Below are 57,671 nucleotides of genomic sequence, written 5' to 3'. Positions count from 1 at the left end.
ACGGCGTTGGATGACCTCAACCTGGTGGGTGACCCAGAATCGGATGAAGGCCTCAAGTGTGAGAGTGCGTGGGACGCCATCGACCAACGCCAGCATGTTTGCGCCGAAGTTATCCTGAAGTTGCGTGTGCTTGAAGAGTTGATTCAGGACCACCTGGGCCACGGCATCGCGCTTGAGCTCGAAGACCAGACGCATACCGGTGCGCGAACTTGAATCGTCACGCACATCGGAAATTCCGGTGAGTTTTCCGTCTCCCACAAGCTCTGCCACGCGGAGCAACAGATTGTCGGGATTCACTTGGTATGGCAGTTGGGTGACGATGAGAACTTGCCGACCGCGCGCATCTTCATCGACCGTGACGACGGCACGCATCGTGATGGAACCGCGGCCAGTGCGATACGCGTCTTCAATGCCCTTGCGGCCAACGATTAGCGCGCCGGTTGGGAAATCAGGGCCCTTGACAATCCCGATGAGCGCAGACATGCGCTCCTCGGTTGTGGCTTCAGGGTTGGCTAGCACCCATTGCGCTGCTGCCGCGATCTCGCGCAAGTTGTGCGGCGGGATATTCGTGGCCATGCCAACAGCGATGCCCGAGCTGCCGTTGACCAGCAGATTGGGGAATCGGCTGGGCAGCACGAGTGGCTCTTGGGTACGGCCGTCGTAGTTCGGTCCGAAGTCGACAGTTTCTTCGTCGATATCGCGGACCATCTCCATGGCCAGGGGTGCCATGCGGCATTCGGTGTAGCGCTGGGCGGCTGGCGGATCGTTGCCTGGTGAACCGAAATTGCCCTGCCCCTGCACGAGCGGGTAGCGAAGCGACCACGGCTGGGCCAGGCGCACAAGTGCGTCGTAGATCGCGCTGTCGCCGTGCGGGTGGTAGCTGCCCATGACGTCGCCGACCACGCGAGCGCTCTTGGAGAAGTTGCGATCGGGGCGGTATCCACCGTCGTACATCGCGTAGAGCACGCGACGGTGCACCGGCTTCAATCCATCGCGCACATCGGGCAGTGCCCGCGAGACGATGACCGACATCGAATACTCGAGGTAGGAGCGTTGCATCTCTGTTTGAAGATCAACAGGTTCGATCCGACCATGCGAGCTAATTACTTCAGTGTCTTCAGACACGAGGAACTCCTGAAACTAGATGTCGAGGAAACGCACGTCGCGTGCGTTCTGCTGAATGAAATTGCGGCGGGACTCGACGTCCTCGCCCATGAGCACGCTGAACATTTCGTCAGCCTGAGCTGCATCATCAAGAGTGATCTGCTGCAGCACTCTGTTTGCCGGGTCCATCGTGGTGTCCCAAAGTTCATCGGCATTCATCTCGCCAAGGCCCTTGTATCGCTGAATCGCTTCGTCCTTGGGTAGACGCTTGCCAGCCGCGATGCCCGCTTCGATGATCCCGTCGCGTTCGCGATCGGAATACGCAAAGGCGGCATCGTCGCGCGACCACTTGATCTTGTAAAGCGGTGGTTGCGACAAGAAGACGTGACCCAGATCGACCAGTGGTCGCATGAAACGAAAGAGAAGAGTCAGCAGCAAGGTGGTGATGTGCTGGCCGTCGACGTCAGCATCAGCCATGAGCACGACCTTGTGGTACCGCAGACGATTGATGTCGAACTCATCTTGGATACCAGTGCCAAAGGCTGAGACAAGGGCCTGAACCTCAGTGTTGCCCAGCACCTTGTCGATGCGTGCCTTTTCGACATTCAGGATCTTTCCGCGAATCGGCAAGATCGCCTGAATGCGGGGATCTCGGCCTTGTCTGGCAGATCCGCCCGCCGAATCACCCTCAACGATGAAGATCTCACACTCTTCGGGTTCGCGACTGGAGCAGTCGATCAACTTGCCCGGCATGCCGGCCCCGCCGAGCAAGCCCTTGCGGTTACGAGCAAGATCACGAGCCTTGCGAGCAGCAATACGCGCAGTTGCTGCATTTACCGCCTTGCGAGCGATCTCCTTGCCTTCGCCTGGATGCTGTTCGAACCAGGCACCGAGTTGATCGTTGACGGCCTTTTGCACGAAGGCTTTCATCTCAGTGTTGCCCAGCTTGGTCTTGGTCTGACCCTCGAACTGTGGCTCGGCAAGTTTGACGCTGATGATCGCAGTGAGACCTTCACGGACATCCTCGCCAGAGAGGTTGATGTCCTTCTCTTTGAGAATGTTCCATTCGCGCGCAAACTTGTTGACAAGGGTGGTCATCGCCGAGCGGAAGCCCTCCTCGTGCGTGCCACCTTCAGTGGTGTTGATCGTGTTGGCGAAGGTGTAGACCGATTCTGCGTAGGTGTTGTTCCATTGCAGGGCGATCTCGGCACTCATGCGCCGCTCGTCAGTATCGGTATCAGTCTCCACGTAGATGATGTGTTGGTGCGCCACGCCCTTGCTGGCATTGATGTGCTGCACGAAGTCGGCGATGCCACCGTCATAGCGGTAGCGAACACTGCGGACGCGCTGTTCCTCGTCGTCACCTTCAACTGTTGCAAGTGCGGCACTGGCCTCGGCCTCTTCGCCAGCGAGCACTGGGCGATCCACGGCCGCACGTTCGTCAGTGAGCTCAATGGTCATGCCCTTGTTCAGAAAGGCCATCTCCTGGAAGCGGCGCGACAAAGTCGTGAAGTCGTAGGAGGTGGTCTCGAAGATCTCAGCGTCGGCCCAGAAGGTCACTGTGGTGCCAGTGAGATCTGTTGCCTCACCGATCGCGAGATCAGCTTGCGGGACTCCATGGAGATATGACTGGCGGTAGACGCGATTGTTGAGGCGGACCTCGACATCCAGGGTTCGGGATAGTGCGTTGACGACCGAGATGCCGACTCCGTGAAGTCCACCGGACACGGTGTAGCCGCCACCGCCGAACTTGCCGCCAGCGTGCAGCACAGTCAGGACAACCTCCACCGCTGGCCGTCCTTCGCTCTCGACGATATCGACTGGGATGCCGCGACCATCGTCGACCACGCGCACTCCGCCATCAGCAAGGAGGGTGACGGAGATAGTGGTGGCGTAACCTGCCATCGCTTCATCGACGGAGTTGTCGACTACCTCGTAGACGAGGTGGTGCAGGCCTCGCTCGCCAGTGGAGCCGATGTACATGCCGGGGCGCTTGCGAACGGCGTCCAGACCTTCGAGAACGGTGATGGCGCTAGCGTCATACGACACGATGAACGGGCCTCCTGGAATGCTGTGGAGCGTGCTGGAGTGTTGGTTGAAGTCTACCCCGAATCTGTGACATGACTGCCAGATATTGGCCCGTGGCACTATCTAGGAAGCATTGACCCCCCTAGGTGAAGGCAGGTGTATCAAGCAACCTCCAAATTGCTCCCTAAGTGGCTGCCTGGGCCCTGGGGGCTAGCCGTAGGTATCGCGGGGCCCGCGTCCTTTGACATGTCGAGGACCGGCCTTCCAGGAGGGACCCTGTGGGCCCTGTATCCGAATATCGGTTACTACGCCTGATCCAACCGCGGCGTCAATGGTGGTGCGCAGGGTTGGCAGCAGATAGCGAACTTGGGTGGCCCAGGTTGTGGACTCAGCCCGCAAGGTGAGCACGCCATCGACGAATGATTCGGGCTGCACATGACTGGCCAGATCGGCCCCGACGATTTCTGGCCAAAGGGCGGTCACCTGCGCGCCGGCTCGGTCCTGGTTCCAACCCCGATTGCTGATCAGTTCGCCCATGGCATCGGCCAAGGCCAGTGGATCACGACTGTCAGAACTGGTCCTAGCTGGCTTGCCACGGGATTTTGAGCGTCGCTTACCCCCGCCAACAGCCCGATTCAACGCCTTGGCGGCCGCGTCTCCGTGATCAGAGGTCATGGCTCACTTTCCCAGCATCCACCCGAAATCGCGATCCGGAAAGCTCAAGTGGAATGTCGGCCTCCACGGCGGCGGTGATGAGCACTTGGTTGGCGTTGACCAAGCGCTCCGCCAGTCGCTGCCTGCGTGCGACATCGAGCTCTGCGAACACGTCATCCAAGATCAGTACAGGGTCTTCCCCGTCGGCCCTCAACACATCGAAGGAGGCCAAGCGCAATGCGAGTGCGATCGACCACGACTCACCGTGCGAGGCATAACCCTTCGCCGGAAGTGGCCCCATCCGAATAGCAAGATCATCCCGATGCGGGCCAACCAGAGTCACCCCCCTGTTGAGTTCGTCATCGCGTCGCACGTCGATCGCCGCGAGCATCGCTGCTATCCAGGCTTCGCGATCGCGTGAAGCCATGGGAAGCAGGTCACCTAAACTTTGTTCAAGGCTCGATACGTACAGCATCTCCAGAGTTGCCGTCGCATCCTGCGCAATGAACTCGTAGTCACGCACCGCTGGCGGAGTCAGAGCGTCGAGCAAGTCCAAGCGGGCAACGATGAGTTCTGCGCCGACATTGGCAAGTTGTTCGTCCCACACGTGCAGGGTTCTCAACATCTCATCGCGGGCAGTGCGGCGAGCAATCGACGCTGACTTAAGAAGTGCATTTCGTTGCTTGAGGATTCGATCCAGATCACTGATGGTTCCGGCAAGGCGTGGCGTTCGTTGCACCAGTAGTTCGTCGAGAAAACTTCGACGATCAGATGGATCACCCTTGACCAAAGCCAGATCCTCTGGAGCGAAAACCACCACACGCAGAATCCCCAGTACGTCGCGTACTCGAGTCACAGCGGCACGGTTTACACGAGCCTTGTTCGCCTTGCCGGGAATGATGGCAATCTCGACGAGTGCTTCTCGGTCATTGGCGGACACCGAGCAGCGAATGATTCCTTGAGTGGTCTCAATGCGAACCAAGGGCGCGTCACTTGCAACTCGATGACTTCCTAGAGTTGCGATGTAGCCAATGGCCTCAACGAGATTCGTCTTGCCTTGGCCGTTGCTCCCGACAAAAGTCGTGACCCCTGGAAGTAAATCAATGCTTACCTCTGGGTAGGAGCGAAAGTCTGTCAACGACAGATGCGATACCCACATACAACTTGCTGCTTACTCAGCCGGTGAGGCGAACAGGCATAAGCAAGTAGCGGTAGTCATCACGCATGTCCGAACTCACCTCAGCCGCACCGGTGAGTACCGCCGGTCGAGTGGGTTGCGTGAAGGACATGCGCACGAACGGCGCATCAAGAGCGGCTAATCCGTCAAGCAGATACGTGGGATTGAAGGCGATCTCAATGTCGTCACCATCCAGAGAAGATTCAACGGCCTCACTGGCTTGTGCATCCTCGCCTGCGCCGGCACGAAGAATGACTTCGGATCCCTCGAATGAAAGTCGCACAGGAGTGTTGCGCTCAGCCACCAACGCAACGCGCTTCACTGCATCTGCGAGCACCGCGGTTTCAACTGTTGCCACAGCTGAGGATTCGGTTGGCAGCAGGGTTCGATACTTCGGAAATTCACCATCGAGCAAACGAGTGGTGGTGCGACGACCATTGCCTTCGAAGCCGATGAGCCCCTCGCCAGTTTCGGCAAGTGCGAGAGTCACGAGATCAGCACTCGCCAATGCCTTGGCTGTATCAGCAAGTGTGCGCGCCGGGATGAGTGCCGTTGCCGAGATACTCGAGTTCTGCGGACTCCACGTGAAATTACGAACGGCCAGCCGATATCGATCAGTGGCCGCAAGCACTAAGGACTGACCCTCAATCTCCATGCGAATGCCGGTCAACGTTGGCAGGGTGTCGTCGCGCCCCGCTGCAATGGCAACTTGTGCGACCGCTTCTGCGAACAGCGCTGCGTTGATCTCGCCTGATGACTTCGGCATTGCTGGCAGTTGGGGGTAATCCTCAACTGGCAAGGTCGGCAAAGTGAATGATGAACGTCCGCACGTGATGACGATGCGGGTTCCTTCACTTGCAAGATTTACTGGAGCTCCGGGAAGTGACCGCGCAATATCGGCGAGCAATCGGCCAGATACCAATGTGGTGCCAGGCTCCTCAACATCGGCGCTCACTAGCACTCGCGCAGACACTTCGTAATCAAAACTGCTCAGGGTCAGACCTTCAGCATCAGCGCTCAGCACGAGTCCGGCTAGTACTGGAAGTGAGGGTCGAGAAGGCAAAGTGCGAGCAGCCCAAGCCACAGCATCTGCGAGCGTGTCGCGTTCGACGCGGATCTTCACGTTACATCCCCTTTTAACCTCAGCACTGGCAGGTGTGGCGAGGATTGTTGCATCACCTTATGGCTCTTGTTTCCATCGATAGTCAGAGAAGTCGTAGTAGTCGTAGGTCCTGTGGAAACTGGGGATGACATCTGTTTCCCGAGGTGAGTAGGCGTGGGGTCATCCACCGGGTATGGGGATGACCTTGGGATGGGGACAGATGAAGTGTGGATAAGTGCGGTCATCTCCCCAAACGTCCACATGCCGTCGCTGACTTCTCCCCAGATTGATCCCGATCGTTCACCACTTGGAAAAAGTTTTCCACAGCTTGTCCACTGGCGGCAATAGAGGTCCCTTTTCGCCATCTTGGAGGCAAGTATCGGCGAAGATTCTTCACTTAAGGGCAGGTTATGCACAGGTTTACCCACAGGCCCTATCCACACCTGTGGGAAAGTTGGGGACAGTTGTGACTGATGTGACTGGAGAGGCATTACATCGGTCGCGGCTGGGACTTGATTCGACTGGTCAGATCGCTGACCTGGTTGAACAGGCTGCGGCGCTCGGCCATCAACTGTCGAATCTTTCGGTCGGCGTGCATCACGGTGGTGTGATCGCGGCCGCCGAAGGCCTGGCCGATCTTGGGCAGGGAGAGATCGGTGAGCTCGCGGCACAGGTACATGGCGATCTGGCGAGCGGTGACCAGGACTCGAGAGCGACTGGCCCCACACAGATCGTCCACGGTCATCCCGAAGTAGGAGGCGGTGGCGGCCATGATCTGGGCGGCGGTGATCTCTGGGCCGGCCTCTGACGGGAACAGATCCTTGAGCACGACTTCAGTAATGGACATGTCGACGGGCTGTCGGTTGAGTGAGGCGAAGGCGGTCACCCGAATGAGGGCGCCTTCAAGTTCACGAATATTGCTTGAGACCTTGGATGCGATGTACTCCAGGACCTCAGGGGGAGCAACCAGACGTTCCTGCACGCTCTTCTTACGCAAGATGGCGATACGGGTCTCAAGGTCGGGTGGCTGGACGTCGGTAATCAGACCCCACTCGAATCGCGAGCGCATCCGGTCTTCGAAATCCTGCAGCAGTTTTGGTGGCAGATCGGAAGTGATCACGATCTGCTTATTTGCGTTGTGCAATGTGTTGAAGGTATGAAAAAACTCTTCCTGCGTCTGGACTTTTCCGCTGAGGAACTGAATATCGTCAACGAGCAGCACATCAACATCGCGGTACCTGCGCTGGAACGCAGCAGCCTTGTCATCGCGGATGCTGTTGATGAATTCGTTCGTAAATTCCTCTGAGCTCACGTAGCGAACACGGGTGCCCTTATAGAGAGTTCGGGTGTAGTGACCAATGGCATGCAAGAGGTGGGTCTTGCCCAGACCTGAGCCGCCATAGATAAAGAGCGGGTTGTAGGCCCGGGCTGGCTGTTCGGCGACCGCAACAGCTGCGGCATGGGCGAAGCGGTTGCTGGAACCGATGACGAAGGTGTCGAAGGTGTACTTGGCATTGAGCCGCCCCTCCTCCAACCTGGTGGTGGGAGAACCGGTGCCCGGGCGATCGTCGTTGCGGGTTTCGACAAAGGACTGGGTGGCTTGTTCGGCAACGGGAGTTGGCAATTCGCTGGCATAGGTGGCATCAGCGACATCGTCGGTGACGTCTTCCAGACCTGGATCAATGGTCGGGTCCACCGTGACAGCCAAGCGAACTTCACGACCCATCGTGGCGGTCAATGCCTCCACGACCATGGGGCGCAGCCGCGTTTCCAGGACATCCTTGGTGAACTCATTGGGTGCAGCCACCAGCGCTGTGTCCTCAACAAGACCAAGGGGACGTGTCAGTGCAACAAAGGCCCGCTGCTGCGGAGTGAGGATACCCTCGGAGAGAGTCGCGAGAACCTCGGGCCAAACATCGGCCAGATCACGGCTCTCTTCCATTGCTCCCCCTAGGGTTGTCGTTACGAGAGTGTGACAGTTGTCCACAAGTATTTCCACAGGTGTGGACCTGTACCGTTCTCAGACCTGTGGACGATAGTGAGGATTCTCAGAATTCGCCAAGTTTTCGGTCAGTCCACAAGCGGGCAGACCACCCATTTGACCCGAGGGCACCTACCTCCGTACCCTTTGCCAGTTCTAGGAGTCGCTTGCGCGCATGGCGCTGGTTCCTAGCTTCCCCGTCTACGAACCAGCAGGAGCCAGAACATGAAGCGCACCTTCCAGCCCAATAACCGTCGTCGCGCTAAGACGCACGGCTTCCGGCTTCGGATGCGCACGCGTGCTGGCCGTGCCGTGTTGGCGGCGCGCCGCACCAAGGGCCGCGAACGCCTCTCGGCGTAATGCTCGCCGCGCCCTTTCGGCTGCGGCAGTCGGCTGAGTTTCAGCAGACTGTTCGTCAGGGTGTTCGCGCTGGCCGCCCAAATTTGGTGGTGCACCTGCTGCTCCACCAGATCGACGAATCCGCACGTATTGGTTTCACCGTTGGAGCCCAGGTAGGTGGTTCAGTGACCAGGCATCGCCTCACTCGCCAACTGCGTGAACTGAGTCGGCCTCTGCTGAGCACTTTGCCCGCTGGCACCACTGTGGTCATTCGCGCCCTTCCCTGCGCGGCGAGCGCAGGTTACCCAGTACTTGCCGCTGAGTTTTCCGATGCCCTTGCGGCGGCTCTGCGTAAGGCGCAGCGATGAAGCAACTGCTGTGGGTGTGGGATCACACCATTGGTGGCGCCTTGAAGTGGACGCTGATTGGCCTTATCCGCGCTTATCAATTGACACTGTCACCACTGCTGATGCCCAGTTGCCGTTTCCACCCCAGTTGTTCTGCATATGCACTGGGTTCAGTGCGCAAGCACGGTGCCATCAAGGGCGTGCTGCTGGGTGGCTGGCGATTACTGCGCTGCAACCCATGGAATGCTGGAGGTATAGACCCCGTGCCTGACCATGGCCATTGGCGACCAGACATACTTCTGGATGGACGACCCAGTGCCAAGGCGTCCGAGACACTGACGGATCAAGGGAGACCATGTTCATCTTCGATTGGCTGAAGGACGGGGTCAGCTGGGTTCTCGTTCAGATTCACCAGTTCCTGAGTCTCTTCCTCAATCCCGACAGTGGCTGGACATGGACCTTCTCCATTGTCGGCCTGGTCATCTTCATTCGTATCCTGCTGATCCCACTATTCGTGAAGCAGATCAAGTCACAGCGAAACCTGCAACTAATCCAGCCGCAGATGAAGGCGATTCAGAAGCAGTACGCCGGCGACCGCGAGAAGCAGTCCGCCGAAATGATGAAACTGTACAAGGAGACTGGCACCAACCCGCTGGCCTCCTGTTTGCCCATTCTCTTGCAGGCGCCAATCTTCTTCGCCTTGTTCAGCGTGCTGAATGGCGTCTCGCAATACTCACCCGCGGGAGTTGCCGATGGCTCATACGTCGGGCCTGGCGTCTTCGCGTGGACTCAATATGCATATCTCGTCCCGTCCATGCACGACTCAACAATCTTTGGCGTGCCGCTGTACGGCGCATTCATGCATGCCGATGCGACGCCGAATCCGACTGCAACGCACATCCTCTGCGTCATCCTCATCATCTTGATGACAGCCACCACCTTCCTGACCCAGCGTCAGCTGATCGTGAAGAACAGCGCGCCCGATAATCCAATGGTCAAGCAGCAGAAGATCCTGCTGTACGTCTTCCCGCTGATGTTCATGATCTCCGGCATCAACTTCCCGATCGGTGTGCTGATCTACTGGTTCACCACGAACCTGTGGTCAATGGGCCAGCAGTTCTATGTCATTCGCAATAATCCACAACCGGGTACCCCAGCCTTTGAAGCCAAGGAAGCGCGCGGGATAGCCAAGGCGAACCGGAAACTCGGAGTGTCCACGCATGAGGTCATTGAAGGCGTGGTGGTGGATGAATCGCTCACTCCCCGCGTCCAGCCAAAGAAGACCTCTCGAAGCCAACGCAAGCGCAAGTAGGAGTATTGAATGTCTGAAGTGCAAAGTGACAAGCGCAGCCTGCTCGACCAGGAAGGCGAGGCCGCTGCTGATTACCTCGAAGGCCTGCTCGACATTGCCGACCTTGATGGCGACATCGACATTGATATCGAGGGCAGCCGCGCGATGATCTCCATCGTTGAGGCGAAATCAGGTGATTTGTCACATTTAGTCGGGGAGAACGGCGAAGTTCTGGACGCCATTCAAGAGCTGACCCGGCTCGCAGCGGCTCGCGAGACGGGCGAGCGTTCACGCCTCATGCTCGACATTGCTGGTTTTCGCGCCCAACGACGAACTGATCTTGTGGCACTGGCCAAGATGGCGATCGCCGAAGCTCAGCGCACCTCGGCACCGGTCAGCATGAACCCGATGACTCCATTTGAGCGCAAGATTGTGCACGATGCCGTGGCTGAGGCCGGACTTTTGAGTGCCTCTGAGGGCGATGAGCCACAGCGTCGCGTGGTCATCCGCGTCAGCTAACGTTTCACGTGGAACAACCGGCACTTCCCTCTTGGCTGGAACCCCATCGCGCAGACCTGCAAGCGTACGCAGATCTGCTGACGACTGTTGGCGTGGACCACGGATTGATTGGTCCGCGCGAGATTCCTCGCTTGTGGTCGCGACATCTTCTCAACTCAGCGGTTGTCGCCGAGCCTGCCGCTGGCTTGGTCAGGCAGCAGGCGATCGTCGCCGACGTCGGTTCGGGCGCGGGCTTGCCGGGTTTGGTCTGGGCTCTGGTGCGACCTGATTTGCGCATCACCTTGATCGAGCCACTGCTCCGCCGAGCGAAATTCCTGCAAGAGGCCGTCGAGGAACTGGGATTGACCGCACGCGTTGTAGTGCTGCGAGGTCGTGGCGAGGAAGTCAAAGCTCAATGGGCTTCCTTTGATGTGGTGACCGCCAGGGCGGTTGCGCCCTTGCCGAAACTGTTGGGCTGGACCGTTCCCCTCCTGAAAACCAATGGCAGATTGCTTGCGCTCAAGGGCCAACAGGCGGCCGAGGAGTTACAGGAGGCTGGTGCGGTGATAGCCAAATACCGGCTGCGTGAAGTCTCAGTTATTCACATCGGCGAGCCATGGGTGGATCCTGCAACGACAGTGGTCAGCGCCTATCGCGGTACGGCACAATGACGATCATGTCCACCTCGGAACACTCAACTGCGGAGGCCTCCGCCCTGGGTTGGCCCGTTTCACGTGGAACATTGAAGGACGACGAGCAGCCGAGCACGGATCTGGGTTGGCCGGCATGACGCGCGTCATCACGATTGCTAATCAAAAGGGTGGGGTTGGCAAGACCACAAGCGCGGTGAACATCGCGGCCTCCTTAGCCTTGGGCGGCGCTCAGGTGCTCCTGGTCGATATGGATCCGCAGGGCAATGCCTCAACTGCGCTGGGCCTTGACCACCGCGAAGGCGTTCCTGGAATCTATGAGGTGCTCAGCGGCGATGCGGCGATGGCCGATGTGGTGCAGCTTTGCCCGGACATCGCAAATCTGTGTGGAGTACCAGCCACGATCGATCTGGCCGGCGCGGAAATTGAATTGGTCTCGCAGGTGGCGCGGGAGTATCGCTTGGCCCGAGCGCTAGAGGCCTACCTCGCCGAAGCCGATGCCGACGGACTCAGCGTTGACTATGTCCTGCTGGATTGCCCGCCGTCATTGGGCTTGCTGACGCTGAATGGCCTGGTTGCCGCCCGTGAGGTATTGCTGCCCATTCAATGCGAGTACTACGCCCTGGAGGGACTATCGCAGTTGTTGCGAACAATTGAGATGGTGCGCACGCACTTGAATCCGCAACTTGAGGTCTCGGCTATCTTGTTGACGATGTACGACGGGCGAACCCGGCTGGCGGCACAGGTTGCCGAGGAAGTCCGCATGCACTTTGGCGAGCGGGTGCTGAGCACAGTGATTCCACGCAATGTCCGCGTCTCGGAAGCACCTTCATATGGTCAGACCGTGCTGACGTACGATCCATCCTCGCCTGGAGCGCTGACCTACCGACAGGCAGCCGCGGAGCTGGCAGAGATTCGTCCACATGCTTATCCACAGACATAACATGACATAGCATGATAAATCTACTCATCTATGCACCGGAGATTTCATGAGCGAGACAACAAGGCGAGGCTTGGGCAAGGGCCTGGGAGCACTGATCCCCACCTCGACTCCGGTCGCTCCAACGGCTAGTGCTCCGCAGGTCGCCAGCGTCCATGGGCTGACCTACGCCGAGCTGCCGATCGATGCCATCAGCCCGAACCCTCGGCAGCCGCGTACGGTTTTTGATGAGGAAGCCCTCACCGAACTGGTGAACTCGATCTCCTCGATCGGCCTGCTGCAACCTGTTGTCGTGCGGCCTTCAGGCACTGGCTATGAACTCGTTGCCGGCGAGCGGCGCTTGCGGGCAAGCGCCTTGGCGGGCCTGAAGGTCATCCCTGCCATCATCCGCGAGACCCAGGACGACGCTCTGCTGCGCGACGCGCTGCTAGAGAACTTGCACCGTGCGAATCTGAATCCGCTGGAAGAGGCCGCTGCCTATCAGCAGTTGCTCGAAGACTTCGGCTGCACCCAAGAAGAGCTCGCCACTCGCATTGGGCGCTCACGCCCGCAGGTCACTAACACTCTGCGGCTTCTGAAGCTGCCGCCCGAGGTGCAATTGCGCTTGGCCGCGGGAGTCATCAGTGCTGGGCATGCGCGGGCGCTGTTGTCCTTGCAGGATCCCGAGGCAATGAAAGCCCTGGCGGCGCGCATCGTCGCTGAAGGTCTCAGTGTGCGCAGTGTCGAAGAACTCATTCTGCTCGGCAATACCAAGGCCCCGACAACGCGCAAGCGTGCTCGCGCTTCTAATTCGGCGACAGGTGAACTTCGAGCCGACATCGCCTCTCGGCTCAGCGACAGCTTGGATACCCGCGTCAATGTGACTGGGCTTGGGTCGAGCAAGTCTCGGGGCCGCATCGTGATTGAAGTTGCGGATGCACAAGATCTCCGTCGCATCGCCGATGCGATCGATCAGGGTTGAGCCAGAAACCCTTAGGCACCAACAACTTTAGCCACGTGCGATTGCTCGGCGCACGAGTTGGAGCGCAGTGTCGCCAAGAGACAGGCCCGCTGCATGCAAGGACTGCGGAAACAGTGAGGTCTCTGTCATTCCTGGAGCAGCATTGGTCTCAAGAAACCATGGCGTTGCGTCGCGATCAACGATCACGTCAGTGCGTGACCAGTCGCGCAGCCCAAGCACCTCGTGTGCGAGCAACGCAATTCGTGCGCAGTCAGCAGCAATGTCAGCACTCAAGCGCGCTGGCACGAAGAACTCAGTGGTACCAGCGGTATACCGCGAGTTGTAGTCGTACATTTCTGCTTCTGGGACGATCTCGACTGCTGGCAAGGCAATGGGACCCGCGTCGGTTTCCAGGACGCTGATAGCCACCTCCGTACCGTCGATCCATTGCTCCATCATCGCGACCTCGCTGTAAGCAAAAGCGCCAACCATCGCCGACGGAAACTCTTCTGCAGATTTCACCAACGAAGCGCCAAGTGCAGAACCACCCTTGGTTGGCTTCACAATCAGCGGGAGGCCGAGCAATTCGCGAATGCCACTCAGCACTTCTGCCGCGCCTAGTTCGCGAAATGTTGCATGGGGCAGGGCGACGCAGGCCGGAGTCGCCACACCTGCACGTGCCATCAGTGTCTTGGCGATTGGCTTGTCGAAGGCCAAGCGAGCAGCCTGACCTGTGGAACCGACATATGGCAAGCCCAGTGAGGTCAGCACATCGCGAAGAGCGCCATCCTCGCCGGCTGCCCCGTGCAATAGCGGAATCACGCAACTGGGTCGGTGCTTGACCAGGAAATCGATAAGTGTGAGATCGACGTCAGCTTCACGCACTTCATCGTCGGTGCTGAGCCGCAAGCCTTCGGCTACGCGCCGCCCGGAGCGCAAGGAGACGTCGCGTTCAGGAGATAGGCCACCGGAGAGCACTAGATACGAAGACATTGATTCGATCCCTTCTCGAAGTGCTCGAAAACCATTGGCGTTATTGGAGATTGGGGGCTGGCACGTTCGAACCAGGAGTATCGGAACCGGAATCAGAGTGCAAGGCGCTGCTAGTTCCAAAAGTGTTGGCGATTTCAAGTTCGCCTTCAATTACGCCGGCTAGACGTCGCACACCCTCGCGAATGCGATCGGGTTCGGGATAGCAGTAGGACAACCGCATGTGCTCATGTCCGCGGCCGTTGACGTAGAAGCCAGTTCCCGGCACATATGCAACAAGTGCTGTGACCGCCCGCGGCAGCATCGCTTTGGCATCGAGTCCCTCGGGCAAGGTCACCCACGAGTAGAAGCCACCGGCTGGAGTTGTCCAACGGGTGCCCGGAGGCATCAACTGCTCGAGAGACTCCAGAAGAGCGTCACGTCGTTCGCGATAGAGCTCGCGGAAGGATTTGATCTGTTCACGCCAAGGCTGCGTGGCCAAGTACTCAGAGATGGTGAGTTGGCTGTAGTTCGACGGGCACAGAACTGCGGACTCCGCAGCTAGTACGAGCTTCTCGCGCACGCCATGTGGCGCTACCGCCCAACCCACACGAAGGCCTGAGGCAATGGTCTTTGAGAACGAGCCGAGGTAGATGACTCCTTCTTCGTCATGTGAGCGAATGGCTGCCGGTGGCTCACCTTCGAATCCGAGCAAGCCGTAGGGGTCGTCCTCCAGCAAGAGAATTCCGGCTCGCTGCGCGATGGCCAGCACCTCGGAGCGTCGTTGCTGACCCTGCGTGACGCCGGCCGGATTGTGAAATGAGGGGATTGTGTAGAGCATCTTTGCTTTGCGGCCCTGCACAGTGAGGCTGGCGATTGCCTCTTCGAGCGCAACCGGATTCAAGCCCTCGTCATCCATTGCCACGTGGATGACCTCGCACTCATACGCGCGAAAGACGCCAAGGGCGCCGACATAGGAGGGCGCTTCAACGAGTACGACGTCTCCTGGATCGCAGAAGACGCGGGTGACGAGATCCAGAGCCATCTGGGAACCGGTGGTCACCACGATGTCATCGGGATGGGCCGATACTTTGACATCGGCCATCACCTCGAGAATCTGCTCGCGCAGACCAACATCGCCTTGGCCCGAGCCATATTGCAGAGCAACCGCACCGCGCTCTCGCAGGAGTTTGCTCACGGTTTCGGCCATGAGATCCATGTTCAGTGCTTGAACGAATGGCATCCCGCCAGCAAGTGAAACGACTTCAGGGCGTGAGGCAACGGCGAAAAGCGCACGGATCTCGGATGCTTGCATCTCTGATGTGCGCTTGGCATAGGAATCAACCCATGGGTCAAGTCGGGAACCACTCACAACATCCAACGATACGGGCGGGGACCCCCTGAGTGCTAAATGGGCATGCAGAAACGGCTGATTGCTGCCGCCACCCCAGCTGCAACAAGGTCCTGATGCTCAATCTGTACGAGGCGGGCAGCGTCCTGTGGGTTGGACAAATACCCGACATCAACGCGAACGGCCGGCATCCGTGTCATGCGTAGAAGATCCCAGGTTCTGGGATGTGATCGGTTGTTGTGCATGCGCGTGCGGGCGCAGAGCTCCACCTGGAGTTGCTCAGCCAGGGTGCGGCCAGCGTAGGAGTAGGCCCCATCGTCTGGCTCGCCGAAATAGAAAGTAGCGATCCCATTGGGCAGGGGACTGCTGACGCGATCGCAATGGATGGAGACCATGAGATCTGCGCTGGTGCGGTTGGCAAAATCAGCGCGGGAAGGGTCATTGGGCAGCGAACTCTCTGCTGATCGAGTCAGGAAGACCTGGGTGCCCAAGGCGGCGAGCCGTCCTTCAACTCTCACGGCTATTGCGCGAGCAATCGCATTTGCCTGCGGATCTTCTTCAGCAAATCCCGGATCAATCACCACCACTTTGTCGGCGATGCCTGTTTGCAGCGCGGTGATTGCCAGCGGATCACGCAGACGCGCAGCATTGCCTCCGCTGACGGTGCGCACGAGTCGCTCAAAGGAGCGGAAGGTTTCTGGCCCGCAAGTGCCGTCCGCAGGTTCACCCACACTGCGCTGAAACTCTCGAAGCGCGGCATCAGTGTCGGGACCGAAGGCACCATCGGCTCGTCCTGCGTCAAAGCCCAATTGATTCAAGCGCTTTTGCAACTCCGAGACGTCGTCACCGGTCATGAGATGGCCGAGGACGTAGCGAAGTACGCGATCACCCAGACGCCACCGGGCTTCGTCTAGGCGACGGAAGGTGTCAGTGCCGACTATGCCGTCCACGGTGAGGCCGCGCTCTTGTTGAAAGGTGCGTACCGCTCGATCGAGTTCGTCGTCAAAGACGTCACCGTGCGTTGAATTGAGGTAACCAAGATGTGCGAGCCGCGCCCGCACTTCGGCGACGGCCGCCCCGGTATCACCGCGGCGGGGCATCGTTACAGGTACGGAGCCAGATCAGCGAGCAGCGCAGCCTTGGGCTTGGCACCAATGATGGACTTCACCACCTGGCCGCCTTGGAAAATGTTCATGGTCGGGATGGACGTGATGCCATACGAGGCCGCAATGGCCGGGTTCTCATCGACATTGAGTTTCACGATGGTCAGTCCCTCGTTCTGCGAGGCAATCTCCTCCAGAATCGGGGCGATCATCTTGCACGGACCGCACCACTCTGCCCAGAAATCGACGAGAACTGGCTTGTCGCTGGTCAGGACGTCGTCAGCGAAACTGGCTTCCGTGACAATCTTCGTTGCGCCCATGGGGTTCTCCTTATTCAGGCAGGTTGAACTGCGGTGGTCGTAGGTTACTCCGAGGCCGCGAGCCAGCGTTCTGCGTCAAGTGCAGCAGAACATCCAGACCCAGCAGCCGTGATTGCCTGGCGATAGCGGTGGTCCACGAGATCACCGCAGGCGAACACGCCTGGCAGATTGGTTTCCGTGGTGCCATCGAGCACCAGTACGTAGCCGTCATCGTCAAGATCGATCTGTCCCTTGACGAGTTCGGAACGCGGATCGTGGCCAATGGCAACGAACACGCCTGTGACGTTCAATTCGCGGGTGGTGCCGTCCTTTGCGTCGCGCACAGCAAGGCCGGAGACCTTTGCGTCACCGACAACGTCATCAACGAGAGTGTTCCAGGCGACCGAAATCTTGTCGTTCTCGAAAGCACGGTCCTGCATGATCTTGCTGGCACGCAACTCATCGCGGCGGTGCACGAGAGTCACCGACTTTGCGAATCGCGTCAGGAAGGTGGCCTCTTCAAGAGCTGAGTCGCCACCGCCGACGACGGCGATATCTTGATCGCGGAAAAAGAAGCCGTCGCACGTGGCGCACCAGGAAACTCCGTGGCCAGACAGACGCTTCTCATTGGGAACGCCAAGTTCCTTGTAGCTGGACCCCATCGCCAAAATAACCGCCCTGGCTCGGTGCACACGGCCCTCGCCATCGGTGACCGTCTTGATCTCGCCAGACAGATCAGCGGTCACGACATCATCGGTGATGATCTCAGCCCCAAAGCGCACGGCCTGAGCGCGCATGTTCTCCATCAATTCCGGGCCCATGATCCCGTCACTGAAGCCGGGAAAGTTCTCGACCTCGGTGGTGTTCATGAGTGCGCCACCGGCGGTGACCGAACCCTCGAAGAGCAGGGGGGCCAATTGAGCGCGAGCGGCGTACACCGCAGCGGTGTAGCCAGCAGGGCCTGATCCGATGATGATCAGGTTTCGGATGTCGCTCATCAAGTTCCTCGCCAGTTGGTGGGGTGTGCCTAGCAGTTGAACGATCCTAGGGCGAGGCTTATTCCATCCCAGCCGTAGCGGGCAGGGCGATGGTCAGGTCAACCATGACATCGGTATGCGAGGCCGAGCAACCAGGACCGACAACCCACACTCGCAGCAAGGCCGGGCTGGATTGCGTTGGCTGGGTAAGCGATAGCGGGATCACGACAATTCCGGCGTTGTCACCGTGATAGCGGGCCAAATCGACCATAAGTGCCGTGCCGTCGTCCTGATGGGTCAGGCCTGAGATGCAACTGCGCAGTCCCTCGGCCGACATGTCGAATCCAGGGGCAGTGCTCGGCCAGGCGGTGGCTTGAGCAGTCGCCGCCATGAGCTGCTTGGCGCCTTGAGTTCCGCGCACGAGCTTGGTGACCTGGCTGGCCAGGGTCGTTGGCAGATAGTCGGTCCCGCTGGCCAGAATCTGCTTGGCAGGAAATGCCCCGCTTGGCACTGGTGCGACTCCACTCACTCCGGAGGCAATCACCGGAGGGTTGGAACTCTGGACGCTTTGTACGACCACTCCGACGGCCAGCAGTGAAACACCTGCTGCGGCCGCTCCGATCACCCAAGTGCGACGCGGGTGACGTCGCGATTGCAGGCTGCTCGCACCTTCGCGGGCAACCTGCTCGTTGTGCAGGACTCGTTCAACAGCTGCCCACGCTGAATCAGGCATAGCCGGACCGTTGGAGGCGGTGTCCGGATTGAGAAAAGAGGCCTCGTCGCCAAGTGGGCTTCCTTCATCCCACATTGCGTCATCTTCTTCGTCGCTCAACTCGGGCCTCCTTCCGGACTTTGGACGGGGGGTGCGCTCTGCGGGTTCCGCAGATCGACCAATCGTTTGGCTAATTTGGCTCGGCCGCGCGAACATCGGCTCTTCACTGTGCCGGTCGGACAATTGAGCATTCGTGCGGCATCTTCAATGGGCCAGCCCTCAATATCGACCAGGATCACCGCATCGCGTTGATCCTGTGGCAATTCTGCCAAGGCCTCGGCGATCAGAATCTGGGTCTCGCGCTGTTCGATGTGATCCTGGGCCGGCTGGAGTCTGGAATCAACAGTGTCATGTTCGGCAAGCGGTGAGGTGGGTCTCGCGCTGCGTCTGCGGATCCGATCCAGACAGGCATTCACCACGATGCGGTGCAACCAGGTTGTCACCTTCGCCTCGCCACGGAATTGCTCAGCTCGGCGAAAGGCCGAGATCAATGCCTCCTGGAGGGCGTCCTCGGCCTCATTGGAATCGCCCATCGTGCGCAATGCGACGGCCCACAGACGGTCGCGATGGCGGTAGACCAACTCAGCAAATGCGTGCGGATCCCCCGTGACATGCTCAGCCAGCAACTCCTCATCGGATTGCTCAGTTGACACGAATCATGAGCCTAGCCCCGTCCGTGGACAACGATCTCCGACACCCGAACCTGATGCATACCGGGGTGTGCAACTGAAGGCGGCAGTCGAGGAAACCACAAGAGCACGTACCTGCCCGCGATTGCTCGCGGGGAGCGCAGGGACAGCTTCTTGTCACCGGCGGCCGCCTTGGCGAGCACCGGCCAACGATTCGGATCGCCAAGTTGGGAGTCCGAGACGCCAATGCGTACGGCCGCGCCAACCTCGCCAAAAGTGAGATCCACCGACTGCACTGAAGGTGATTTGCCAAGATCCAAGATGAGGCCGACCCCGCCCTTGCCGTTGGCATTTGCCATCTCGTATTGACGGGAGGTCCACGCGGTTGCTGGCTTGCCGTCAATTGCCCGGGAAGCCTGGTTCTGATGTTCGTGACCAGCGCTTGCGTCATTGATGCCATCGTGATTGTCGTCACCAAAGGGATCAAAAGAGGTAACAGCGGCTGCGGGGATGATGACCAAAGCAGGGCGCCCGCTTGCACTTGCCTGCGGAGTTGCAGCGCTCGAATGGCTCGCTGAGTTCAGTGGCCTTGAAGAGTCGGCTTCGGGCCCGATGTACAACTGGCGCCAAGCTACGACCAGCAGCGCAATGCCTGCAAGTACCACCGCGACTACGGTCAGACGCACAGCCAATGCGCGAAAACGCGTCGAGCCGGGGCGAGCAGCAACAGGTTCAATGCTGGCTCGGATCTGGGCGAGTGCTCCAAGAAACTCCGCGACCGTCCGGATCTTCGTCGTGCCCCGCGGACGACGCAGTTCGAACATGGATCGCCCGATCAGCACATCGATGTCTTGCGGAATATCGGCTCGAAGATGAGAGGGCGGTTCCAGATGTGATTGGTGCCTCGGCGCTGACGGAGCCTCTGTTTGGTCATGTCCAAACAGATCAGCAGCGAAGGGGCTTCGGCCAGTCAGCATGAGATAGAGCAGCCCGCCGAGCGCATCGATGTCAGAGCGGATCAAATCTTCATGCGGAGCGCCGAGGAGGGCCGCGTCTATTGACATCCCGATGACTCGCACCTCTCCGGCATCGGTGAGCAGCACATTGCTTGCAAGCAGACGGCCGTGCTGAACTCCCAGCTCGTGGGCCAGCGCCAATGCCTGGGCCACTTCGGTCACGATGCCAATCGCCGGCTGAAGCTCGAGCGGATTCCAGTCGCGAGCGGCCATGAAGGACAGCAGTGATTCGCCGTTAATCCACTCATTGATCACGGCAATGCGAGCCGGGGACTCCTCATTTGGCGGAACTTTCATGACGTCCAGGATTTGGCCGAGCCGACGATCTTGAACAATTGCTGCAGTTCGGGCTGCTGTGTTCAACACTTCGGCTCGCGGGTCTGAAGCATGCACTAATCGGATGACAACTTCGCGATCAAGTGCGGTGTCGTAAGCCCGCCAATAGGCGCAGGAGCCATCGGGAACGAGCAGTTGATCAATCAGGCGATAGCGATCAAGTGGAGAACTCATCGACCCCGTGCCAGCCTCTTGCGAGTGACGCGCACGAGCTCGCGCAACTCATGCACGCGAAGCAGCCAAGCAGCGAGCAGATAGATGACAATGCCAACTGGAGCCATGACGAGGATGTCGATGAGGACGTTCTCTCGACTCTGCAGACCTGGGTTGTAGCCCACTGAACCAAGTGCGAACCGGGCAATCAGCATGCCAGCCAGGGAGATCAGAGCGGCGCTGATAATCCGCGTCAGTGCCCAAGCCGTGGCTCCCGAGCGCATGCCCCCAATGCGCTTGGCAAGCATCAGCCAGGCGATGGCCATGCCGATCCAGTACGACAAGCCGTAGGTGAGCGCCAAGGAAGCGACTTGTTGGCCGCCAGCATTGACCAGCTCGAACAGTGGGATAGCCATCACCATCCACGCGATGCTGAAGCCGACTGTGATGAAGAACGGAGTTCTTGTGTCCTCGATCGCGTAGAAGCCGCGAAGCAAGACGTAGAAGATGGTGAAGGGAACCAGCCCGATCATGAAGACCGAGACGATCTGTCCCATGACTGATGCTTGCTCGGGAGTTGCGGCTCCGTAGCCGAAGAGCAGCACTGCAATGTCTGCGCCCAGGACGAAGAGAATCACCGCGATGGGAGTGATGACTGCTACCACAATGCGCATGGTTGAACTGACTTCGCGGCCAACGTCGTGCAATCGCCCGCTGTGGGCCAGTCGGCTCAAGCCAGGGAGCATCGCCGTGATGATCGAAATCGTGATCACACTGTGTGGCAGAAGAAATACCAAGTGTGCTTTTTGATAGGTGGTGAGACCAGCCGCCGTTGTACTAGCTTCGGCAGCGTTGACGTTGGCTTGGGCAGCCAGGCGCGTGACCACAATGTTGGTCGCTTGGTTGACCAGTACCAATGCGATGGTCCACATGGCAAGAGTTCCGGCTTTGCCCAAGCCCGATCCACGCCAATCAAATCGCGGGCGATAGTGATAGCCGTGCCGGATCAGTACCGGAACGAGAATCACAGCCTGCACGATCACACCCAGAGTCGTCCCAATGCCAAGAATGAGAATCTGTTGGGTTGTGAGCTCGCCGTCGGCCGCTGCCGAAGTTCCGGCAACCACGATGAACAGCACGAAGGTGGCTACGGCTATGACGTTGTTGGCGATAGGAGCGAACATCGGCATGCCGAAATGGCCGCGGGCATTGAGCACCTGGCTGAGGAGCGTATAGATGCCGTAGAAGAAAATCTGCGGAAGACAGAGCCGGGCAAAGGCAACAGCGAGATCAAACTCATTTTGCGGGTAGTCACTGGGTGTGTACAAATGTACGAGCAGTGGTGCGAGCAGTACCGCGGCGATCGATAGCACAAGCAGGGTGAGACCGGCGAGGGTGAGCAGGCGATCTGAATAGGCGTTGCCGCCGTCTGCGTCGTCCTTCATGTGCCGCACGAGTTGAGGAATGAAGACCGCGTTGAGCGCGCCACCGATGATCAGGATGTAGACGATCGTGGGCAGGGAGTTGCCCAGTGAGTAGGCATCCGAGACGAGGAAGAAGCCGAGCGCGGCAGCAGCCGTGATGTCGCGCGCGATGCCAGTGACGCGCGAGATCACGGTGCCAGCAGCCATGACGGCGCTGGAGCGCAGGACGGTCGCGGATTCGCTCATGATGTGCGCCTATGTTGCATGATCCGACGCGTAATGCCGACGACCACGAATATGGCGATGGCGATAAATGCGGCAAGGACGACCCATCCTGCGGCCCGAGCATAGGCAGTTGAGACCAGTGTGATGGAAGCCGGCGCTCCGTAAGCAGAAGCATTCGGCGTGAGAATCTGCACCAGAGTAGGCAGCGGATCACCGCCGACGACGCGTACCGGAATCTCGACGCTGATCTTCTGTCCCGGCTCGATCACAATGTCAGTCTTGGGCTGGGACTCCAGCCGCGAGCTTGGCTCCCCGATGAGCGCCAGCCCCACTTTGACCGAGCTGCTGCCGTCGTTTGCCAAGGTGATCGGGACATTGCCGGAGTCACCAGAGAAGGTGATGGTCCCGCTGGAGATTGGCCGGACAAGATTGATCTGCGTGGTGAGTTCGCGACTGATCCCCGCGACCAGCGCAGCGCCGGTTTCTGGGTCTTGCCGCCACGCTGAGGACTGTGCCCGCAGTAGAGCCTCGGAGTACGACTGGTTGACGGAACTCGCAGTTGATTGCACAGCAGTGAGTTGTTTGACACTTTGTTGGATTCGCACAATGCGATCCAGGTACGCGGCGGTGAGTTCACCACTATTTGCCCTCGGGTACGGCAGTCGAGCACTCGAGCTTCTTGGTCCCGACTCCAGACCGCTCATTGAAGCTGGCCGCATCCACGGTGCCGACTGGGTTGAACGCAGGACTGATCGAAGGAAAACCGGGCTGGGATTCCAGCGTAGATCTGAAGGTGCTGCCACGACCGTCAAGTTGGTGTCACTCGTGACGCTATTTGCGATAGCCGCTGTTTCAGCGAGGAATCGCTGGCGAGCCAAAATCGTTTCCGATGCATTGCGCTGAGGCATTGCAAGACTGGCGCTGATGCGCGCATCAGCCAGCACTGCAGTGAGATTGCCAAAGCTGGTTGGGTAGTCAGCGATGCCCTGACGAGGCTGATTGGCGTCCCCGGCCATCGCCTGGGTCGACATGATCACGGTGGTGGTGCCAGCTGATGAAAGGAGATTGGCCGTGCGTTGGTCCAGCCGACCGCTGGGTGTCCAATAGACGCCACCGGTGATCGCGGACTTCAATACATCGGAGGTGATGGGCTGAGCCAAAGTCATGGCTCGTACAACATCGGCACTGAGCCCGCTGCGCCGATCCGCCGACGCATCGACATCCGCATAGGCGATTGCCCGCGAATTTGACGGGGCAATGGATGCGCGCAGTTCGTCCAGCCATCGCAAGGCATCAGTGCTGCGGTTCCCGACGACGATGACCCCGTCCTCGACCACTTGATAGCCGCGGCTGATGTCGTCGGCAGACTGCACGATTGATGGATCGATCATCCAGCTCAGAGTCGAACTGAATTCGCGCCCGACGTCGACCAGATTAGCCAGCCGACCACTTGGGGACAGCGAGAGCGGCGTCTGACTGTTCAGCAGCACGTTGGTGGCCGTTCGAGCCGGAGCATCGGCCAGCGGCCACAACCAGACCACGCCAATGGCATGTGCAGACTTGTTCGAGTTCGGATACCAGGGCAAGAAGGTGCGCAGGCTGCCAACAGCCTGATTCCCTGGGCCGACGGCATCGATTGTCAACGCGTAGGTACCGGCCTTCTTCAGTGGCAGTTCACTGAATGGCACCTCAAAATTGAATGTCGCTTGAGCCCCTGATGCCAGCGGTTGATCGATATGGAACGAGAGCACTGCTGACGTAGGAAGTCCATCGGAGTTGAGCACGGCATCAATGCCTGCGCGTCCCTGAATCGGCTCGCTTGAAAGACGCAATTGCGCAACAGGCTTACTGATGGTTGTACTCGAGGTGTTGACCAGGCGACCAGTGATGCGCAGTTCACTGTTGCCCGTCGGAATGAACGGCAGCATCGAATCCAGCACCACTTGCACGGCCGTTGTTGCAGCTTGCGCTGGCGGGGTCGCTGCAAGAGCTCCCAAGGCGGGAAGGAGCGAGCAAAGAGCGGCGAGCAAGAAGCGTCGGCGCACCTAGAGATCCATCAATTCGGCAAGCAGCGCAGGCACCTTCTCCATGAGCTTGCGCTCATCTGCGTAGGCAAGACGACCGCTCACTTCGTCAAGCGGGACCCAGGCAACCTCAACGACCTCACGGTCAGCATCGCTGAGCTCGCCCCCATTGGCGCGCAGGAGAAAGTGGTGGACGGTTTTATGCACCCGCCGGTCCTCAGCCATGAACCAGAAATCAATGACTCCAAGCGGCGCGATGACAGATCCCTCGATTCCGGTCTCCTCGAGTACCTCGCGAATGGCTGCGTCCTCGGTGCTCTCGCCTTGCTCAACATGACCCTTGGGCAATGACCAAATCAGGCGACCGCGCCGGTCGTGCCTGCCAATGAGGGCGGCGCGTGGCGGGATGGAGCTGTGGTCCAGGACGAGTCCGCCGGCACTTATCTCTTCGACTCGCGGGAATCGCGGTGCTCGAGGGGACATATCCGCAGGATAAACCGCTGAGCTATGTCATTACGCTCATCAGGTGCCCACAGTCGATCCAAAACAGGCTGCCCTGCAACTGGCACCGATTGAAGCCCTCCTCATTGAACTGGGTACGCGATTTGCGGCCGCGGGCTTTGAAATCTCCCTTGTTGGAGGTCCGGTACGCGATGCGCTGCTCGGGCGCCTCGGCCAAGCCCCCGATCTGGACTTCACCACTAACGCTCGCCCCAACGAGATTCTTGAGATTCTGGAAGGTTTGGCCGATAGCACCTGGGATGTAGGTATCCGCTACGGAACCGTCGGCGCGCGCATTGGCGATCGTGAATGCGAGATCACTACTTATCGAAGCGAGCACTACGACCCCAGCTCGCGAAAGCCAGAGGTCAATTTTGGTGACTCACTTGAGGGAGATCTGGGCCGCCGGGATTTCACGATCAATGCCATGGCATTGCGACTGCCAGAACTTGTGCTGGTGGATCTGTACGAAGGCATCAATGACCTTGCAGCGGGCGTCATTCGTACGCCGAATGCTCCGCGAATGTCCTTCACCGATGATCCGCTGCGCATGATGCGAGCGGCCCGCTTCGCTTCGCAACTGGAATTCGAGATTGAGGCGCTGACCCTAGCTGCCATGGTGGCCATGCACGAGCGCATCACGATCGTGTCGATTGAACGTGTGCAGGTGGAATTCCTGAAGATCGTCATGTCCGATCATCCGCGACATGGACTCAAGCTGATGGTGGATAGCGGGCTTGCCGACTACGTGTTTCCTGAGTTACCGCGCATGCGCCTGGAAGTCGACGAACACTTGCAGCATAAGGATGTGTACGAGCATTCACTCACGGTGCTGGATCAGGCGATCATGATGGAAACGATGCACGAACCAGCGAGTGGCCCGGACCCGGTGCTGCGTCTTGCTGCGTTGTTCCATGACATCGGCAAACCCAGAACACGAAAATTTGAGGAAGGCCGAGTCTCCTTTCACCACCACGAGGTGGTTGGCGCGCGCATGACGCGCAAGCGCATGAAGGAGTTTCGCTTCTCGAATGAATTGATCGACGATGTCTCACGCTTGGTGGAATTGCACTTGCGGTTCCACGGCTATGGCACCGGCGAATGGACCGACTCTGCGGTTCGGCGCTACGTGCGTGACGCTGGACCTCTGCTTGTGCGACTGCACAAATTGACTCGTGCCGACTGCACCACGCGTAACCGCCGCCGTGCTGCAGAGCTGCAGCGGTCATATGAGCAACTGGAAGTCAGGATTGCTGAAATCACTGCGCAGGAGGAATTGGATTCGCTGCGCCCGGATCTGGATGGTCAGGCCATCATGCGCATCCTGGACATTCCGGCTGGCCCTCAGGTTGGTGAGGCATATCGCTTCCTGATGGAGTTGCGCTTGGACCGCGGTCCGATGGATCCGCCAGCGGTCACTGAAGCGCTCTTGGCTTGGTGGGCTAACCGCGCATAATTCCGGGAACGCTGGGAGCCCTCGCAGTGGAGTTGCAGCGCTGAACTTCTAGGCCTCAGCGTTGCCGAGTTCGGCCGCGGCAGCAGTTTCGATCTCCACGTACACGTCGCGGTCGGGACGATTGCACGCCTCAATGCCGGCAAACAGGAGCACACCGAGTGCGCCCAGCCAGAAGGTGCGAGCCACGTCGATGCCGCCTGCGCCGAACAGGAGCAGCCCGAGCACAATCGCGACTCCCCACTTCAGGAAGAGGGAGTAGGAGCGAACGAAGGTGTTGAGGCCAGCTGGAACCTGCGCTCCGAGTTCATGGAGCCCAGCGCTGACACGTTCGCGCTTGAGCATTGCCAGGCGAGAACTGCCCGCATACCAACCGGCGATCGCAGTGAAAACACCGAGCATGAGCAATGCCTGCAAGCCGTTGAGCAAGTAAGCGAAGAAGGTCGACCAGAATGCCGAGAGCGCCAGGCCTAGGCCAGTTCGGCCAAGTTGCAGTTGAACAGCCGTTTCGGTCATGTTCATCGAAAGCATCAGCAGGAGTGCTTCGAGCGCCAGCACGATGCCGAGAGTGACCACGATGCGTGGCCGCTTGCGCGCCAGCGCAATCGAGAGCGCGAAGAGGGCGGCCACGAGCAAGGGCAGCCATTCCAGAATCGGCGACGTGAAGCTGTACACCGTTTGCACCTGGGCCAGCAGCGGTGTTTCGAAGAGCACGATCTGGTGGCCGGTCGGCGGGATAGTCACGTTGGCTGCGATCGATAGGCCGGACTCGACGAGCTGGGTCTGTACCGCCGTCAGCAAGGTGGTGATATCGAGCACCACTTTGTCGCCGTTGGTCTGAATGATGCCGGCTTCCTTGCCCTCCAGCAGTGCTAGAGCGGATCGCTGCGCAGCCTCGTTGGTTTTGATCCAGACATTCTGGAATGCAGAGGAGGCCAGAAACTTGTCTACGGCGGTGCCGATCAGGCTGTTGATCCCCGCGGCGATAGGGGAAGAGAGTTGCGCGTTGATATTTGGGTTCTTGACGAGGGAGCCAAGGAATTGGCTAACCAAGGATTCGGTGTCGATGCGGGCGACAAGTGCGGCAGTGACTTCCTCACCGACTGCTTGCTGGATTGCAGGATCGCTGGCCAGTGGCCCTACGGTCGCGATGTACTGCTCAGCGTCGGTAACTGTCTGATGTCCCCAGTGCCCCACCACTGAAAGCGGAGTCAGCAGCACAGCGATGACGAATATCAGAAGCGAGGCAATCGATCGCGCACCCCTACGTCGGCTCATGTGTTTCCCTTCGTTGGCGATTTGGTCATGAACCAAACGCCTGTCACTACAAGCAGGAGCCCAGCAAAGACGATCATGGCAGGTGCTTGACCACTTGCCGGGGCACACAACGCCATGAATGTGATGCCTAAAACGAGGGACGCGTTGACGATCATGTCGAACAACGCGAAGAGCCGGCCGAGGTGATCGTCGGGAATGTGAAGTTGTACCTCAGTGTCCGCGCAAACCTTGACTGATTGTCCGACGAATCCAAAGCTCGCGGCTCCGACGAGCAACAACGGAAGGCTGATCGTCTGTGATCCCGCGAATACGAAGATTGTGCCGGTGATGCCGCCGACGATCAGCACCATTGCTGACCACGTGACGGTGCCCAGACGCCGTGTGCTCCACGGTGTTGAAGCGGCTCCGATCAGTGCACCGGTTGCTGCTGCTCCAGTGATGATCGCGAACTGGGTAAGCGCATGGTCGGCTTGTGCAATGGAGTTGAAGCTGTTGCGCACCAGCAGCAGCGCATCCACCGTGAGCATGCCGAAGGAGACACGATGCAGTGCTACGACAGTGATGGCACGCCGCGGCCGTGCGTGATCGCGCAGCACACGAAGCCCGTCGACGAAGCCCGTAATGACCCCGCGAATGGTGTCACGTGCGAGGTCACCATGTGGCCCAAGGCTTGAAGCCCCCATGCGCATGGCAAGCAGCCCGGCCACTACGAAACCTATGCCAGCCAGCACCAGGATCACTTGACTACCAGTGTCGCCACCGCCCACCAGCGACCTGATTGCCACGCCTGCAAGCGCACCTACTGCAACTGCGATGGTGCCTGATGTCGGACTCAGCGCATTGGCCGTCACCAGATCGCGACCCTGGACGACATTGGGCAAAGAGGCTGACAATCCAGCGAGAACGAATCGACCGATGCCGAGCACGACGAGCACGAACAGCCCGAGCAGTAGGCCGTCATTGCCGGCCGCCACAAGAGTGATGATGGGAATGACTCCAAGAGCCTTGATGAAGTTGGCATTGACCAGCACATTGCGCCGACGCCAACGATCCAGCAGCACTCCCGCGAATGGCCCGATGATCGAGTAGGGCAACAACAAGATCGCGAATGCCGATGCGACCTTCAGGGCATCTGGCTCCCGCTCCGGAGAGAAGAGCACGAAGGTTGCAAGGGATGCCTGAACGAGCCCATCGGCGAATTGCCCGACCAGGCGAACTGAGAAAAGCCGACGAAAGTCCCGAGTGGACAGGAGCTCGCGCAGGGCAGGCAATGCCACCACGCGCGGACGGTATCAGCGCAAAGACCTCAGCGGCCGTCGTAGTCGTCGAGGTCAGCAATCTACTGCGGAGTCAGTTGACCAACCGCATGCGAAAGCCCCGGTGGATCGAAGGTTCAGTTCGATGCACCAGGGCTTTGCGATGAAGTGTGGTTAGCGTTCGATTGTTCCGGCGATGAAGTCTTCGACAGCAATATGTGCCTCGCTGTCGCTGTACTGCACGGGCGGCGACTTCATGAAGTAGCTCGAGGCTGACAGGATCGGACCGCCGATGCCGCGGTCCTTTGCGATCATCGCAGCACGAACGGCGTCAATGATGACGCCTGCACTGTTGGGCGAATCCCAAACTTCGAGCTTGTACTCAAGGCTCAACGGCACATCACCGAATGCGCGGCCTTCCAGGCGAACAAAAGCCCACTTGCGGTCATCGAGCCATGCGACATAGTCAGACGGACCGATGTGCACATTGCGAGCACCGATGTCGTGCGAGATCTGCGACGTGACTGACTGGGTCTTGGAGATCTTCTTGGATTCCAGACGCTCGCGCTCAAGCATGTTCATGAAGTCCATGTTGCCGCCTACGTTGAGTTGGTAGGTGCGGTCCAGGATCACTCCGCGATCTTCAAAGAGCTTGGCAAGGATGCGGTGCGTGATGGTTGCTCCGACCTGGCTCTTGATGTCGTCGCCCACGATAGGCAGACCAGCATCCTCGAACTTCTTTGCCCAAGCTGGCGTTCCGGCGATGAAGACGGGAAGAGCGTTGACGAATCCACAGCCGGCATCGATTGCACACTGTGCGTAGAAACGCGCGGCATCCTCTGAGCCCACTGGGAGGTAGCACACGACGATGTCGGTCTTGGCCGCCTTGAGGGCTGCTACCACGTCGACGGCTGGTTGCTCGGACTCGCTTATGGTCTCGCGGTAGTACTTGCCCAGACCATCGAGGGTATGACCGCGCTGGACGATGACACCGGTGACCGGAACGTCGCAAATCTTGATGGTGTTGTTCTCCGAGGCGCCGATGGCAGCCGAGAGATCCTGGCCGACCTTCTTGGCATCCACGTCAAAGGCAGCGACGAACTCAACATCGCGGACGTGGTAGGGCCCAAACTGCACATGCATCAGCCCGGGGACGAATCCTTGCGGATCAGCATCCTTGTAATACTCGACACCCTGAACGAGTGATGCCGCACAGTTGCCGACGCCAATGATGGCGACGCGTACTGATCCCATATTGTTCTCCTAGTTTTTCAGTGGTACTTACGTAGTGAAGTCGCGCGGCTGTTGAGCTTCTTCGGCGTTCTTTCGCTCAGTAGTGATGAGCTCGTTGAGCCAGCGCACTTCGCGCTCGGCTCGATCAAGTCCGTGGCTTTGCAGCTCAAGGGTGTAGGCATCGACGCGATCGCGAGAGCGAAGCATTGAGTCGCGCAGCGCGGCTACCCGTTCTTCCATGCGCGAACGCCGGCCTTCAAGAATGCGAACTCGCACCCAGGCTTCCGTGCGCCCGAAGAATGCCAGATGGGCTGCGAAGCCCTCATCCTCCCAGGATTCTGGGCCAGGCTCGTTGACCCAGTGCTCGAAGGCCTCCTTGCCATCGCCAGTGAGGGAGTAAACCACGCGTGCGCGTCGCCCACTCAGTGGCGGAGCGTTGCTCTCGGTCGCGGGTGTGACATGCACCTGAACAATCAATCCCCGCTGTTCGATGCGACGCAAGCACGGGTAGAGGGATCCAAAGGACAATGTGCGAAAGGGGCCAAGCACGGTATCCAGGCGCTTGCGCAGTTCGTAGCCGTGGAGAGGGCCATCGCCCAACATGCCGAGCACTGCGAATTCGAGGATGTCCGCTCGCTTCGTCATATTGGAAAGATATATCAATTCGATATATCAAGGCAAACACGGCGGGCTCATATCCGGTATGCAAAGCAACCTAGACTGGTCGAATGTCTGCTCCACGCCACAGCGCCCTTCGTGGCTCAGTCGTGCGTGGAGCCTCGGGCAGGCCCAGCAAGCAGGATGAGCTCGGTCCGATCGAGCAAATCGCCGATCCAACCGCACCGCGGTCCCCCATCGATTTCACTCTGCAGCGCCGAGCTGCATTGCATGCCTTCTTTCGTGGCGGGATGCTTAGCAGCGAATTCTGCGACGCCGACCCGTACCTGCTGAAGGCCGCGAAATTCCATGGCGAAGCAATCGGCAGCCCTTGCCCGGTCTGCAAGGACCCGGAGTTCGTACACGTCACCTATGTCTATGGCGACCAGCTCGGCCCCTATACAGGTCGAGTGCGTCAGAACGCAGATCTGCCCGAAATGGCCCGGACCTATGGCGAGTTCAAGGTCTACGTGGTGGAGGTATGTCAGCGATGCCATTGGAACTTTTTGATGAGGACTTTCGTCTTGGGAGATGGAGTCCCGCGACGTGCACCCCGCACGCCCCGTGACCTCATCGAACTCGAAGGGAAACGGTGACTCAAGATCCGCGGGGTGCCAGCAGACGTCCACCCGCCAGGTCGAGCCGTGGTCGAAGCCCCGCCACTCGAACGCCTGCGAGCCGGCGCAAGAAGGCCAAGCGTCCGCATTGGATCCGACGAATCCTGATTGCTGGCGTGATTCTCTTTGTGCTCGCAATTGCCGGCTTCGCAATCGCACTTGCTATGACGACAATTCCAACACCCAACGAGCTCGCCACCAGTCAGGCCACTGTTGTCTATTACGCCGATGGTAAGAATGAAGTCGGCCGCCTGGGCGACTCTTCGCGGCGCAGTGTGCCGCTCAGCGATGTGCCCGAGATGGTGCAGAAAGCGATCCTCGCTGCGGAAGACCGCGACTTCTATGACCACGGCGGCATCTCGCCAATCGGTTTTGCGCGAGCTGTCATCAACAACCTGACTGGCGGCTCGACCCAAGGTGGCTCGACTATTACCCAGCAGTACGCCAAGAACGCCTTCTTGACCCAGGAGCGCACCTGGAGTCGAAAGATCCACGAGGCACTGCTGGCCTTCAAGCTCGAGACCGTCACTTCCAAGGACCAAATCCTTGAGGACTACCTCAACACCATCTATTTCGGACGACATGCCAATGGCATCGATGCGGCTGCCCGTGCGTATTTCGCCAAGCCGGTCAGTGAGCTTTCTTTGTCCGAAGGCGCAGTATTGGCAGCGATCATCAATTCACCAAGTGGCCTGGCACCTGAGAACCATTTGACTGCACTGCGCTCACGCTGGAGCTATGTGCTCGACGGCATGGAGTCACAGGGCTGGATCACTGGCGATCAGCGCGCGGGTGCGAAATTCCCCGAAATCCTGCAAGCAAAGAACGCCAACCGCCTCGGTGGTCAGACGGGATATCTACTGCAGGGCATCAAGGATCAGTTGATCTCTCTTGGTTTCGATGAAAGCGAGATCGAAGCTGGTGGGCTGCAGATCGTTTCGACTCTCGATAAGAAGGCTGAGGACGCAGCTGTTGCTGCTGTCGACGCTGCTGGACCGTCGTCGAATACTGAGGGTCTGCGTATTGGGCTTGCATCGGTTCGCCCGAATACCGGCGCAATCGTTGCCCTGTATGGCGGCAAGGATTTCATTGCTGATCAGATCAACAACGCAACGCGTCCATTTGCTCAAGCGGGATCGACCTTCAAACCTTTTGCGCTGGCTGCTGCGACCGAGAAGAGCATGCCGTTGACGTCAGTCTGGAATGGCAATTCGCCCAGCACTGTCAACGGCTATACCTTGACGAACTACGGCGACAAATCCTTCGGAGAGATTTCGCTGCTGAAGGCAACATTGCATTCAGTTAACTCCGCCTATGTGCAGATGGAATCGGCGATCGGCGTTGATGCCGTCTCAAATGCGGCCGTGCGCGCTGGAATCCCTGAAAGCACTCCCGGGCTCAATCTCGACAGTCTTAATCTCACCTTTGTGCTCGGCACGGCTTCACCGTCAGGCCTGAGCATGGCCAACGCATATGCGACTTTCGCAGCTCAAGGAGTGCGCTCGACGACTTCAATTGTGCAGAAAGTCATCGGCCCGAATGGCGGACTGCTTTACGACTATGAGCCAACGCTCACCACCGAATTTGATTCACAAGTAGCTGACACGGTGACCTACGTGCTCAATCAAAATGTCGAACGCGGAACGGCATTTGCCGCACGCGCACTCAACCGACCAGCGAGCGCAAAGACAGGTACGACCGACGGAAACAAGAGTGCATGGTTCGTGGGTTACACCCCGCAACTGTCAACTGCCGTCCTGATGGCCAAGGAGAACGCCTCTGGCCTGCCAGTGTCCTTGTCAGGTACGGGAGGTCTGCACACCGTCACTGGTGGCTCCTTCCCCGCCGCGATTTGGACCAAGTACATGCGTGCAGCGCTCAAGGGGCAGCCGATAGCGCAATTGCCGGCCGCGCCTTCGTCGATCACCGACCGGCTGGACTGTGTTGCGCTGACTGAGGCCAACGGTGGGCTGCCGCCCCTTGGATGTCCGAACGCCAACGCTGCCGAATTCTCACCTGAACCGATCGGCGAGGCCCCTAATGGCGATGTCTTCGGCAATCTGAGTTCCACGGTCGCTCCCGTTCCACCAGGTGATGGGGCGCCAAAACAGGTACCTAGCGCGCGGCCCTCGAAAACTCCGAGCAAGGCTCCAACCAAGGCTCCAGTCAAGGGCAATGGCGATGGCCCGCCCTCGGTTGCGGGCTAGCGAGCATGACTGACCTCGCGCCAAGCCAGGAGGATCCACTCCTGGCGCGCGGCAGCGAACTCATGGGCGGGCCAGTTGGCCAGCATCGCAGGATTCGTCGACGGTGGTGGAACCCGCTTCGCGTATTGATTGTGCTCTCGGCCTTCGGCTATTGCGTTGGAATCTGGCTTGGCTCTTCTTGCCGAAGTAGCGGCTGGATTTCTCCTGAGCGCTACGAGCACCTCTGCTACACCGACATTCACCCCTTCTACACGCTGCAGGAATTGGCGCAGGGTGCTATTCCCTATGTCGACATTTCCTCCGCAAGACAAGGAGTCGATGCACCAGTGCTCGTTGGCATGTTCATGGAGCTTTCCTCGATCATCACCCACTGGCTCAGCTCCATCCGTCCGCAGGCTGATCCGGCAACGATGTTCTTCGACGTCAATGTCGTGCTGCTGTTCATCCCCTTGCTGATCGCCGTCCTGGCAACAGCACTTGCAGCGCGTCATCGGCCTTGGGATGCAGCAATGGTTGCGCTCGCGCCAATCATCATCCTGGCTTCGCGCATCAACTGGGATCTCCTCGCCGTCGCACTTGTGGCACTCGCTGTTCTGCAGTTGGTGCGCAAACGAAACCTCGCGGCAGGCGTGCTGTTAGGTGCGGCGATGTCTGCCGCGCACTATCCGGCCGTGATCCTGATTGCGTTGATACTGCTGGCTTTTCGAAGCAAGCAATGGCACTCCACCAAGCGGGTCGTCCTTTCCGCGGTCGCTACGTGGCTCCTGATCAATGTGCCATTCATGCTGATGAACTACGAGGGATGGTCAGTGATCTATCGCAAATTACTTGACTCGCTTCCCGATGTCGGATCAGTGTGGTTCGCAATCAATCAATGGGGTGGTCCACAACTTTCGACGGGACAAGTCAATCTTGCTGCGCTCCTGCTGTTCCTTGCTGCGCTGGTTGGGATCGCAGCTGTAGTGGTGCAGGCACCAGTGCCGCCTCGTACAGAGTCCGTCATCTTTCTTGTCGTGGCTGCATACCTGTTGACAGCAAAGGGCTTTGCGCCGCAGTTCGGACTTTGGTTGATTCCGCTTGCGGTCCTTGCTCGACCTCGCTGGCGGGATTTTCTCATCTGGCAGGCGGCTGAAGTTGTGTACTTCGTCTCGGTCTGGTGGTTTCTTGCGGGTTACCAAATCGATGGCGCCAAGGGCTTGACGGCCCTGTGGTACGCGCTTGCAATCTTCATCCACATCGCAGGCACGATCTATTTTTCGGTCATGGTCATTCGCGACATGCTCATTCCGCAAGAGGATCCAGTGCGGGCTACGAGTCCAGACCTCGCACTGCATCAAACCTCGATGTCGTGAAGCGCACTTCAGCACGCAGTTGGTCACCCACCTGTGGCACAACGCAACCGCGAGGCAACCAGATCATCGAGTGATGTTGATGGGGAGTCTCAGCGAACCACCGTTGCTTGCCCTCCCAAATGAACGGCGAGAGAGCTCGGCCGGCCGCATCGAGAGCGCCGGTGCCTGCTGTCACGAATCGCTGGCGCAAACTCGCTGCTGGAGTCGGTGCGCTGAGGCCGATCCCATGCGATGTACCGCCGGACACCACGATCAAGGTGCCACCCGCAGGACCAGTGCGTTGGCGATAGCCGACATGCGTTCCGTCGGGCAGCGGATGCACGGCGAGCGCGGTGCCATGAACCGTCAAGGCACTTCGGTCACCAAGCCAAAGTCGGGTTCCAATGCGCGCTTTGATCTGGACCATCCGATTGGAGGCTTGCACCTGTGAGTACTCAGTGTCAGTCAGATGAGACAGCCACAGTGTTTGGTCAACTGTGCTGCCGAGCTTTACCGACTCGGTCTGCCAAAGCCCGTGCCAGCGCTGCACTTCGCGAACGCGCGCGGTGACCGCTGTCTCTCCGGGCACCGGTTCTTCGTCAGCTGACTGCTCAAGTGGCAGGTGCAAGGACAGTCCGCAGATCTGCAGCCTGTTGGATTCGATGGCTGTTCGGGTTACCGGATCAGCAAGCACCCGAATGAGTTCGGCCTCGCTGAAGCCAAAGCGACTCATTGAGGTGCGCGCTTCCATCACGACTCGAACATGTCCAGCGCCAGAGCTCAGGGCCGCAAGCCCACTTGTCGACGAGATGGTGCGAATGACGCGCTGCGCTTCCCACTTCTGTGCGATGTCCCACCACGCATCACCGGCGAGAAGATCGCGAGGCTCAAAGGGTTCTAAGACAACGACGTCTGCATTTGTATGGCCCAACACTTCATCAAGTTCGAAGACCGTTCCAACAGCGACAACCTCGCTGGCCAGTGTGTTGCTCTCATGTGCCAGTCGAGCCTGACCAAGCCCGTAGCCATTGCCCTTGATGACCGGCACTATCGACGAACCCGTCAGTGATTTAACCTGAGCGCTCACCGTGTGGACATGTGTGCGCCACTGATCTGTGTTCACCTCAAGGGTGAAGGTCATTGCCTGCTCCGTTCGATGTCAGCCACGTCGAGCCTGATACAGCGCATACGCTTTTGCCCAAGTGGCACGCAGGATGAAATCCCATTCGCCAACGTACTCCTGGGCATATCCACCCGAGCCGACTTTGAATTGCACCAAGCCAAAGAGATGGTCGTCAGGATTGAGAGTGTCGGCGATGCCCCGAAGGTCGTAGATCGCACAACCAGCGGCGTGCGCTTGCTGAATCATCGCCCACTGCAGAGCATTGGATGGTCGAACCTCTCGATCAGCCGTTGTTGATGCTCCGTAGGAGTACCAGGCGTGATCGCCGACGCGCACCATCAAGGTCGCTGCCGCCAGATGCCCATCGAAATGCGCAAGGTGCACACTCAAACGTGAGGCATGCTGCTTGTTCAGTTCATCCCACATGTGTTCGAAGTACGTGAGCCCGCGTGGAGTGAACTGGTCGCGCTTGGCGGTCTCCACGTAGATTTCATGGAAGGCAGCAAGATCGGCGCGATCGCCGAGCGACACCACTACTCCGAGTTTTTCTGCCTTACGCACATTGCGTCGCCAGAGCTGGTTGAAGCCAGCAAAGATGTCATCCAGGCCGCGTTCGCCGAGTTTGATCTGAAAGACATATCGCGGTTGGACGTCGCCAAAGCCCGCGCCGGAATTCTCCTCTTGTCGCCAGCCCCGCGATTGCAGGCGTTCGGACAGATGCAGCGCAAGAATTGAATGCCAATCGGCGACGACCTCGTGCAGATGCGCTGGCGGAGAGCCGTCTGGTTCCCGCCATTGCGCCATGGCGGCCTTGATCGTCTCCGATTCCCAGCGCCGGGTCGCAACGGGCGGACCCATCTTGACTTGAAAGGCACCGCTGGCCTTCAGGTGTGAGAGCAGTGGCGTGAGCCAGGCACTGATGTCGTACTGCGGAAATTGGGAATGCAGCCAGTCGATGTCTGGACCCTCGGGCAGGTAGGCGAGGGATCGCTGCGGCAACTTGGGGATGGGACGAAAGAGAACAAGGCCCGCGCCGACGAGTTCGGAACCCTCAAACCAGCCGATCGACTCCGGACGCCAGCCGACCTTGACCTGTCCCCATTCGGGCAGTTGCAAGAAGGAGACCGATGAGCGAGAGGCGATCCATTCGCGGTGCTGGGTGGCAGAGATTGTGCGCACCACTGGGGTCATGGAAGATCCAAGTCGACTACGACGGGTGCGTGATCGGATGCGCCCTTGCCCTTGCGCTCCTCGCGATCGATATACGCATCGCTCACCGCGTCCGCGAACAACTGGTTGCCGTAGATCAAGTCGATGCGCATGCCCCAGCCGCGCCCGAAGGAGGCCTGCCGGTAGTCCCAGAAGGTGAAGGGTTCCCCTTTCAATGCGCGCGGCATGACTTCGACCAGACCAGCGGAGCGCACGTCGACAAGTGCCTGCCGCTCGGCCGGAGTCACATGCGTGCTGTTTTCAAACTTTGCGATGTCCCAGACGTCTGCGTCAGTGGGGGCAACGTTGTAGTCGCCGATGATGGTGAACGGTCGATCAGGTGACTGAGCAAGTTCTGCTGCAGCAGTGGCTTTGAGTGCCTGAAACCACTGGAGCTTGTATGAGTAGTGGGGGTGGTCTGGCTCGCGTCCGTTTGGCACATAGACGCTCCAAACGCGCACGCCGCCGCAGGTGGCGCCGATGGCTCGCGGTTCGTCCGATTCCTCATATTGCGGCTGCCCGAGCAATCCCCGGGTGACGTCGTCCAAGCCCACCTTGCTGATCAAGGCCACGCCATTCCAGCGCCCAGTGCCAAGGGTGGCGACCTCGTAGCCGAGCGCCTGAAAGGGCATCAAAGGGAAGGCATCGTCGGTGCACTTGAGCTCTTGAAGTGCCAAGACATCCGGCTTGTTGAGCTCTAGCCAGGCCAGCACTCTCTCTAGTCGTGCGCCAATGGAATTCACGTTCCAAGTCACAATTCGCACGAGTGCAGCCTAGATGCACTCCGCATGGCGCGTGCTCGGCTTAGGCTCGAACAGACAAGAGAACGATCTGAGCAAGGAGAGCTGCGATGACCGGTAACGACCCGTTTTGGCGCCTGCCTGAAGTGCCAAGTTTCAGCGTCACGAGCGTGAACCTGCGCGAAGGTGAACCGCTTGCAGAGGCACATATGTCGGGAATCTTTGACGTGCCGGGGGGCCAAGACAGCAGCCCGCAGTTGTCGTGGTCCGGTGCCCCAGTTGAAACCAAGAGTTATGCAGTCACCATGTATGACCCTGACGCGCCGACCATGTCTGGATTTTGGCATTGGGCAGTTGCCGGAATTCCGTCAACAGTCACCTCCTTGGCCCAGGGAGCCGGCGATGAAGGTGGCGCGGGTCTGCCTGCCACGGCAATTCAACTGCGCAATGACGCCGGCTCGCCTCGATTCCTTGGCGCAGCTCCGCCCGGCGGGCATGGCTCGCACCGCTACTTCATCACTGTGCACGCGCTGGACACTCACGACATCGAAGTCGATGCCGACACCTCGCCCGCCTTGCTCGGATTCAAGATGTCATTCCACATCCTGGGCCGCGCCACTCTCATGGGAACTGCGGAGATTTCCTAATTTCCGCGAGGGCCGGTAATCTTCCGGAGTCCTGCTGACCGGCGGTGTGGTTTGACCGTCAACCTGCAGGCACGCGAGAACCCTCCTGCCGCGGAATGTCCGTGGCCGTTTGAGTCCAGAGGAGGTGGGATTCTTATGCGTCGTTATGAGGTCATGGTCATTCTTGATCCAGATCTAGAAGAAAAGACCGTAGCCCCCAGTTTGGAGACGTTCCTCAACGTCGTCCGCGCTGATGGTGGCGAGGTGCACAAGGTTGATGTGTGGGGTCGTCGTCGTATGGCATACGAGATAAACCACAAGCCTGATGGCATCTATGCCGTGCTCGAAGTCACGGCCAACCCTTCTGCAGTTGCCGAGCTTGATCGTCAGCTCTCGCTGAACGAGGCCGTCATGCGTACCAAGGTGTTGCGTCCGGAGGAGGCCAAGTAATGGCCGCCGGTGACGTCGTGGTGACGGTTGTTGGCAATCTGACCAACGATCCTGAATTGCGTTTCACCCCAAGCGGCGCTGCTGTCGCTTCCTTCACCGTTGCCTCCAGCTCACGCGTGCTTGATCGCACAACCAATGAGTGGAAGGACGGCGAGACCGTCTTCATGCGTTGCAGTGTCTGGCGCCAGTACGCGGAGAACGTTGCCGAGTCGCTGACCAAGGGCACGCGCGTGATCGTGCAAGGCCGCTTGAAGCAGCGCTCATACGAAACCCGCGAGGGTGAGAAGCGCCAGGTGATGGAGGTCGAGGTCGACGATGTCGGTCCCGCACTTCGCTACGCAACGGCCAAGGTCAATCGTGTCCAGCGTCAAGGTGGTGGATTCGACGGCGGCCAAGCTGCTGGCGGTGGAGCACCAGCAGATGACCCATGGGCAAGCAGCCCCTCAGGTGGCGCCGGCTTCGACGAGCCACCTTTCTAATCACCAATCTTCACTGACTTCACAGGAGTAAGCAGACATGGCACCACGCGATAGAGATCGTGACAGCAAGCGCGGACCCGCGCGCGGCAAGGACGACAAGCTACCCAAGAGGCGCGACTGCGTCTTTTGCCGTGGCGAGATCAAGGGCATTGATTACAAGGACACGAACTTGCTCCGCAAGTTCATCTCAGATCGCGGCAAGATCCGCGCTCGCCGAGTGACTGGCAACTGCACCCAGCATCAGCGCGATGTTGCGAACGCTGTCAAGAATGCCCGTGAGATGGCACTTCTTCCCTACACCTCAACAGCACGCTAAGGATCGATGATGAAACTGATATTGACGCAGGAAGTCTCCGGTCTGGGCATTGCTGGCGACATCGTCGCGGTGAAGGACGGATACGCGCGCAACTTCCTCATGCCACGTGGTCTGGGCATTGCCTGGACGCGCGGAGGGGAAAAGCAGGTGACGCAGATCAAGCGCGCCCGCAAGGTTCGTGAGATTCGCGATCTGGGTCACGCCAACGAGGTCAAGCAGGAGCTCGAGGCCCTGAAGGTGACTCTTCAGGCCAAGGCTGGCGACACTGGCCGCCTCTTCGGTTCGGTCACCACGGCAGACATTGCAGATGCAGTGCGTGCAGCAGGTGGCCCAGCAATCGAGAAGCGCAAGGTCACCTTGGCCGCTCCGGTGAAGACCGTGGGTTCATACAACGCCACAGTGCTTGTACACGAGGGTGTTGTCGCCAAGTTGAACTTCGAGGTTGTCGCAGGCTAAATCGCTTCCGTGTTAGGCCAGAGGGAGTTGCCGTATCGGCTGCTCCCTCTGCGCTGTCCGACTTCGCATGCGAAAAGTGCGCCATCGAGGCGATCGATCACTAGGCTCGGCCACATCTGGATCGACGAAGGAGTGGTCATGGATTTGAGTACGTCAGTCAGGTACTGCCTCGAGAACTACGCGAACTTCAATGGACGCGCTGCGCGGCCGGAGTTCTGGTGGTTCTACCTCGCATACGCAATCGTCGTTGGTGTCCCATATCTTCTGGGCTCGATCTTCGTTGCCATAGGGACGAGCACTTCGTACTACGGTGAAATGAGTTACGGGCCTGCGGCGATATTCGGCTGGCTCCTGTACATCTTGGCGGGGCTTGTCAGCCTTGCGTTGATCGTTCCCATGTTGGCGGTAGGCAGCCGCAGGCTCCACGACACGGGGAAGTCCGGCTGGTTTCAGGTGCTCCTTTTCGTTCCCTGCGTCAACTTCATCGGAGCGATCATCCTGATCATCTTCTGGGCGACGACCGGTACACCAGGCGCGAACTCCTACGGTGAGGCCGCAACCGCATAGCAATTGAGGTGTCGTTATGAGCTTTGGCCAGTCAGTTAAGTACTGCTTGAATCACTATGCCGATTTCAGCGGGAGAGCCAGCCGCTCAGAGTTCTGGTGGTTCTACCTGTTCTACGCAATCGTCGTAGGCATCCCGTACTTCATCGCCTACATCCTGCTGCTTGCCGGACAGCCTGCCGGCGACATCTATGGCAACGTGAATATGACCTTCCCGGCGGGGGCGATCATCTTCTACGTCATCGCGGGAATTTTCTCGCTGGCGCTGGTCGTCCCGTATCTCTCGGTGAGTTGCCGTCGTTTGCATGACCGTGGCACATCTGGATGGCTGAACCTGCTTCTAATCGTTCCCTGTGTAAGCCTGGTGGTCTTCGTGTTCTGGCTTCTCGAGGGCACGCCGGGACCCAACGCCTACGGCGAAGGTCCTGCACGCGGATAGGTCACTTACTGTTGGTCAGTGGTCGCCCAGGGGTCGGATCGTTGGTCTGACCCCTGGCGCATTGCTGGCCCTTGGTCTGACTGCTTCGCTGCTGACGGCCACTTGGCATGCACGCAATCCGCAGACCTGTGGCAATATTGACGATCGTTCGTGGACTGATACCACTCAACTCCTGGACTCGAAATCTCCGTCGTCCAAGGTCTTTTGGCGCAACTGGAATCAGCAACTGCGAAACCTCAAGAGGATTCAGAACGCAGGTGTCCACAATCTGCTGTGGGCCTTTGCTCGTTGGCCTGAACCAGGCTCAGGCATCCCAGTTGAGGACCAGTCGGTTTTCCTTGTCGCGGTATGTACCCATGGCGATCAGGATGATGTCGACCAGCGGCCAGATCCAGCCGAAGATTCCGCACGTGAATATCGTGATCGCCAACTGGCCCAGCCCAACGCCAACCTTGCCTACGAAAAAGCTGTGCACGCCCAGGCTGCCAAGGAAGATGGCAAACAGCAGCACGGCCAGCCGCGATTTCGGTGAGACGGGCGAGCCATCGGGTGCGAACAGCAGCACCGCCTTCGTGGGAATTGGCCGAAAGGCTGATGCCCAGTTGCTGCCATCCCAGTACTGCTCTTGATAGGAGCCATCAACTGCGCGGTACCAGCCGGGCGGGGCAGTCTGCGGAACTGGCGCGCCAGCTGAATTGGGATCCCCAGGAGTGCTCATGCTCTGACCTTAAGGTCTTTCATCTTGGTCGAGCCGCAAGACGAGCTGTTGGACCAAGCCATCGGCTGCCAGTTCGATCATGTGCAGGACATTGACAAAGCCCGCGTCCCCTCCGAAGTACGGGTCGGGCACCTCAAATGCCGCGCTTGGCTCTCGCTCCCCTGCCAAGGCTGGATCAAAGGCCCTGAACATCCGGATTTCGGCGGATGAGTCGGCCGCCACTTGCATCTCGAGCAGATCCTCGTAGTTGGCCAGGTCCATGGCCAAGATCAGATCGATCTCAGCAAACCAACTCGCGTCAATTTGTCGAGCCCGGTGATCCAGTGGGTAGTCGTGAGCCGCCAAGGTTGCCAGCGCCCGTGGATCAGCTGGGTGTCCCAGGTGCCAATCGCCGGTGCCAGCTGAGTCCACCAGCACCACATTTTCGAGCCCGGCTCGCGCAATACGGTTGCGCAGAACGGCCTCGGCGATGGGCGAGCGGCAGATATTGCCCAGGCAGACAATGGTGATTCGATACGACACGCAGGCAGCGTAACGACTGTCCGGCGGCAGTCTCGGAACTATCTTTTGTCCACAGGCAGATCAGCCCGAAAATGGAGGATCAATGGGGAAACACCGGCGAAAAAAACTGCTTTGTCCCCAAGTCATCCACAGTCGTGCACCGTGACTCGCCGAACTCCTCAACAAGTTGTGCACAGCCCCATCCACAGGGGAGATAGACACTTGACAGCAGGCTCCATAGGTTTCTCCAGCCCGACTGTCACACCCCCGGCGTAGAACGAGCCCTCAGACGTAAAGGAGGTCGGCAAATGAGTGTTACCGAACTGCCGATCCCGCAGCTCGATCGCACCCCGCCGCAGGATATTGCTGCAGAACAGTCCGTCTTGGGGGCGATGCTGCTAAGCAAGGACGCCATCGCCGATGTTGTCGAAAGCGTCCGCGAAACTGACTTCTATCGGCCGGCGCACCAAAGCGTCTTCGGCACCATCCTTGACCTCTATAGCCGTGGCGAGCCCGCCGATGCCGTAACCGTCTCTGCTGAACTCACTAAGGCCGGTGAGCTCACCCGCATTGGTGGCGCTGCCTATCTGCACACCCTGGTGTCAATGGTCCCCACCGCGGCCAATGCCTCCTACTACGGGCGCATCGTGCGCGAACAGGCAATCCTGCGCCGCTTGGTTGAAGCCGGCACGCGCATTGTCCACATGGGCTATACGGGAACCGGCGATGTCGACGACATGGTTGACCGCGCTCAAGCCGAGGTCTACGAGGTCACCGAGCGTCGCACCAGTGAGGATTACCTCCCGCTCAAAGACATCATGGGCGATGCACTCAACGAGATTGAGGCGATCTCCAACCGGGGCGGCGAGATGGTTGGTGTGCCGACTGGCTTCGCTGATCTTGACTCGCTCACCAACGGCTTGCACGCAGGTCAGCTGATCATCTTGGCCGCTCGACCGGCCATTGGAAAGTCAACATTGGGCCTTGATATCTGCCGTGCCGCCTCGATCAAGCAGGGTCTCACCTCAGTCATCTTCTCCCTTGAAATGAGTCGCAACGAGATTGTGATGCGCTTGCTGTCAGCCGAGGCGCAGGTGCCCCTGCACCACATGCGCGCGGGCACCATGAGCGACAGCGACTGGGGAAAGATGGCAACGAAGATGGGCACGGTCAGTGATGCGCCGCTGTTCATTGACGATTCGCCGAACATGACCTTGATGGAGATCCGCGCCAAGTGCCGACGCTTGAAGCAGCGTCATGATCTGCGTCTGGTTGTTGTGGACTACTTGCAGCTCATGACCAGTGGCAAGCGAGTGGAAAGTCGCCAGCAGGAAGTCTCCGAATTCTCCCGATCTCTCAAGCTGCTCGCCAAGGAGCTTGAAGTTCCGGTCATCGCGATCAGCCAGTTGAACCGTGGTCCAGAACAGCGCACCGACAAGAAGCCGATGCTCGCTGACCTTCGTGAATCCGGCTCGCTGGAGCAGGACGCAGACATGGTGATACTGCTCAGTCGCGAGGACGCCTACGAGCGCGAATCACCGCGAGCGGGTGAAGCCGACTTCATTATCGCCAAGCACAGAAATGGTCCAACCGGAACAGTGACAGTTGCCTTCCAGGGGCATTACTCACGATTCGTCGACATGGCGCAGACCTGATCCTGCACAGTTCGCCCTGTGAGTGATCCCGATTTCAGCATCGCAGCGGTGACGCGTGCCTGCGCCGCCTTGCCTCCTCCGTTGCCTCCGCAGTACTACTTCTGGAATCCGCCTGAGATCAAGCCGTCATCAATGGTGGTGCCGATTATCGAAGTCGATCACGAGGCCTCGCTGATCCTCACCAAACGCGCACTGCAAATGCGCAATCACGCGGGGGACTGGGTCTTTCCAGGCGGCCGCATTGATCCCGTAATTGATGCTGATGCTCGCGCTGGGGCTCTTCGCGAACTCCAAGAAGAGCTCGGGCCGGATAGTTCGCATGTCACGCTCATTGGCGCTCTTGATTCACGCGGCCCGATCCTGACCGGTCATGTGATCGAAGTGTTTGTCGGCTTGATCGATGCCCTTGCACTGATCAAGCCCGATCCATATGAAGTGTCCGATATCGCAGTGGTGCCGCTTCGAGAATTCGCATCCGAGGAGAGTCACTTCACTTCTGAACAACTACCCGGTGGCGATAGCGGCGCTTCGTTGATACCGCGTCGGCGCCCAGGCCCAATCGAGATGCACTTCTTCAACTTCGGTGACGATCAACTCGTCTGGGGAACGCAAGGCGAGATCATCTGGGATTTGCTCGCATGCGTCCTTGGCGATCGACCAACCATTGCGCAACTTCGATCCTGACATCTCGCTAGGCTGGCGCACTTCCGGCAGAGGAGAGCACACGTGAGCCGCTGGGCCATTCGTCATCCTGTTTTCGCACTCGTGGTCTGGTTCGGTCTGCTGATCGCGCTTGTGGGTGGCGCAGCTGCCTTGGGCGATAAGTACAACAACAGTTTCGCCCTTCCGGGTGCTCAATCCACGCGAGCTCAACAGTTGCTCGAGACATTGCCAGCGGGCAATACCCAGACTTCGAGCTTTCAGGTGGTCTGGTCGCCAACCGCAGGCCAGGCGACAGATGCTGCTGTGAAGGCTGAGATTGATCCGCTGCTCAAGAAGCTCAGCGAGCAATCCTCGGTTACCTGTGTTGTGGGCCCATACCAAGAGAACTTCGGACGCGATTGCCCCAAGCCGGCACCAGCGAATGTCACTGCTGCTCTCACGACCGCGGCGAACGAGAAGATCGCAAAGTCCTTGGGCGTCACTTCGGCCGAGCTCACGAAACTTATGAAGGCCCTGCCTGCGATCTATCCACTGGCCAAGGCCAATGGAGCAGATCTTGCGAACATCGCCACCGTGTTGGCCTGGCTCTCGCACGCGAACGAAAAAGACTGGGCAGCAATCGCCAAGAAGATCCCCAAGGATGTCGCCAAATTGCACAGCGCTGTTGATGCCGGCACGGCGAAGTTCAAGGAGTACACGGCAGCAGCGCAGGCTGCAGCCGATGCAACGAGCCCAGTTTCCAAGGATGAAACCGTCGCGTATGCAACCGTGAATGTGGACGACCCCGCGCTCAGCGCAATAGATGCCACGCGCATCTCCAACATGATCAAGGACGCCAACTCCTCAACACTGATTATCGGAGCAAATGGTCAGGCCTTGGCTGCTGCAGGTGGTGGAGCAGATTCAAGCGAAGCGGTCGGGCTGCTTGTCGCCATCATCATCTTGCTGATCGCATTTGGATCACTCGTCGCAGCGGGGCTTCCGATCATCGTTGCGATCACCGGCCTTGTTGGCGGGCAACTCCTGATCATCATGGTCAGCAACTTCATGGATGTTGCTTCATTCGCACCCACTCTTGCGGCCATGATCGGCCTGGGCGTTGGCATCGACTACTCGCTGTTCATCATGAATCGATATCGACAAGGCCTGGCTGATCTTGCTCCCAAGGATGCTGCGCTTCGTGCGGTGAATACCGCTGGGCGTGCTGTCTTGTTCGCCGGCTGCACAGTGATTGTTGCCTTGCTTGGCATGTTCGTTCTGGACATCAACTTCTTCAACGGTCTTTCGATGGCAGCCGCAGTAACGGTCTTGATGGTGATGCTCTCGGCATTGGTGATGCTGCCGGCATTGCTTTCGCTGCTCGGCGCCAAGGCACTGGCAATCAAGATGCCTTGGGCTCGCCATCACAAGGAGATCGACCCTGACGACAGCAAGTGGTCGTCCTTCGGTCTGCTGCTGCAGAAGATGCCAGTCATCCCTGTGGTGTTGTCGATAGTCGTGATTGGTGCCTTGGCGTCGCCAGCCTTGACGATGGAACTTGGATTCCCTGACAACGGAACTCAAGCCCCAGGCACTCCACTACGCAATGGCTTTGACCTGCTCACTAAGGGTTATGGCCCAGGTGTTGCCGGACCATTCTTTGTTGCAGTTGAGCTCAAGCATCCGCATGACATGGACGAACTGGCGACCGTGGTCAAGGCATTGGAAGACACCGAGGGAGTTTCCAGCACCCTGCCGAATTCCAAGATGCTGATCCTGCTCGACGGCAGCAAGACGGCCTTTGACCCCAAAGGAACTTTGACATCTGTTCTGGTGCAGCCAACGACGTCACCGCAGGACGAAGCAACAGCTGACACTCTCACTCGGATTCGCGAAGTCACGGCTCCCGCGGTTGCTTCCAGCGCGACTCTTTTTGTCGGTGGAACTCAGGCAATCTCCACCGACTTCACCGTGCAGTTGCAGGAGAAGCTGCCCATCTTCCTGCTGCTCGTTGTCGGACTTGGCTTCCTTGCTCTGATGATGCTCTTCCACTCACTCGTGATTCCGTTGACCGCGGCAGTCACGAGTCTGATGAGCTTTGCCGGCGCATTGGGCATCACCGTTGCCGTCTTCCAGCATGGCACCTTGGCTTCAGTGCTTGGTGTCACCGGAACTGGGCCGATCCTTCCCTTCCTGCCGATCATGGTGTTCGCGATCCTGTTCGGCCTGTCGATGGACTATCAGGTCTTCCTCGTCACTCGCATGCAGGAGGAGTGGCATAAGTCAGGAGACAACCGAATCGCAGTCCGCCGGGGCTTGGCCGGCTCGGGCAAGGTGGTGGTGATTGCTGCAACCATCATGACCAGCGTCTTCTTGTCCTTCGTCCCCACACCGAACGACACCATCAAACTCTTTGGAGTGGCGTTGGCCTCGGCCGTGATCCTCGATGCTTTCGTGGTGCGCCTGATCCTGGTTCCATCGTTGATGACCATGCTCGGCAAGGCCAACTGGTGGCTGCCGAAGTGGTTGAACAAAGTTCTGCCAAAGATCACCCTGGACTGAATTCTGTGCGGTCAATGATTTCAGCTTGAACCGGCTGCTGTCCTGCGACGGCCCGTTCATCATTTCCACGGCACCCCTCGCGAGCCTCAAGTAAGGTCCATGAATATGGCCGAACAAGATTTTCAGACCCTGCTTGGCGTCGCTCCTCTTGGTGAGTTTCTCTTCAGTTCAACGCCGATCGGCGATGGGGGACATCTTTTCGGAGGCCATTCCCTTGGACTTGCGCTGAGCGCTGCAAGCGCCACCGTGAATCCCGAGCTTTGGCCGCAATCCATCCATGCGAACTTCATTGACGCCGGTACCGCGGGCGCCGAGATGCGGCTGCACGTTGAGTCCCTGCGCGACAGCAGAGCCTTTGCAGTCCGTCAGGTCACTGTTACTCAGGGCGAATCGACTCCGCTGCTGATGCAAGCCTCGTTCCATGCGGGCGAGCAAGGACCAGATTGGCACTCCGATGAGCCATTCGAGTTTCCAGCTCCCGAGGACCTTGAGTCGGACACGACCTATCTGTTCAACATGGATCCGATGGACGTGCGACCAATCAACGGGCCAACGCTACGCGGCGAGGGCCACATGGTGCCGCTCGTTCATCCATTCTGGGTGCGTCCACGTGTGCAGTTGCCAGATGATCGGATGGCCCATGCTGCGGTCGTCGCGTTCATTTCGGATTACATGGTGGTCGGGACTGCTCAAGCTCCATTGGTGAGGGTTCCCGCTGGTAGCAGAGTGGTCACGATGGAACACGGGCTCTGGTTTCTGCGCCCCTTTGACGCCAATGACTGGCTGCTCTTCACGGCCGAGCCCTTATCGGTGTATCACGGCCGGGGTTTGAGCCGGGGAAATGTGTTCAATCGACAAGGCCTTTTGGTGGCCACTTTCGTACAAGAAGTACTGACCCGCTTGCCTCGCGCTTAGGTGCGAACGTGTCGACTGAGTCCACCTTCCTCCCCTATGGTCGTACTCATTCGCAGAGCCGGGGGATGTCATGGCTGAACTGATCAATCGAAGTCGACGTACTCTGATCGCTACGTGCGCGGCGATGGCCCTCATCGGAGCCGGCCTGTTTATCCCCGTCTCCTCCGCGTCAGCGGCGGGTGCCCTCAGCCCCAGACTGGGAGCGGCGGTCGCTGGCATCACCACCAAAGTGACCGTTCTTGGAAGCGGATTCACTCCGACTTCACAACTTGGCTTTGTCTCGTGCTCCTTGGCCGGTGCGCCTACCCCGATGACCAGTTTTGTGTCGAGTTCTCGGCTCATCGCGATGGTGCCGAGCTTTGCTGATGGCGCCTCCTGCACCGCGCAGGTAGCTACGGGCGGGGCCCGGACGACTGTCGGCTCCTACGGTTGGACGGCAAAGAATGTCGCGTTTGTAACAACCACGGGAATCGCTCCCTCCATCCTTCCCAAGGAGGGCGGCGGCTTCTTTCTGTTCACAGCCTCGGTGGCCAATCCAACAGCTGGTGTTGGTGACACCACTTTGACTGGTCTCACATCCGTCAGCCTCAATTGCCCGGCGAGCGGTCCCGGTGGCGGCACGGTGACGATTTCAGCCACGGCACAGGTGAAGCCAAACGGTTTGCAGATGAGCGTCACTCCAGGGTCATTCTCCACAGCGGCATCGGGTGCCTGCCCGGTGTCGGTGACTCTGGCTTCTGGAAACGTGATCACCACTGCAACACCGAACGCGCCCGGCGTGTGGGAACAGCCCAATGTTCCGGCCATCACGTTGAGCACGTATCACGGAGCCGAGAACCAGACCGTCGGTTCGCTGCAGAAGATCACCGTCTCGGCCACCAGTTCATTGGCTGGCGCCACGGGCGTCTCCTTCAACTATTGCCCAGCCAGCAATCCTCAAGGCACCTACCCGGCGGCCTTGGTCCAGCCCGCGGCCGATCCCACGCAGTTGTCGGTGACCGTTCCAGCGGGGGTTCCGACTGGCGCGTGCGCGGTGGTCATCGGCATGCCTCCTACGGGCAGCCGGCCCGCCGGCTACACAGTGGCAAGCGTGCCGGCCGCGGTGCCGAGTGTGCCCCCCACGTCGGGCTTCACCTTCGATCCTCCGTATCAGGGACCGATCACGGTCACCATCGCGAATCCGTACACCTCGGGCCTTGCGAACACCGGGGTTGCCGATTCCTCCCTCTACGTGTCGGTGCTGGGGGATCCCACCGGTGGTGGGGACGTGACGACTGTGAAGACGGGGACTTCGGCGAATCTCTTCGCCGGATTCACGGCAGCGAAGCTGGTCTCGGCCCCGTTCACTTCCATGTCTGGCTATGACAGCGTCAAGCACACGGCGACGCTCACGCTGACCCCGCCGGTGAAGAGTGGAAATCTCTACCTGTCGAACCAGAGTCTGACCGGATCTGCGCCCGACCCGACGGCGTCAACTGCTCGGTACGGCTTCGTCGAGTTCACTTATAACGCCAGTGGTCTGGACGTCGATCTCACACTGATCGATCAGATCGGCTTCACGTTGAGCTCAACCCTGCTGGATAAGAACTCCGCGGTGATCCCTGGGACTTACCGTGACACCGGTTGCCTGGTTGACATTGTCAACGCGTTCTCAAACACCGGTGTCAAGCTCGATGCCACTACGGCGAGCACTCCTGGCGTGATGCGCTACAGCACAAGTACCCCGCAAGCCACCCCCGCCCCCGGTGCCTGGACTTGGTCGCAGCTGGCCGGAAATGGCACCTGGGCAGGGATAGTCGGAGCTTCGAAACTCCCCGGCCGGTATCCCAAGGTTGACGTGTACGTGAACTCGGTCAAGGGTCCGTTGACGGTCCGCGATCAACTCGGTGACCCTCTCTATGGTGGCCAGTTCAACTACTCGGCAGAGTTGTCCGGCGGTGTATGGACACTGACAGGGACAGTTGCCGATGGCACCAAGCTGGGTCCCAAGCTGCAGATCGAGCAGGCAGGGGTGTCCGCACAGGGTTCGCACGGTGGCACAGGCTTCGGTGTGTACGGGCAGAACGGCCCCTTCCTCGCCTACGAGCCTGCGAAAGGCAGCACCCCTGGGTCGCCGAGCTATGGGCCTGCACTGAGTTGGGCTGCCGATGGCGGTGTGACCGCTGATTGGAGCAATGCAGTAAAGACCATCTACCGTGACTTCATCGCCGCCTTCGCCTACGGGTACTGGAACACCACGGAATTCCCATCGTCAACAGATACCGGTGCGAGTGGGCAGAACTTCACGCGCAATCCCCTGGATTCCGCCTATGCAAATGCTCAAGGCAACTACGGACCCCCGGCCCAGCCGGCGCAGTACGCCTGGAACGTCTATGACGAGGTCATCCGCTCGCATTCGAATATCGATGGTGGCGGGTCGCCAAAGCCCTCGGGCGCCTATGGCATGGCCTACTCGGACACCTTCGTGCCGTCAGACCTGTCGCCCAATCAGTCCCAGGAGTTTGCCTACAGCTGGAACCTGACCCTGGGTGATCCGGCGACGTGCAAGGATCCGCGATCCTCACTCCTGCCCCAGCGCCAGCAATTGCATCTGCCCGTTGACGCGGAGGTCGTGCCTGTGAAAGCCGGCAGTCTGGCGAGTTCGGGGCGGCAGTTCGTGGAGTACACCGCGAGTGGCTTCAGCGGCCCGGTCACCTTCACCCTGGCCCGCCCCGACGGTTCGCCGGTAAAACTCCCAGCTGGCCTGACCTTCCACCGCTCTACCGGAATGATCTCCGGTTCCGCGAAAGTCAATGCGGCCGCGCAGAACTATGAAGTCACCGCCTCGGATGGGAGATCGTCGGCGAGCGCACTGCTGAATCTGGGAGTCGGCACTGCGACGCTCACTCCAACTGCGCAGACCATCGTCAGTCATCTAGGCGTGTCACTGACTGCGTCAGCGAAGCTGACTGCCAGTGGCTTCCCGTCGGAGCCGTCGTATGCGATTGCGCCTGCCCTGCCGGCAGGATTGCGGCTAGATGAGCGGACCGGCGTGGTCTCCGGGACGCCGACGCAGACCCGCCCGGTGCGCGGCTATGCCATCACAGCGACTTCGGGACAGGTGCAGGCTCAAGCATCCTTGAGTTTGGAAATCCTGCCTGCGTGGTCGATCAGTCCGATACAGCAGACCGTGGTCGGGCAAGTAGGCGTTCCCATCACACCTTCAGCGGTCTTTGCGGTTGTGGGCTTCGCGACCAGCCCGGTGTACTCGATCGCGCCGGCGCTGCCCTCTGGGCTGACCTTGAATTCGAGCACGGGAGTCATCTCCGGTACTGCGAGTCAAGCCGCCGCGACGCTGAACTACCGCATCACTTCACGGGGCACCACTGGCTCGGCCGCAGCCACCGTGACCTTGACGGTGAACCCCGTGGTTCATGGCATCACTCCGCCGACGCAGACACTCACGGGAACGCGAGGGATTTACCAGTCCTCAGTCCCGTTGCGAGCCACCGGCTTTTCAGGGGCGTTGATCTATGCTCTGTCTCCCCCAGCTGTGCCAGCCGGGATGTGGTTCAACTCGGCCACCGGTGTGATGTCGGGAACCCCGACCCAGAACTGGAACACCCGGTACACCGTCACTGGCAGCGATGGCATCAATTCCAATGCCGTGACGATCAGCGTGGTGATCGCTCCTTCAGTTGGGCCTGCCCCGAGCCCTCAGCCGACGCCCAAGCCGAGTGTCAACCCGACTCCGGTCTGCCCGCCGGGATCATTCTGGATCGCGAGCATTGGGAAGTGCGTGACAATCAATTGAGTAGCGCGGCGCCGATGACTGGTGCCGTGGGGGCTTGTGATGGGTAAGGTCACGCAGATGCGCACCTTTCTGCTCATCCATGGCGCATGGCATGGTGGATGGTGCTGGAAGCCACTGACGCAATTGCTTGAGGCGGCTGGCTACGCCTCAGAAATTGTCGAACTTCCCGGAGACCAGCCCGGCAGATTCATTGGTGATGATGCGGCCATCGCATTCGAGGCCATCAACGGCATTGAAGGCGATGTCATCGTGGTCGGCCATTCCCTCGGCGGGCTGGTGGCGCCCTTTGTCGCCTCGCACCCTCGATCGTGCGGGCTGGTCATGCTTGCAGCGCTCTTGCCGGAGTTTGATGTCAGTGCAGCCGAGCAGCGCGAACGGCATCCTGAGATCTACACCGAGGCTTATCGCAGCGCTGAGTTGATTCGCCATGAGGATGGCAGCACGGAAGTCCCTCCCCACATTGGCATCGACCTCATGTTCAACACCTGCTCACCGGACATGGCCGAACTCGCAGCGAGCCGCCTACGCCGTCAGTACTGGGAGACCTTCGGCGAGCCTTCTCCTGTGTGGGCTTGGCCCGATGTTCCGACCTTGATTGTTGGGTGCTCTGAAGATCGACTCACCGCGTGTGAGCCAATGCGCGCGGCGGCGGAGAAGTTGCAGGGCGCGGAGTACCTGGAGCTGGATTGCGACCACACTCCGATGCTGTCTGCTCCAGAATCTCTGGCGGATTTGCTCATAACCTTCGCGGATCGCGCTGACTTGCTCTAATTTCGCTGCAGCACCCGCTACCTGAGTTCAACAGACTGGAGCAGCCATGGCTGACTACAAGTACGTGACCTACGAGACTTTTGATGATGGTCGAATCGCGCGCATCATGCTGAATCGGCTCAAGACCCGCAACGCGCAGAATCGTGGACTGCTCGTTGAACTAGATGACGCCTTCTTGAAGGCGGAGGCCGATGACCAGGTGCGCGTTGTCATCCTTGGTGGAGTTGGCCCGCTGTTCTCCTCGGGCCACGATCTCGGCTCTGAGGACGCAATTGCCGAACGCACACCCGGCCCTGACCAGCACCCCAGCTTGCAGATCAATGGCGGCACCCGCGTTGGTGCTGAGAATCGGATGCTGCAGGAATGGCACTACTTCTTCCAGAACACCCTGCGCTGGCGCAACCTTCGCAAGATCACCATTGCTCAGGTGCAAGGCACGACTTTCGCAGCTGGCCTCATGCTCGTGTGGGCCTGCGATCTGATCGTGGCCGCTGATGACGCGAAGTTCGCCGACGTTGTCGGCGCTCGTCTGGGCATGTGTGGCGTCGAGTACTTCGGACATCCGTGGGAGTTCGGCCCGCGTCGTGCCAAGGAATTGTTACTCACGGGTGACTCTGTTGACGCCAAGGAAGCCTTTGATCTTGGCATGGTCAGCAAGATCTTCCCGCGCGGAGAACTTGAGGATTCGACTTTGGCCTACGCCCGTCGCATCGCCGAGCTGCCGACCATGGCTGCACTGCTGATCAAGGAGTCGGTCAATCAGACGGTCGACAACATGGGCTTCTACAACTCACTTCAAGCGTGCTTCACCTTGCACCAGTTGAATCACTCGCACTGGGCCGAGATCCACGACGGTTACCCCGCTGGGCTGCCAGAAGATGGAACACCGGATTGGCGTTCAGCGCCAAAGGTGATGCCGCGCCAGGTTGATGTGGCTAACCCACACACTCTTGTTGAAGTGCAGGCTTAGTTACGCGTAATGCACGGTGGCCTTCGCCCTAGGCGAAGGCCACCGTTGCATCGATCAGAGTTCGGCGTTGGTGAGCCTGTTGAACCTTGGCCTCCAGCATGAGCATCTGCTTCATCCAGTAATCGGCTGCTTCGTCGCCCCGCCCTTCGGCTACCAGATTCATAGCCTTGATGATGGTCTTCTTCCAGTTCGGATTGCCGGAGCTGTCGTCTTCTTGAACCATTGCATCCAAGAGTTCATGCCGGACGACTTCTGTCAGCGTGCCGTAGAGCAGTTGCAGGGTCTTATTGCCCGCCAAATTGAACAGTTCGAGATAGAAGCGTGACCAGATGTCCATTCGCTGGCGAGCATCGATGCCTGGGACGAGTTCATCGATGATGAGCATCAGCGATTGGGCGGCCTCTTCGCGATTCTCGCGCCTGGCGAGCAGGCGTAGGGCGAGCGGCTCGAACATGGAGCGAGCTTCGAAGACATCGCTCAGCATGACCTCGTCGAACTGCATGAGCAGACCGAGATAACGAGCCGCCACAGACACATCGGGACGCGTTGCCCGGGCGCCGCCGCGGGAACCTCGACGAACCGTGATGAGCTTCTCTGATTCCAGAATCCGGAAGGCCTCGCGCAATGAAGGGCGGGAGACACCGAAGTGCACCATGAGCTCGGCTTCGCTTGGCAAGGCTGCGCCTTCGGCGATCTCTCCGCGCACGATTTGATTGCGAATCGCCTGGGCCACGACCTCAGCGGTCTTTGGCACATGCACAGGTTCGGCAGGGCTCAGCGGTGGCGCGGGAGTGGTCATCCCTGGGCTCCTGTTCTTCCGGCCTGACGCCAGATCGGCGAATAGTACGCCTCATTACCCTTGTTATATCTGAATGGGCTGATCTTTCCAGTAGCCACGCTAATAACACAATAAGATAACTATTCTGCCTGCTGCAGCGTCCGAATTGCTGCCAGTGATCACAGCGTGAGGGAGATCGACAAGATGCTATTCATCGGTGGCGAGTGGACTGAAAGTTCCACGGGGACATTCTTTGATTCCACAGATCCGGCAACCGGTGAGGTTCTTGGCCAGGCCGCCGACGGCACCGCTGCGGACATGAAGCGGGCAATTGCCGCTGCGCAAGAGGCCTTCCCAGCGTGGGCCGCCAAGACGGCCTACGAGCGCGCGGCCATCCTCATGAAGGCCTTCGCGTTGATGAATGCCAAGCGAGATGAGCTCGCTACCTTGATGACCAAGGAGCAGGGCAAGCCGATCCGGATGGCCCGCACCGAAGTGGGCTATGCCGCCGACTTCCTGTCATGGTTTGCCGAAGAAGCCAAGCGGGTCTATGGGCACACCATTCCCTCCTCGCGTGCAGATCACCGTTTCATGGTGTTACAGCAGCCAGTGGGGGTCGCGGCAGCCATCACCCCTTGGAACTACCCGATCTCGATGCTGACCCGCAAGATCGGACCAGCGCTGGCCGCTGGTTGCACCATCGTGGTGAAGCCAGCTGAGCAAACTCCATTGTGTGCAATTGCCACGATTAAGATTCTTGAAGAGGCTGGCGTGCCTGCCGGTGTGGTCAATCTCGTGACGACAAATGATCCGGTCAGCGTTGGCGAAGAGATCCTCACCAATCCTGCTGTGCGCAAGATCAGCTTCACCGGGTCAACCGAGGTTGGCAAGCTCATTGCTTCGAAAGCTGCAGCGACGATGAAGCGAGTGTCCATGGAGCTCGGCGGGCACGCTCCGTTCATCGTGTTCGCGGATGCTGATCCTGTCAATGCGGCCAAGGGCGCGGCAGCGCTGAAGTCACTGAATACCGGACAGGCATGCATCTCGCAGAACCGCTTGTTCGTGCACAAGTCGATAGCAGCTGAATTCACCAAGGTGCTCACCGAGCGCATGGCGTCATTTCCCGCGGGCCACGGTCTTGATGACAAGGTCACTGTTGGCCCCCTGATCGATCAGCATGCTCTGGACAAGATGCAGCGCCAGGTCGACGACGCAGTGGCCAAGGGGGCCACTGTTGCTACCGGCGGAAAGCGGCTTACTGAAAACGGCTTGGATAAAGGCCTTTTCTGGGCACCAACAGTGCTGACCAATGTCACCGAAGACATGTTGATCTATCGCGAAGAGACCTTCGGACCGATGGTTCCTGTCATCGAGTTTGATGACGATGATGATGTCGTGGCGATGGCCAATGACACGCCCTACGGCTTGGCTGCTTACGTGTACACACCGAATTTGAGCAAGGCTTGGAGGACGGCCGAGGCATTGAACTTCGGAATGATCGGAGTCAACGACATCAATCCCACGTCTGCCGCGGTGCCCTTCGGCGGCATGAAGGAAAGCGGTCTTGGTCGCGAGGGGGCCCGTGAGGGCATCTTGGAGTATCTCGATTCGAAGGTGCTCGGTATCGCTCTGTGACCTCAGCTGCACTTGCACAGATCACTGTCACCGGTGTCGTGCAGAAAGAGGCTTGGCTACGACGCGAGATGCCGCCAGTTGAACTCGTGCGTCCCGGGCTGTGGTCGATCCCCGTCATCTTCCCGAACAACCCTTTGCGCTACGTCAATGTGTACGTCATTGAGGTGCCCAAGGGCGTCGTGCTCGTCGACGCGGGTTGGCCAGTCGACGAGGCCTGGGCAAACCTGAATGACGGACTCACGGGCATCGGCTACGACATCACTGATGTCCAAGGCGTCCTCGTCACGCATAACCATGCTGATCACCTTGGGTTAGCCGGTCGCATCCGGGACGCCTCGGGTGCTTGGGTCGCCATGCACCGACTGGATGCTCAGGACATCAGCGAACAGGTCGATCCGGCCAAGATGCAGATGCGCGGCGAGGGCTGGCTGATCAAGGCTGGGGTCGAGGTCCCCGATATGCCGTCACTCATTATTGATGCTGGCCAGTTCGTCGACTTCGGCCGGCCGCCGCAGGCAGATCGACTCATCGAGGATGGTGAACGGCCATTGCCGGGCGCTCCGGCCATCCGCGCTCTGTGGACTCCAGGTCACTCACCGGGCCACCTGTGCTTCATCGATGATGAGCGCAATCTCCTGATGAGCGGTGACCACTTGCTCCCGCGCATCTCGCCCCATATCTCCGTGCATCCAGGAGAGATGGGTGACCCGCTAGGCACCTATCTGAACACCTTGAACTCATTGCGAGGGCTGAACGAGTTGGAGGTGCTCCCAGCTCATGAATATCGCTTCTCTGGAGTTGATGCCCGAGTCCAGCAGATGAATGAGCATCATGAATCCCGCTTGACCGAGGTGCTCGAAGCTATTGCCGAGAAGCCTGGGAGCACGACCTTCGAGATCTCCTCGCACCTGACTTGGTCGCATGGCTGGGAGAACACCCAGGGAATGCTGCGACGCGCAGCAATGGGCGAGACCCTTGCGCACATCGTGCATCTGGTCAGTCGCGGCCTGATCTTCAATGACCAGATCGATGGTCGCCTTTATGAGGGGCAGATGGTCCGCACGGATGCCTGGTTCGCCACCGCCAGCTAGACCAGGTGCGAGTCGAACCAGGCGACAGCCAGCTTCCACGCTGCATCAGACGACTCCTGGTGGAACACGGCTGGACGGTCGGGGCAGTGGAAGCCATGATCGGCGTCGGCGAAGCGCACAATCTCGAGTTCGGTCGCAACCTTGCCGCCCGCAATGCGCAGCTCCTCAAGATCGGCGACAGGGATCCCGCGATCCAGATCACCGAAGAGCCCGAGCCATGGGGTCTGCAGTTTGGGCACCTCGTCAATGAAGGATTCGTATCCCATCCGGGGGGCCGCAATCCCGCCGCCATAGAAGGTGACGGCAGCACCCAAGGGGAGTCGCACTGCGGAGTGATACGAGACCGTGCCACCCATGCAGAAGCCGACGATGCCGA

General features: G+C 59.3%; 56 protein-coding genes (2 of these 56 cut by a window edge). 28 read left to right on the top strand and 28 right to left on the bottom strand.

Features of this window, described 5'->3' with window-relative positions; all coding sequences use genetic code 11:
- From gyrA to dnaA, 6 genes are all read right to left on the bottom strand, one after another.
- On the bottom strand, positions 1–1,125 hold the start of the coding sequence (gene gyrA / locus Q7L55_12495) for a DNA gyrase subunit A (GenBank protein ID MDO8733370.1). 1,419 nt of this gene lie to the left of the window's left edge; only the first 1,125 of its 2,544 coding nucleotides appear in the window; its start codon is at positions 1,123–1,125; its stop codon lies off the left edge, out of view.
- 15 nt (positions 1,126–1,140) lie between these two features.
- Positions 1,141–3,153: a DNA topoisomerase (ATP-hydrolyzing) subunit B gene (gene gyrB, locus Q7L55_12490; protein MDO8733369.1), complete on the bottom strand. Its 2,013-nt coding sequence runs from the start codon at positions 3,151–3,153 to the stop codon at positions 1,141–1,143.
- Positions 3,154–3,342: 189 nt separating this feature from the next.
- Positions 3,343–3,807 (bottom strand): DciA family protein, encoded by a 465-nt coding sequence (locus tag Q7L55_12485; GenBank protein ID MDO8733368.1) that lies wholly within the window; start codon positions 3,805–3,807, stop codon positions 3,343–3,345.
- Positions 3,797–4,945, bottom strand: a complete 1,149-nt coding sequence (gene recF, locus Q7L55_12480; GenBank protein MDO8733367.1) for a DNA replication/repair protein RecF — start codon at positions 4,943–4,945, stop codon at positions 3,797–3,799. The genes Q7L55_12485 and recF overlap by 11 nt, the downstream gene beginning before the upstream one ends.
- 16 nt (positions 4,946–4,961) lie before the next feature.
- On the bottom strand, positions 4,962–6,086 hold the full coding sequence (gene dnaN, locus Q7L55_12475) for a DNA polymerase III subunit beta (GenBank protein ID MDO8733366.1): 1,125 nt from the start codon (positions 6,084–6,086) through the stop codon (positions 4,962–4,964).
- A 469-nt stretch (positions 6,087–6,555) separates the two neighbouring features.
- Positions 6,556–8,007, bottom strand: coding sequence for a chromosomal replication initiator protein DnaA (dnaA, locus tag Q7L55_12470; protein ID MDO8733365.1), 1,452 nt, complete (start codon positions 8,005–8,007; stop codon positions 6,556–6,558).
- A 264-nt stretch (positions 8,008–8,271) separates the two neighbouring features.
- Between dnaA and rpmH the strand changes: the two genes are divergently transcribed.
- The 8 genes from rpmH (at position 8,272) to Q7L55_12430 (ending at position 13,072) form a co-directional block, all read left to right on the top strand.
- Entirely contained in the window at positions 8,272–8,406 is a 135-nt protein-coding gene (gene rpmH / locus Q7L55_12465; GenBank protein ID MDO8733364.1) for a 50S ribosomal protein L34, read from the top strand.
- Entirely contained in the window at positions 8,406–8,753 is a 348-nt protein-coding gene (gene rnpA / locus Q7L55_12460) for a ribonuclease P protein component (protein ID MDO8733363.1), read from the top strand. Before rpmH ends, rnpA begins: the two co-directional genes overlap by 1 nt.
- Positions 8,750–9,109, top strand: a complete 360-nt coding sequence (yidD, locus tag Q7L55_12455) for a membrane protein insertion efficiency factor YidD (GenBank protein MDO8733362.1) — start codon at positions 8,750–8,752, stop codon at positions 9,107–9,109. The genes rnpA and yidD overlap by 4 nt, the downstream gene beginning before the upstream one ends.
- A complete protein-coding gene (gene yidC / locus Q7L55_12450; protein MDO8733361.1) occupies positions 9,088–10,044 on the top strand; it encodes a membrane protein insertase YidC in 957 nt (318 codons plus the stop codon). The genes yidD and yidC overlap by 22 nt, the downstream gene beginning before the upstream one ends.
- A 9-nt stretch (positions 10,045–10,053) precedes the next feature.
- Complete coding sequence (locus Q7L55_12445; GenBank protein MDO8733360.1) at positions 10,054–10,542, top strand: R3H domain-containing nucleic acid-binding protein; 489 nt, start codon at positions 10,054–10,056, stop codon at positions 10,540–10,542.
- Positions 10,543–10,550: 8 nt separating this feature from the next.
- Positions 10,551–11,192, top strand: coding sequence for a 16S rRNA (guanine(527)-N(7))-methyltransferase RsmG (gene rsmG, locus Q7L55_12440; protein ID MDO8733359.1), 642 nt, complete (start codon positions 10,551–10,553; stop codon positions 11,190–11,192).
- A 115-nt stretch (positions 11,193–11,307) separates the two neighbouring features.
- On the top strand, positions 11,308–12,114 hold the full coding sequence (locus Q7L55_12435) for a ParA family protein (protein MDO8733358.1): 807 nt from the start codon (positions 11,308–11,310) through the stop codon (positions 12,112–12,114).
- 46 nt (positions 12,115–12,160) lie between these two features.
- Positions 12,161–13,072 (top strand): ParB/RepB/Spo0J family partition protein, encoded by a 912-nt coding sequence (locus tag Q7L55_12430; protein ID MDO8733357.1) that lies wholly within the window; start codon positions 12,161–12,163, stop codon positions 13,070–13,072.
- A gap of 27 nt (positions 13,073–13,099) precedes the next feature.
- Here Q7L55_12430 and Q7L55_12425 read toward each other — a convergent pair whose 3' ends face one another.
- The 11 genes from Q7L55_12425 to Q7L55_12375 all read right to left on the bottom strand — a co-directional run bounded on the left by Q7L55_12425 (position 13,100) and on the right by Q7L55_12375 (position 24,812).
- Positions 13,100–14,044: a D-alanine--D-alanine ligase gene (locus Q7L55_12425; GenBank protein MDO8733356.1), complete on the bottom strand. Its 945-nt coding sequence runs from the start codon at positions 14,042–14,044 to the stop codon at positions 13,100–13,102.
- 40 nt (positions 14,045–14,084) lie between these two features.
- Positions 14,085–15,335, bottom strand: coding sequence for a PLP-dependent aminotransferase family protein (locus Q7L55_12420; protein MDO8733355.1), 1,251 nt, complete (start codon positions 15,333–15,335; stop codon positions 14,085–14,087).
- A 92-nt stretch (positions 15,336–15,427) separates the two neighbouring features.
- Positions 15,428–16,471: a peptidoglycan-binding protein gene (locus Q7L55_12415; protein ID MDO8733354.1), complete on the bottom strand. Its 1,044-nt coding sequence runs from the start codon at positions 16,469–16,471 to the stop codon at positions 15,428–15,430.
- A gap of 2 nt (positions 16,472–16,473) precedes the next feature.
- Complete coding sequence (gene trxA / locus Q7L55_12410; protein MDO8733353.1) at positions 16,474–16,794, bottom strand: thioredoxin; 321 nt, start codon at positions 16,792–16,794, stop codon at positions 16,474–16,476.
- A 44-nt stretch (positions 16,795–16,838) separates the two neighbouring features.
- A complete protein-coding gene (gene trxB, locus Q7L55_12405) occupies positions 16,839–17,771 on the bottom strand; it encodes a thioredoxin-disulfide reductase (protein MDO8733352.1) in 933 nt (310 codons plus the stop codon).
- 58 nt (positions 17,772–17,829) lie between these two features.
- Positions 17,830–18,582 (bottom strand): hypothetical protein, encoded by a 753-nt coding sequence (locus Q7L55_12400; GenBank protein MDO8733351.1) that lies wholly within the window; start codon positions 18,580–18,582, stop codon positions 17,830–17,832.
- Complete coding sequence (gene sigM / locus Q7L55_12395) at positions 18,579–19,175, bottom strand: RNA polymerase sigma factor SigM (GenBank protein ID MDO8733350.1); 597 nt, start codon at positions 19,173–19,175, stop codon at positions 18,579–18,581. The genes Q7L55_12400 and sigM overlap by 4 nt, the downstream gene beginning before the upstream one ends.
- 11 nt (positions 19,176–19,186) lie before the next feature.
- On the bottom strand, positions 19,187–20,677 hold the full coding sequence (locus tag Q7L55_12390) for a protein kinase (protein ID MDO8733349.1): 1,491 nt from the start codon (positions 20,675–20,677) through the stop codon (positions 19,187–19,189).
- Positions 20,674–22,326, bottom strand: coding sequence for a murein biosynthesis integral membrane protein MurJ (murJ, locus tag Q7L55_12385; protein MDO8733348.1), 1,653 nt, complete (start codon positions 22,324–22,326; stop codon positions 20,674–20,676). Before murJ ends, Q7L55_12390 begins: the two co-directional genes overlap by 4 nt.
- Positions 22,323–24,350 (bottom strand): DUF6049 family protein, encoded by a 2,028-nt coding sequence (locus Q7L55_12380; GenBank protein MDO8733347.1) that lies wholly within the window; start codon positions 24,348–24,350, stop codon positions 22,323–22,325. Before Q7L55_12380 ends, murJ begins: the two co-directional genes overlap by 4 nt.
- Positions 24,351–24,812 carry an NUDIX hydrolase gene (locus Q7L55_12375; protein MDO8733346.1) on the bottom strand — a complete coding sequence of 154 codons (462 nt, stop codon included), beginning with the start codon at positions 24,810–24,812 and terminating at the stop codon, positions 24,351–24,353. It lies immediately after the preceding gene.
- 73 nt (positions 24,813–24,885) lie between these two features.
- Between Q7L55_12375 and Q7L55_12370 the strand changes: the two genes are divergently transcribed.
- Positions 24,886–26,286: a CCA tRNA nucleotidyltransferase gene (locus Q7L55_12370; GenBank protein ID MDO8733345.1), complete on the top strand. Its 1,401-nt coding sequence runs from the start codon at positions 24,886–24,888 to the stop codon at positions 26,284–26,286.
- 48 nt (positions 26,287–26,334) lie between these two features.
- Here Q7L55_12370 and Q7L55_12365 read toward each other — a convergent pair whose 3' ends face one another.
- From Q7L55_12365 to Q7L55_12350, 4 genes are all read right to left on the bottom strand, one after another.
- Positions 26,335–27,561: a hypothetical protein gene (locus Q7L55_12365; protein ID MDO8733344.1), complete on the bottom strand. Its 1,227-nt coding sequence runs from the start codon at positions 27,559–27,561 to the stop codon at positions 26,335–26,337.
- Positions 27,558–28,841, bottom strand: a complete 1,284-nt coding sequence (locus Q7L55_12360; GenBank protein MDO8733343.1) for an MFS transporter — start codon at positions 28,839–28,841, stop codon at positions 27,558–27,560. The genes Q7L55_12365 and Q7L55_12360 overlap by 4 nt, the downstream gene beginning before the upstream one ends.
- A 150-nt stretch (positions 28,842–28,991) precedes the next feature.
- Entirely contained in the window at positions 28,992–30,071 is a 1,080-nt protein-coding gene (locus tag Q7L55_12355) for an inositol-3-phosphate synthase (protein MDO8733342.1), read from the bottom strand.
- A gap of 27 nt (positions 30,072–30,098) precedes the next feature.
- Complete coding sequence (locus Q7L55_12350; GenBank protein ID MDO8733341.1) at positions 30,099–30,695, bottom strand: PadR family transcriptional regulator; 597 nt, start codon at positions 30,693–30,695, stop codon at positions 30,099–30,101.
- 83 nt (positions 30,696–30,778) lie between these two features.
- Here Q7L55_12350 and Q7L55_12345 point away from each other — a divergent pair, with 83 nt between their 5' ends.
- From Q7L55_12345 to Q7L55_12335, 3 genes are all read left to right on the top strand, one after another.
- On the top strand, positions 30,779–31,303 hold the full coding sequence (locus Q7L55_12345) for a DUF5318 family protein (GenBank protein ID MDO8733340.1): 525 nt from the start codon (positions 30,779–30,781) through the stop codon (positions 31,301–31,303).
- A gap of 137 nt (positions 31,304–31,440) precedes the next feature.
- Positions 31,441–33,531, top strand: a complete 2,091-nt coding sequence (locus tag Q7L55_12340) for a transglycosylase domain-containing protein (protein MDO8733339.1) — start codon at positions 31,441–31,443, stop codon at positions 33,529–33,531.
- A 5-nt stretch (positions 33,532–33,536) separates the two neighbouring features.
- A complete protein-coding gene (locus tag Q7L55_12335) occupies positions 33,537–34,883 on the top strand; it encodes a hypothetical protein (protein ID MDO8733338.1) in 1,347 nt (448 codons plus the stop codon).
- On the opposite strand, the gene Q7L55_12330 is transcribed toward Q7L55_12335, so the two are convergent.
- From Q7L55_12330 to Q7L55_12320, 3 genes are read right to left on the bottom strand one after another with little or no spacing between them, the layout of a single operon-like run.
- Positions 34,840–36,003, bottom strand: coding sequence for an alanine racemase (locus Q7L55_12330; protein ID MDO8733337.1), 1,164 nt, complete (start codon positions 36,001–36,003; stop codon positions 34,840–34,842). The genes Q7L55_12335 and Q7L55_12330 overlap by 44 nt on opposite strands.
- A gap of 18 nt (positions 36,004–36,021) precedes the next feature.
- The gene (locus Q7L55_12325) at positions 36,022–37,176 is read right to left on the bottom strand and encodes a peptidoglycan bridge formation glycyltransferase FemA/FemB family protein (protein MDO8733336.1); all 1,155 of its coding nucleotides are present in this window, start codon (positions 37,174–37,176) and stop codon (positions 36,022–36,024) included.
- Positions 37,173–37,958 carry an exodeoxyribonuclease III gene (locus tag Q7L55_12320; GenBank protein MDO8733335.1) on the bottom strand — a complete coding sequence of 262 codons (786 nt, stop codon included), beginning with the start codon at positions 37,956–37,958 and terminating at the stop codon, positions 37,173–37,175. The genes Q7L55_12325 and Q7L55_12320 overlap by 4 nt, the downstream gene beginning before the upstream one ends.
- Positions 37,959–38,044: 86 nt before the next feature.
- Here Q7L55_12320 and Q7L55_12315 point away from each other — a divergent pair, with 86 nt between their 5' ends.
- The 7 genes from Q7L55_12315 to Q7L55_12285 all read left to right on the top strand — a co-directional run bounded on the left by Q7L55_12315 (position 38,045) and on the right by Q7L55_12285 (position 41,264).
- The gene (locus Q7L55_12315; GenBank protein MDO8733334.1) at positions 38,045–38,581 is read left to right on the top strand and encodes a YbhB/YbcL family Raf kinase inhibitor-like protein; all 537 of its coding nucleotides are present in this window, start codon (positions 38,045–38,047) and stop codon (positions 38,579–38,581) included.
- Positions 38,582–38,716: 135 nt separating this feature from the next.
- Positions 38,717–39,010, top strand: coding sequence for a 30S ribosomal protein S6 (gene rpsF / locus Q7L55_12310; GenBank protein ID MDO8733333.1), 294 nt, complete (start codon positions 38,717–38,719; stop codon positions 39,008–39,010).
- Positions 39,010–39,489 carry a single-stranded DNA-binding protein gene (locus tag Q7L55_12305; protein ID MDO8733332.1) on the top strand — a complete coding sequence of 160 codons (480 nt, stop codon included), beginning with the start codon at positions 39,010–39,012 and terminating at the stop codon, positions 39,487–39,489. Before rpsF ends, Q7L55_12305 begins: the two co-directional genes overlap by 1 nt.
- Positions 39,490–39,526: 37 nt before the next feature.
- On the top strand, positions 39,527–39,805 hold the full coding sequence (gene rpsR, locus Q7L55_12300; GenBank protein MDO8733331.1) for a 30S ribosomal protein S18: 279 nt from the start codon (positions 39,527–39,529) through the stop codon (positions 39,803–39,805).
- A 9-nt stretch (positions 39,806–39,814) separates the two neighbouring features.
- The gene (rplI, locus tag Q7L55_12295) at positions 39,815–40,261 is read left to right on the top strand and encodes a 50S ribosomal protein L9 (GenBank protein ID MDO8733330.1); all 447 of its coding nucleotides are present in this window, start codon (positions 39,815–39,817) and stop codon (positions 40,259–40,261) included.
- A gap of 138 nt (positions 40,262–40,399) precedes the next feature.
- Complete coding sequence (locus tag Q7L55_12290) at positions 40,400–40,828, top strand: DUF805 domain-containing protein (protein MDO8733329.1); 429 nt, start codon at positions 40,400–40,402, stop codon at positions 40,826–40,828.
- Between the two features lie 16 nt (positions 40,829–40,844).
- Entirely contained in the window at positions 40,845–41,264 is a 420-nt protein-coding gene (locus tag Q7L55_12285) for a DUF805 domain-containing protein (GenBank protein MDO8733328.1), read from the top strand.
- A 304-nt stretch (positions 41,265–41,568) separates the two neighbouring features.
- Here Q7L55_12285 and Q7L55_12280 read toward each other — a convergent pair whose 3' ends face one another.
- Together Q7L55_12280 and Q7L55_12275 are read right to left on the bottom strand one after the other, a co-directional pair.
- Positions 41,569–41,982 (bottom strand): TM2 domain-containing protein, encoded by a 414-nt coding sequence (locus Q7L55_12280; GenBank protein ID MDO8733327.1) that lies wholly within the window; start codon positions 41,980–41,982, stop codon positions 41,569–41,571.
- Positions 41,983–41,991: 9 nt separating this feature from the next.
- Positions 41,992–42,504, bottom strand: a complete 513-nt coding sequence (locus Q7L55_12275) for a low molecular weight protein-tyrosine-phosphatase (GenBank protein ID MDO8733326.1) — start codon at positions 42,502–42,504, stop codon at positions 41,992–41,994.
- A gap of 287 nt (positions 42,505–42,791) precedes the next feature.
- Between Q7L55_12275 and dnaB the strand changes: the two genes are divergently transcribed.
- The 7 genes from dnaB to Q7L55_12240 all read left to right on the top strand — a co-directional run bounded on the left by dnaB (position 42,792) and on the right by Q7L55_12240 (position 53,791).
- On the top strand, positions 42,792–44,138 hold the full coding sequence (gene dnaB / locus Q7L55_12270) for a replicative DNA helicase (GenBank protein ID MDO8733325.1): 1,347 nt from the start codon (positions 42,792–42,794) through the stop codon (positions 44,136–44,138).
- Between the two features lie 18 nt (positions 44,139–44,156).
- Positions 44,157–44,822: a CoA pyrophosphatase gene (locus Q7L55_12265; protein MDO8733324.1), complete on the top strand. Its 666-nt coding sequence runs from the start codon at positions 44,157–44,159 to the stop codon at positions 44,820–44,822.
- A gap of 42 nt (positions 44,823–44,864) precedes the next feature.
- Entirely contained in the window at positions 44,865–47,342 is a 2,478-nt protein-coding gene (locus Q7L55_12260) for an MMPL family transporter (protein ID MDO8733323.1), read from the top strand.
- 105 nt (positions 47,343–47,447) lie between these two features.
- Positions 47,448–48,257 (top strand): thioesterase family protein, encoded by an 810-nt coding sequence (locus Q7L55_12255; protein ID MDO8733322.1) that lies wholly within the window; start codon positions 47,448–47,450, stop codon positions 48,255–48,257.
- Between the two features lie 70 nt (positions 48,258–48,327).
- Complete coding sequence (locus tag Q7L55_12250) at positions 48,328–52,050, top strand: putative Ig domain-containing protein (protein ID MDO8733321.1); 3,723 nt, start codon at positions 48,328–48,330, stop codon at positions 52,048–52,050.
- 57 nt (positions 52,051–52,107) lie between these two features.
- Positions 52,108–52,821: an alpha/beta hydrolase gene (locus tag Q7L55_12245; protein ID MDO8733320.1), complete on the top strand. Its 714-nt coding sequence runs from the start codon at positions 52,108–52,110 to the stop codon at positions 52,819–52,821.
- Positions 52,822–52,867: 46 nt separating this feature from the next.
- Positions 52,868–53,791, top strand: a complete 924-nt coding sequence (locus Q7L55_12240) for an enoyl-CoA hydratase (GenBank protein ID MDO8733319.1) — start codon at positions 52,868–52,870, stop codon at positions 53,789–53,791.
- Positions 53,792–53,819: 28 nt separating this feature from the next.
- On the opposite strand, the gene Q7L55_12235 is transcribed toward Q7L55_12240, so the two are convergent.
- Positions 53,820–54,590 carry a GntR family transcriptional regulator gene (locus Q7L55_12235; protein MDO8733318.1) on the bottom strand — a complete coding sequence of 257 codons (771 nt, stop codon included), beginning with the start codon at positions 54,588–54,590 and terminating at the stop codon, positions 53,820–53,822.
- A 183-nt stretch (positions 54,591–54,773) separates the two neighbouring features.
- Here Q7L55_12235 and Q7L55_12230 point away from each other — a divergent pair, with 183 nt between their 5' ends.
- On the top strand, positions 54,774–56,204 hold the full coding sequence (locus Q7L55_12230; GenBank protein ID MDO8733317.1) for an NAD-dependent succinate-semialdehyde dehydrogenase: 1,431 nt from the start codon (positions 54,774–54,776) through the stop codon (positions 56,202–56,204).
- Positions 56,201–57,295: an MBL fold metallo-hydrolase gene (locus tag Q7L55_12225; protein ID MDO8733316.1), complete on the top strand. Its 1,095-nt coding sequence runs from the start codon at positions 56,201–56,203 to the stop codon at positions 57,293–57,295. Before Q7L55_12230 ends, Q7L55_12225 begins: the two co-directional genes overlap by 4 nt.
- Here the strand turns inward: Q7L55_12225 and Q7L55_12220 are convergent.
- Positions 57,292–57,671 carry the 3' portion of a dienelactone hydrolase family protein gene (locus Q7L55_12220; GenBank protein ID MDO8733315.1) on the bottom strand. The gene runs 301 nt beyond the window's last position, so 380 of the gene's 681 nt are visible here — the last part of the coding sequence; its start codon lies beyond the right edge, outside the window; the stop codon is at positions 57,292–57,294. The two genes, Q7L55_12225 and Q7L55_12220, sit on opposite strands and share 4 nt — an antisense overlap.

The sequence above is a fragment of the Actinomycetota bacterium genome, from assembly GCA_030650795.1.
Lineage (GTDB): Bacteria > Actinomycetota > Actinomycetes > S36-B12 > S36-B12 > UBA11398.
This window is presented reverse-complemented; position numbering and strand designations above follow the sequence as displayed.

Bases quoted from the DNA above. Each gene is read 5' to 3' on its own strand.
- Q7L55_12285 (MDO8733328.1), top strand. From the start codon at position 40,845: ATGAGCTTTGGCCAGTCAGTTAAGTACTGCTTGAATCACTATGCCGAT.
- Q7L55_12390 (MDO8733349.1), bottom strand. From the start codon at position 20,677: ATGAGTTCTCCACTTGATCGCTATCGCCTGATTGATCAACTGCTCGTT.
- Q7L55_12255 (MDO8733322.1), top strand. From the start codon at position 47,448: ATGGCCGAACAAGATTTTCAGACCCTGCTTGGCGTCGCTCCTCTTGGT.
- Q7L55_12415 (MDO8733354.1), bottom strand. From the start codon at position 16,471: ATGCCCCGCCGCGGTGATACCGGGGCGGCCGTCGCCGAAGTGCGGGCG.
- Q7L55_12325 (MDO8733336.1), bottom strand. From the start codon at position 37,176: ATGACCCCAGTGGTGCGCACAATCTCTGCCACCCAGCACCGCGAATGG.
- Q7L55_12445 (MDO8733360.1), top strand. From the start codon at position 10,054: ATGTCTGAAGTGCAAAGTGACAAGCGCAGCCTGCTCGACCAGGAAGGC.
- rpsR (MDO8733331.1), top strand. From the start codon at position 39,527: ATGGCACCACGCGATAGAGATCGTGACAGCAAGCGCGGACCCGCGCGC.
- Q7L55_12290 (MDO8733329.1), top strand. From the start codon at position 40,400: ATGGATTTGAGTACGTCAGTCAGGTACTGCCTCGAGAACTACGCGAAC.
- murJ (MDO8733348.1), bottom strand. From the start codon at position 22,326: ATGAGCGAATCCGCGACCGTCCTGCGCTCCAGCGCCGTCATGGCTGCT.
- Q7L55_12350 (MDO8733341.1), bottom strand. From the start codon at position 30,695: ATGACGAAGCGAGCGGACATCCTCGAATTCGCAGTGCTCGGCATGTTG.
- Q7L55_12335 (MDO8733338.1), top strand. From the start codon at position 33,537: ATGACTGACCTCGCGCCAAGCCAGGAGGATCCACTCCTGGCGCGCGGC.
- rplI (MDO8733330.1), top strand. From the start codon at position 39,815: ATGAAACTGATATTGACGCAGGAAGTCTCCGGTCTGGGCATTGCTGGC.
- Q7L55_12330 (MDO8733337.1), bottom strand. From the start codon at position 36,003: ATGACCTTCACCCTTGAGGTGAACACAGATCAGTGGCGCACACATGTC.
- Q7L55_12485 (MDO8733368.1), bottom strand. From the start codon at position 3,807: ATGACCTCTGATCACGGAGACGCGGCCGCCAAGGCGTTGAATCGGGCT.
- Q7L55_12240 (MDO8733319.1), top strand. From the start codon at position 52,868: ATGGCTGACTACAAGTACGTGACCTACGAGACTTTTGATGATGGTCGA.
- Q7L55_12250 (MDO8733321.1), top strand. From the start codon at position 48,328: ATGGCTGAACTGATCAATCGAAGTCGACGTACTCTGATCGCTACGTGC.
- recF (MDO8733367.1), bottom strand. From the start codon at position 4,945: ATGTGGGTATCGCATCTGTCGTTGACAGACTTTCGCTCCTACCCAGAG.
- Q7L55_12355 (MDO8733342.1), bottom strand. From the start codon at position 30,071: ATGGGATCAGTACGCGTCGCCATCATTGGCGTCGGCAACTGTGCGGCA.
- rpsF (MDO8733333.1), top strand. From the start codon at position 38,717: ATGCGTCGTTATGAGGTCATGGTCATTCTTGATCCAGATCTAGAAGAA.
- Q7L55_12345 (MDO8733340.1), top strand. From the start codon at position 30,779: ATGTCTGCTCCACGCCACAGCGCCCTTCGTGGCTCAGTCGTGCGTGGA.
- rnpA (MDO8733363.1), top strand. From the start codon at position 8,406: ATGCTCGCCGCGCCCTTTCGGCTGCGGCAGTCGGCTGAGTTTCAGCAG.
- Q7L55_12280 (MDO8733327.1), bottom strand. From the start codon at position 41,982: ATGAGCACTCCTGGGGATCCCAATTCAGCTGGCGCGCCAGTTCCGCAG.
- yidC (MDO8733361.1), top strand. From the start codon at position 9,088: ATGTTCATCTTCGATTGGCTGAAGGACGGGGTCAGCTGGGTTCTCGTT.
- Q7L55_12230 (MDO8733317.1), top strand. From the start codon at position 54,774: ATGCTATTCATCGGTGGCGAGTGGACTGAAAGTTCCACGGGGACATTC.
- Q7L55_12375 (MDO8733346.1), bottom strand. From the start codon at position 24,812: ATGTCCCCTCGAGCACCGCGATTCCCGCGAGTCGAAGAGATAAGTGCC.
- rpmH (MDO8733364.1), top strand. From the start codon at position 8,272: ATGAAGCGCACCTTCCAGCCCAATAACCGTCGTCGCGCTAAGACGCAC.
- dnaB (MDO8733325.1), top strand. From the start codon at position 42,792: ATGAGTGTTACCGAACTGCCGATCCCGCAGCTCGATCGCACCCCGCCG.
- Q7L55_12435 (MDO8733358.1), top strand. From the start codon at position 11,308: ATGACGCGCGTCATCACGATTGCTAATCAAAAGGGTGGGGTTGGCAAG.
- trxB (MDO8733352.1), bottom strand. From the start codon at position 17,771: ATGAGCGACATCCGAAACCTGATCATCATCGGATCAGGCCCTGCTGGC.
- Q7L55_12365 (MDO8733344.1), bottom strand. From the start codon at position 27,561: ATGAGCCGACGTAGGGGTGCGCGATCGATTGCCTCGCTTCTGATATTC.
- Q7L55_12315 (MDO8733334.1), top strand. From the start codon at position 38,045: ATGACCGGTAACGACCCGTTTTGGCGCCTGCCTGAAGTGCCAAGTTTC.
- yidD (MDO8733362.1), top strand. From the start codon at position 8,750: ATGAAGCAACTGCTGTGGGTGTGGGATCACACCATTGGTGGCGCCTTG.
- dnaA (MDO8733365.1), bottom strand. From the start codon at position 8,007: ATGGAAGAGAGCCGTGATCTGGCCGATGTTTGGCCCGAGGTTCTCGCG.
- Q7L55_12235 (MDO8733318.1), bottom strand. From the start codon at position 54,590: ATGACCACTCCCGCGCCACCGCTGAGCCCTGCCGAACCTGTGCATGTG.
- Q7L55_12305 (MDO8733332.1), top strand. From the start codon at position 39,010: ATGGCCGCCGGTGACGTCGTGGTGACGGTTGTTGGCAATCTGACCAAC.
- Q7L55_12420 (MDO8733355.1), bottom strand. From the start codon at position 15,335: ATGCAAGCATCCGAGATCCGTGCGCTTTTCGCCGTTGCCTCACGCCCT.
- Q7L55_12425 (MDO8733356.1), bottom strand. From the start codon at position 14,044: ATGTCTTCGTATCTAGTGCTCTCCGGTGGCCTATCTCCTGAACGCGAC.
- trxA (MDO8733353.1), bottom strand. From the start codon at position 16,794: ATGGGCGCAACGAAGATTGTCACGGAAGCCAGTTTCGCTGACGACGTC.
- Q7L55_12245 (MDO8733320.1), top strand. From the start codon at position 52,108: ATGCGCACCTTTCTGCTCATCCATGGCGCATGGCATGGTGGATGGTGC.
- Q7L55_12430 (MDO8733357.1), top strand. From the start codon at position 12,161: ATGAGCGAGACAACAAGGCGAGGCTTGGGCAAGGGCCTGGGAGCACTG.